General features: G+C 66.4%; 45 protein-coding genes and 4 pseudogenes. 24 read left to right on the plus strand and 25 right to left on the minus strand.

The genetic code is table 11. The features are described from left to right. Positions 1 to 143: 143 nt before the first annotated feature. From OP498_RS16285 to OP498_RS16300, 4 genes and pseudogenes are all read left to right on the plus strand, one after another. The gene (locus tag OP498_RS16285; RefSeq protein ID WP_280547423.1) at positions 144 to 830 is read left to right on the plus strand and encodes an SDR family oxidoreductase; all 687 of its coding nucleotides are present in this window, start codon (positions 144 to 146) and stop codon (positions 828 to 830) included. A 51-nt stretch (positions 831 to 881) separates the two neighbouring features. Continuing rightward, positions 882 to 1,031: pseudogene (locus OP498_RS16290) on the plus strand (redoxin family protein); the annotation flags it as partial. A 409-nt stretch (positions 1,032 to 1,440) separates the two neighbouring features. Then, complete coding sequence (locus OP498_RS16295) at positions 1,441 to 2,856, plus strand: sigma-54 dependent transcriptional regulator (protein WP_280547424.1); 1,416 nt, start codon at positions 1,441 to 1,443, stop codon at positions 2,854 to 2,856. A 129-nt stretch (positions 2,857 to 2,985) separates the two neighbouring features. Then, entirely contained in the window at positions 2,986 to 4,077 is a 1,092-nt protein-coding gene (locus OP498_RS16300; RefSeq protein ID WP_280554427.1) for a transporter, read from the plus strand. A gap of 138 nt (positions 4,078 to 4,215) precedes the next feature. Here the strand turns inward: OP498_RS16300 and OP498_RS16305 are convergent, their stop codons facing one another. The 6 genes from OP498_RS16305 to OP498_RS16330 all read right to left on the minus strand — a co-directional run bounded on the left by OP498_RS16305 (position 4,216) and on the right by OP498_RS16330 (position 11,479). Further along, positions 4,216 to 4,917, minus strand: coding sequence for a hypothetical protein (locus OP498_RS16305; protein ID WP_280554428.1), 702 nt, complete (start codon positions 4,915 to 4,917; stop codon positions 4,216 to 4,218). 15 nt (positions 4,918 to 4,932) lie between these two features. Beyond that, positions 4,933 to 5,577, minus strand: coding sequence for a C39 family peptidase (locus OP498_RS16310; RefSeq protein WP_280547429.1), 645 nt, complete (start codon positions 5,575 to 5,577; stop codon positions 4,933 to 4,935). Positions 5,578 to 5,686: 109 nt separating this feature from the next. Next, positions 5,687 to 6,115 (minus strand): hypothetical protein, encoded by a 429-nt coding sequence (locus OP498_RS16315; protein ID WP_280554430.1) that lies wholly within the window; start codon positions 6,113 to 6,115, stop codon positions 5,687 to 5,689. 108 nt (positions 6,116 to 6,223) lie between these two features. Further along, entirely contained in the window at positions 6,224 to 7,390 is a 1,167-nt protein-coding gene (locus OP498_RS16320; protein WP_280554432.1) for a hypothetical protein, read from the minus strand. Between the two features lie 452 nt (positions 7,391 to 7,842). After that, positions 7,843 to 8,769, minus strand: a complete 927-nt coding sequence (gene cobA / locus OP498_RS16325; protein ID WP_280554434.1) for a uroporphyrinogen-III C-methyltransferase — start codon at positions 8,767 to 8,769, stop codon at positions 7,843 to 7,845. Next, positions 8,726 to 11,479 carry a nitrate reductase gene (locus OP498_RS16330; RefSeq protein ID WP_280554435.1) on the minus strand — a complete coding sequence of 918 codons (2,754 nt, stop codon included), beginning with the start codon at positions 11,477 to 11,479 and terminating at the stop codon, positions 8,726 to 8,728. Before OP498_RS16330 ends, cobA begins: the two co-directional genes overlap by 44 nt. 376 nt (positions 11,480 to 11,855) lie before the next feature. Here OP498_RS16330 and OP498_RS16335 point away from each other — a divergent pair, with 376 nt between their 5' ends. The 7 genes from OP498_RS16335 (at position 11,856) to OP498_RS16365 (ending at position 20,194) form a co-directional block, all read left to right on the plus strand. After that, entirely contained in the window at positions 11,856 to 12,455 is a 600-nt protein-coding gene (locus tag OP498_RS16335) for an ANTAR domain-containing protein (protein WP_280547434.1), read from the plus strand. Further along, positions 12,452 to 12,601 (plus strand): hypothetical protein, encoded by a 150-nt coding sequence (locus OP498_RS16340; RefSeq protein ID WP_280547436.1) that lies wholly within the window; start codon positions 12,452 to 12,454, stop codon positions 12,599 to 12,601. Before OP498_RS16335 ends, OP498_RS16340 begins: the two co-directional genes overlap by 4 nt. Before the next feature lie 478 nt (positions 12,602 to 13,079). Next, positions 13,080 to 14,366, plus strand: a complete 1,287-nt coding sequence (locus OP498_RS16345) for an FAD-dependent oxidoreductase (RefSeq protein ID WP_280547437.1) — start codon at positions 13,080 to 13,082, stop codon at positions 14,364 to 14,366. Continuing rightward, positions 14,363 to 16,939: a nitrite reductase large subunit NirB gene (gene nirB, locus OP498_RS16350; RefSeq protein ID WP_280547438.1), complete on the plus strand. Its 2,577-nt coding sequence runs from the start codon at positions 14,363 to 14,365 to the stop codon at positions 16,937 to 16,939. The genes OP498_RS16345 and nirB overlap by 4 nt, the downstream gene beginning before the upstream one ends. A 45-nt stretch (positions 16,940 to 16,984) precedes the next feature. Further along, positions 16,985 to 17,437 carry a nitrite reductase (NAD(P)H) small subunit family protein gene (locus tag OP498_RS16355; RefSeq protein ID WP_280547439.1) on the plus strand — a complete coding sequence of 151 codons (453 nt, stop codon included), beginning with the start codon at positions 16,985 to 16,987 and terminating at the stop codon, positions 17,435 to 17,437. 82 nt (positions 17,438 to 17,519) lie between these two features. Then, on the plus strand, positions 17,520 to 18,554 hold the full coding sequence (locus OP498_RS16360; RefSeq protein ID WP_280547440.1) for a patatin-like phospholipase family protein: 1,035 nt from the start codon (positions 17,520 to 17,522) through the stop codon (positions 18,552 to 18,554). Positions 18,555 to 18,781: 227 nt separating this feature from the next. Next, the gene (locus tag OP498_RS16365; protein WP_280554436.1) at positions 18,782 to 20,194 is read left to right on the plus strand and encodes a PhoH family protein; all 1,413 of its coding nucleotides are present in this window, start codon (positions 18,782 to 18,784) and stop codon (positions 20,192 to 20,194) included. Positions 20,195 to 20,264: 70 nt separating this feature from the next. Here the strand turns inward: OP498_RS16365 and OP498_RS16370 are convergent, their stop codons facing one another. From OP498_RS16370 to OP498_RS16410, 9 genes and pseudogenes are all read right to left on the minus strand, one after another. Then, positions 20,265 to 20,483 (minus strand): hypothetical protein, encoded by a 219-nt coding sequence (locus tag OP498_RS16370; protein ID WP_133635369.1) that lies wholly within the window; start codon positions 20,481 to 20,483, stop codon positions 20,265 to 20,267. Between the two features lie 88 nt (positions 20,484 to 20,571). Further along, the gene (locus OP498_RS16375) at positions 20,572 to 21,912 is read right to left on the minus strand and encodes a diguanylate cyclase (protein ID WP_280554438.1); all 1,341 of its coding nucleotides are present in this window, start codon (positions 21,910 to 21,912) and stop codon (positions 20,572 to 20,574) included. A gap of 118 nt (positions 21,913 to 22,030) precedes the next feature. After that, positions 22,031 to 22,186, minus strand: a pseudogene (locus tag OP498_RS16380) (tryptophan synthase subunit beta); the annotation flags it as partial. A 93-nt stretch (positions 22,187 to 22,279) separates the two neighbouring features. After that, entirely contained in the window at positions 22,280 to 23,212 is a 933-nt protein-coding gene (locus tag OP498_RS16385) for a prenyltransferase (RefSeq protein ID WP_280554440.1), read from the minus strand. A 34-nt stretch (positions 23,213 to 23,246) separates the two neighbouring features. Then, positions 23,247 to 23,915 carry an alpha/beta fold hydrolase gene (locus tag OP498_RS16390; RefSeq protein WP_280547446.1) on the minus strand — a complete coding sequence of 223 codons (669 nt, stop codon included), beginning with the start codon at positions 23,913 to 23,915 and terminating at the stop codon, positions 23,247 to 23,249. 80 nt (positions 23,916 to 23,995) lie between these two features. Next, positions 23,996 to 25,765, minus strand: a complete 1,770-nt coding sequence (locus tag OP498_RS16395) for an SLC13 family permease (protein ID WP_280547448.1) — start codon at positions 25,763 to 25,765, stop codon at positions 23,996 to 23,998. A gap of 187 nt (positions 25,766 to 25,952) precedes the next feature. Then, positions 25,953 to 26,159, minus strand: a complete 207-nt coding sequence (locus OP498_RS16400; protein ID WP_040185674.1) for a cold-shock protein — start codon at positions 26,157 to 26,159, stop codon at positions 25,953 to 25,955. 200 nt (positions 26,160 to 26,359) lie between these two features. After that, a complete protein-coding gene (locus tag OP498_RS16405; protein WP_280554442.1) occupies positions 26,360 to 28,021 on the minus strand; it encodes a GMC family oxidoreductase N-terminal domain-containing protein in 1,662 nt (553 codons plus the stop codon). Between the two features lie 104 nt (positions 28,022 to 28,125). Next, positions 28,126 to 29,637, minus strand: a complete 1,512-nt coding sequence (locus tag OP498_RS16410) for a CoA-acylating methylmalonate-semialdehyde dehydrogenase (RefSeq protein WP_280547450.1) — start codon at positions 29,635 to 29,637, stop codon at positions 28,126 to 28,128. Positions 29,638 to 29,805: 168 nt separating this feature from the next. Between OP498_RS16410 and OP498_RS16415 the strand changes: the two are divergent. From OP498_RS16415 to OP498_RS16425, 3 genes and pseudogenes are all read left to right on the plus strand, one after another. Beyond that, positions 29,806 to 30,165 (plus strand): annotated as a pseudogene (locus OP498_RS16415) (LysR substrate-binding domain-containing protein); the annotation flags it as partial. A 48-nt stretch (positions 30,166 to 30,213) separates the two neighbouring features. After that, positions 30,214 to 30,996, plus strand: coding sequence for a sulfite exporter TauE/SafE family protein (locus OP498_RS16420; RefSeq protein WP_280554445.1), 783 nt, complete (start codon positions 30,214 to 30,216; stop codon positions 30,994 to 30,996). 128 nt (positions 30,997 to 31,124) lie between these two features. After that, positions 31,125 to 31,646, plus strand: a complete 522-nt coding sequence (locus tag OP498_RS16425; RefSeq protein ID WP_280554446.1) for a cytochrome b — start codon at positions 31,125 to 31,127, stop codon at positions 31,644 to 31,646. Between the two features lie 63 nt (positions 31,647 to 31,709). On the opposite strand, the gene OP498_RS16430 is transcribed toward OP498_RS16425, so the two are convergent. Further along, complete coding sequence (locus OP498_RS16430) at positions 31,710 to 32,180, minus strand: PepSY domain-containing protein (RefSeq protein ID WP_280554447.1); 471 nt, start codon at positions 32,178 to 32,180, stop codon at positions 31,710 to 31,712. Positions 32,181 to 32,291: 111 nt separating this feature from the next. On the opposite strand from OP498_RS16430, the gene OP498_RS16435 reads away from it, so the two are divergent. From OP498_RS16435 to OP498_RS16450, 4 genes are all read left to right on the plus strand, one after another. Then, complete coding sequence (locus tag OP498_RS16435; RefSeq protein ID WP_280547456.1) at positions 32,292 to 32,648, plus strand: PepSY domain-containing protein; 357 nt, start codon at positions 32,292 to 32,294, stop codon at positions 32,646 to 32,648. Then, positions 32,645 to 33,316 carry a response regulator transcription factor gene (locus OP498_RS16440; protein WP_280547458.1) on the plus strand — a complete coding sequence of 224 codons (672 nt, stop codon included), beginning with the start codon at positions 32,645 to 32,647 and terminating at the stop codon, positions 33,314 to 33,316. Before OP498_RS16435 ends, OP498_RS16440 begins: the two co-directional genes overlap by 4 nt. After that, positions 33,313 to 34,665 carry an ATP-binding protein gene (locus tag OP498_RS16445; RefSeq protein ID WP_280554449.1) on the plus strand — a complete coding sequence of 451 codons (1,353 nt, stop codon included), beginning with the start codon at positions 33,313 to 33,315 and terminating at the stop codon, positions 34,663 to 34,665. Before OP498_RS16440 ends, OP498_RS16445 begins: the two co-directional genes overlap by 4 nt. Positions 34,666 to 34,759: 94 nt before the next feature. Further along, a complete protein-coding gene (locus tag OP498_RS16450) occupies positions 34,760 to 36,394 on the plus strand; it encodes an FMN-binding glutamate synthase family protein (protein WP_280547462.1) in 1,635 nt (544 codons plus the stop codon). Between the two features lie 2 nt (positions 36,395 to 36,396). Here the strand turns inward: OP498_RS16450 and OP498_RS16455 are convergent, their stop codons facing one another. From OP498_RS16455 to OP498_RS16480, 6 genes are all read right to left on the minus strand, one after another. After that, positions 36,397 to 37,341, minus strand: a complete 945-nt coding sequence (locus OP498_RS16455; protein WP_280547463.1) for a cation diffusion facilitator family transporter — start codon at positions 37,339 to 37,341, stop codon at positions 36,397 to 36,399. Between the two features lie 158 nt (positions 37,342 to 37,499). Continuing rightward, on the minus strand, positions 37,500 to 38,303 hold the full coding sequence (locus OP498_RS16460; protein ID WP_280547464.1) for an ABC transporter permease: 804 nt from the start codon (positions 38,301 to 38,303) through the stop codon (positions 37,500 to 37,502). A 30-nt stretch (positions 38,304 to 38,333) separates the two neighbouring features. Further along, complete coding sequence (locus tag OP498_RS16465; protein WP_280547465.1) at positions 38,334 to 39,221, minus strand: ABC transporter permease; 888 nt, start codon at positions 39,219 to 39,221, stop codon at positions 38,334 to 38,336. Then, positions 39,214 to 40,386 carry an ABC transporter ATP-binding protein gene (locus OP498_RS16470; RefSeq protein ID WP_280554450.1) on the minus strand — a complete coding sequence of 391 codons (1,173 nt, stop codon included), beginning with the start codon at positions 40,384 to 40,386 and terminating at the stop codon, positions 39,214 to 39,216. The genes OP498_RS16465 and OP498_RS16470 overlap by 8 nt, the downstream gene beginning before the upstream one ends. A 5-nt stretch (positions 40,387 to 40,391) precedes the next feature. Next, a complete protein-coding gene (locus OP498_RS16475) occupies positions 40,392 to 41,507 on the minus strand; it encodes an extracellular solute-binding protein (RefSeq protein ID WP_280547468.1) in 1,116 nt (371 codons plus the stop codon). A gap of 173 nt (positions 41,508 to 41,680) precedes the next feature. After that, a complete protein-coding gene (locus tag OP498_RS16480) occupies positions 41,681 to 42,247 on the minus strand; it encodes an NnrU family protein (protein WP_280547470.1) in 567 nt (188 codons plus the stop codon). A gap of 120 nt (positions 42,248 to 42,367) precedes the next feature. Here OP498_RS16480 and OP498_RS16485 point away from each other — a divergent pair, with 120 nt between their 5' ends. From OP498_RS16485 to OP498_RS16510, 6 genes are all read left to right on the plus strand, one after another. Beyond that, positions 42,368 to 44,299 (plus strand): alkaline phosphatase D family protein, encoded by a 1,932-nt coding sequence (locus tag OP498_RS16485; RefSeq protein WP_280547471.1) that lies wholly within the window; start codon positions 42,368 to 42,370, stop codon positions 44,297 to 44,299. 98 nt (positions 44,300 to 44,397) lie between these two features. Beyond that, entirely contained in the window at positions 44,398 to 45,330 is a 933-nt protein-coding gene (locus OP498_RS16490; protein WP_280547473.1) for a CysB family HTH-type transcriptional regulator, read from the plus strand. A 99-nt stretch (positions 45,331 to 45,429) separates the two neighbouring features. Further along, on the plus strand, positions 45,430 to 46,482 hold the full coding sequence (locus tag OP498_RS16495) for a sulfate ABC transporter substrate-binding protein (RefSeq protein ID WP_280547474.1): 1,053 nt from the start codon (positions 45,430 to 45,432) through the stop codon (positions 46,480 to 46,482). A 97-nt stretch (positions 46,483 to 46,579) separates the two neighbouring features. Next, positions 46,580 to 47,407 (plus strand): sulfate ABC transporter permease subunit CysT, encoded by an 828-nt coding sequence (cysT, locus tag OP498_RS16500; RefSeq protein ID WP_280547476.1) that lies wholly within the window; start codon positions 46,580 to 46,582, stop codon positions 47,405 to 47,407. A gap of 12 nt (positions 47,408 to 47,419) precedes the next feature. Further along, on the plus strand, positions 47,420 to 48,310 hold the full coding sequence (gene cysW / locus OP498_RS16505; RefSeq protein WP_280547478.1) for a sulfate ABC transporter permease subunit CysW: 891 nt from the start codon (positions 47,420 to 47,422) through the stop codon (positions 48,308 to 48,310). Positions 48,311 to 48,339: 29 nt separating this feature from the next. Further along, the gene (locus OP498_RS16510) at positions 48,340 to 49,419 is read left to right on the plus strand and encodes a sulfate ABC transporter ATP-binding protein (RefSeq protein ID WP_280547480.1); all 1,080 of its coding nucleotides are present in this window, start codon (positions 48,340 to 48,342) and stop codon (positions 49,417 to 49,419) included. A gap of 221 nt (positions 49,420 to 49,640) precedes the next feature. Here OP498_RS16510 and OP498_RS16515 read toward each other — a convergent pair whose 3' ends face one another. From OP498_RS16515 to OP498_RS16525, 3 genes and pseudogenes are all read right to left on the minus strand, one after another. Further along, on the minus strand, positions 49,641 to 50,471 hold the full coding sequence (locus OP498_RS16515) for a hypothetical protein (protein ID WP_280547481.1): 831 nt from the start codon (positions 50,469 to 50,471) through the stop codon (positions 49,641 to 49,643). A gap of 76 nt (positions 50,472 to 50,547) precedes the next feature. Further along, on the minus strand, positions 50,548 to 51,303 hold the full coding sequence (locus tag OP498_RS16520; RefSeq protein ID WP_280554452.1) for an ABC transporter permease subunit: 756 nt from the start codon (positions 51,301 to 51,303) through the stop codon (positions 50,548 to 50,550). 65 nt (positions 51,304 to 51,368) lie between these two features. Then, positions 51,369 to 51,572: pseudogene (locus tag OP498_RS16525) on the minus strand (transposase domain-containing protein); the annotation flags it as partial. Positions 51,573 to 51,742: the final 170 nt, after the last annotated feature.

A 51,742-nucleotide genomic window follows, 5' to 3' on the forward strand; every position in this document is an offset into this window, starting at 1 on the left:
TTCATTCGATCTGATTCGTTAAATAGCGGGCTATTCGCCTCATCAGATCGATAAACTTGTCTCGAAATCCGTCTCTCTCGCTACGATCGGTCAAACCCGACAGGCTCCTAGAAACCGACGGGTCACTGGCAGAGGAGAGGACGATGCAGCATCGTGTATTATTGATCACCGGGGCATCGAGCGGGATCGGCGCCGCCACGGCCCGGGCCGCCTCGCGGGAAAGCTACAAGCTGGTGCTGGCCGCCCGCTCCCGGGAGAAGCTGACGGCCCTGGCCGAGGAACTGGGCCCGGAGAACGTACTCGCCATCGGCTGTAACGTCACCGCCATGGAGGAGCAGCAGGCCATGGTCGAGCAGGCCATGGAACGCTTCGGTCGCATCGATGCCGTGTTCGCCAACGCGGGGCGCGGCGGCCCGCCGGGAGGCTTCAGTGGCGCCGACCACGAGGCCTGGCGCGAGATGATCCTGACCAACATCTACGGGGTCGGGCTGACCCTGCAGGCCACCCTGCCGGCACTGCGTCGCAGCCGTGGCCATGTGCTGCTGACCGGGTCGGCCGCCGGCCGCACCACCATTCCCGGCTCCATGTACGGCGCTACCAAGTGGGCGGTGAGCGGGATCGGCTACAACCTGCGCGAGGAGTTACGTGGCAGCGGCATCCGGGTGACCCTGATCGAGCCCGGCATGGTCAATACCCCCTTCTTCGACGACCCCCCGGAGAACGCCCTGGAAGACCGTGACATCGCCAACGCGGTGACCTATGCCCTGGGGCAGCCGGAACACGTGGATGTCAACGAGATCCTGATTCGCCCCACGCCTCCGCTGGGATGATCTACGCCTCTGCACACGCAACAGCATGACACCCAACCAAAGACCTTTCCCCTGACACTCTCGATCGGCGACAGGATTCCGGATATCACCCTCAAGACCCCTGGCCCCGATGGGCCACAGGACCTCTCCACCGGCGAATTCTTCGCCGACCGGCGCGTGGTGCTGTTCGCCGTGCCCGGCGCCTTCACGCCCGGCGGTTCCTGCCCGCTATAGCAGCCAGGCCCTGTGGCTCGAGTACCATTTTCTTGATGCGCCTGTTGGCCACATTTCCCCCTGACCCACCACAACATAGATACAACCGATTGTTATCCTTGTATTTTCTCGGGAAAGCTGAGAAGACTCATACTCTGCATGGGTCACCCACAGAGCCTGTAACATGACTTTACAATCATCCGGGATCGACCAACACTTACCGCGTCGACTCCACAACCACGATCATCCAGTGGTCGTGGGACAGGGCTCAGTTCATCTTCCGGCCAGGAACATGACTGCTGCCTGTGAATGACACCACAGAATCATGACCCCCGGGCCAAGACCCGTGGGCAGGACTCGCCTTTCGCAGGGCCTGATCACCATCAGCAATGGTTGCCAGCAACCATGAGGGAACGTGATGATGGAACCATCCAGGCAATTCATGACAGTAGGGAATACAACCTCTCTTCAGGATACGCTACAGCAGCTTTCAAGTTATGGCTGGTCGATCCACCATGCCGATAATGCACAGGAAGCGATGGAGTTATTGAACAGGGAAGTCTGCAGGGTCGGATTGACCGCCATCGACCCGTCGGCATCCTCGCTTCCCCTGGAAGTCAACACCAGGCCCGGCTTGTCGCAGATCCAGTGGGTGGCGATCCTCGAACATGATGTATTGCCGCACGACAAAGCTCGCGACCTGATCTATAACGCCTGCTATGCCTATCAAGCCCATCCCATCGATGCGAGACGACTCGATATCCTGCTGGACAGCGCACTGGGCATGGCGAGCCTTCATGAAGCTCCCCCTATCCCGACGCTTTCCTGTCCGGATGACGACTATCACATGGTCGGTGAGAGCCCGGTCATGCAGCAACTCTACCGAACCATCCACAAGGTGGCCGCCGCCGAGGCTCCCGTACTGATTACCGGGGAGTCCGGTACGGGGAAGGAACTCACGGCCCATGCCATCCATGCCCATTCATCCCGACGCCATGGCCCCTTCAATGTCGTCAATTGCGGGGCTCTACCTTCCGGCCTCATCCAATCCGAGCTCTTCGGCCATGAGAAGGGAGCCTTCACCGGTGCGAACCAACGCAAGATCGGCATCATAGAGAGCTCACAGGGAGGAACGCTTTTTCTCGACGAGATCGGAGACCTGCCCCTGGACATGCAGGTCAACCTGCTTCGCTTCCTGGAAAACCTCAAGGTCTTCCGGGTCGGTGGACTCCAGGAGATTCCCGTCGATGTCAGAGTCCTGGCCGCCACCCACGTCAACCTCGAGAAGGCGGTAGACAAGGGAGAGTTCCGCGAGGACCTCTATCACCGGCTCAATGTGCTTCAAGTCAGGACGCCGGCGCTAAGAGAGCACCCGGAGGACATCGAGCCCCTCGCCCGCTTCTTCTTCCAGAAGTTCTCTGCGGAAAAGCCATCTCGGGTACGTGGGTTCAGCCGCGACTGCACGGTGGTCATTCGGCAGCACCCCTGGCCGGGGAACATACGCGAACTGGTCAACCGGGTCAGGCGTTCCATGGTCATGTGCGAACACCGGCTCATCACGCCCTCCGACATGGGGCTGGAAAGGCGCCATCGCCTTTCCCGGGATACCGATACCCTTCAGCAGGTACGCGACATGGCAGAGTCCGACGCCATCAGGGCCGCCCTCGCACGCAACAAGCACAAGGTGCTGCATGCGGCGCGAGAGCTGGGCATCTCAAGGGTCACCCTGTATCGGCTTCTCGAGAAGCACTGTATCGACAAGAACGGTGGCTCGGATGATGGAGAAACGCACGATCCATCGACATCCAGATTCGTTCAACTAACCTCAACATGATGGAGGAAGGTCACAGGCGCCCGCTGACCAGACCTATTCATGTTAGCCAGGGGCGTTGTGATCGAAATCGGACCATGTCTCTCCCGGGGGACGAGGCACTACTCAAGCAAGAAGAAAAGGAAGGGAACCATGAGTTCACGAGCCACGAGCATCCTCTACACGGCCGGCATGCTATCGGTGATCGGCTGCACGCCCGTTCTGGCCCAGCAGACGGCACAGGACACGCAGATCCAGCCGGTTGGCCAAGAGCCCGAGGAGCGGGAGGTCCAGCCAGATGTCCAGGCCATGGCGGAATACGGCGGCGTGCTGACGCCCAAGGGCAGGCTGGTACTGGAGCCGGAATTCCAGTACTCCCACGAGAGCATCAACCGCATGACCTTCGAGGGGGTGGAAGTATTGAGTACCTTGCTGATCGGGGTGTTCACGGCACAGGATGTCGACCGGGACAACTACACGGCCTCGCTGACCGGCCGGCTGGGCTTTACCGATCGCCTGGAGCTCGAGATGAAGATCCCCTACGTCTATCGGGATGAATCGAACCGGGTAACGGTCTCCGAAGTCGACCCCGACTTCACCCTGGATCGCGAGTTATCCAACGATGCGCTGGGTGATATAGAGGTGGCTGCGCACTACCAGTTCAACCGTGGCCTCGATGGCATGCCCTACTTCATCGGCAATCTGCGCTACAAGAGCACCACCGGGGAAGGGCCCTTCGATATCCGTCGCAACAGCGCCGGTATCCCATTGGAACTGTCCACCGGCACAGGCTTCCACTCCATCGAACCCAGCATCACCATGCTGCTGCCTTCGGCGCCGGCGGTCTACTTTGCCAACCTGGGCTATGTCTTCCACCTGGAGGATAATGTCAACCAGCAAGTTACCCAGGATGATGAAGATCTTTTCATCCGAGATGTGGATCCCGGGGATGCCGTGAGACTGAGTTTTGGCATGGCCTACTCCATCAACCCGAGGACCTCCTTCACGCTGGGCTACAAGAATGACTTCATCGGCAAGACAGAGACGGAATATGTCGACAACAGCGACGGTACTACCACTCGGGTCAGTTCCAGCACCCTGAACGTCGGCGCCCTGCTGCTCGGCTGGTCCTACCAGTTGAATCCGGATGTCTCCGTCAACCTGGGCCTGGAACTCGGCATCACCGAGGATGCCCCGGACACGACCCTGACCCTTCGCATGCCCATCGGCATGAATGTGTTCTAACCAAGCCCATAAACCAAGGCGGCTGCCAAATCGGCAGCCGTCGCGTCATATTCCTAATATCATCTTCCACCATGCCCTCTTCCAGTCCAAAAGCGCCTCTCGTGCGATAATACGAGCTTGGCAGATGACTCATACCTATCAGCGCAGGATTCCCGAGAAGGAGTCAACAATGGAGGCCCGTTGCTTGGCCGCCCTCAGTGCCCCGATATTGCTGAGTCGAACGTCGATATTGATCCGCTGCTGTATATCCCGCCCGGAGGCATTACTCACCACACCACTGACGATGGCGTTGCGCGTGATATTGTGCAGGGCCGCCGTGAAACCCTTGTGATCGTTCAGGGTAATGCCGGAAAAGTCCGCCAGGCCCGAGAGGTCGACACCACCGGGGGTCACATCGGTTACTGAGAGTCCTGTACCGCCCCCCACCTGCCTGGCTGACCTGGAGGGATCACGGAATGTCTGGGACACGAGATCCATTCCCGCCTTCGTGAAGTTCACGACCGACACCAGCTCGATGCTATTATCGATCATCGTCTGCAACCTGGCCCCGAAATCCACATCGAGCCCACTGATATTGAACCCCGCCCGCATCTGATCGAGTTCAGCATCGGCGATGACCGTCCCTCGATGGAAGTCATCCTGCGTCGCGGACGACAGCGAAACCTCCGTATAGAGTCTCGCGGCTGCCTGATCACTCAGGTAATGTGACCGTTGTTCATTCAACCAGGCGTCACTTGCCGCCGGTGAGGCCGCCGGGGTTTCGGCGGCAACCAACACCAGCAGGGCGCCCACCCAACACACCCGGCTTGCCCCATGAATACTCCTCGCGCGAGACAGCATCTTCGCATCTCCTCATCACCGGCCCATCTCATTTCTGGCAGGCAGGGTCAGCAGGCTGGCACCGATGCTGGAGCGGCTCACGCCTCTTGCCAGCGGTGAGTCGGGGCGCACGGCCCAATCCTGCTCATGGTTGAAGTTGTTCCTGGCGATCTCGATCTCCCCGCGCGCGCCCAGCACCGTGCCGTTCCACAGGGACTCGAAGTGCTCCCTCGGCACCACCTGGGTACCCGCCGCGGGATCGCCCACCAGGATATTGTCGTCATCGATGCCCTTGACGACGACGAAATGCTTGTAGCCTCCAGTGTCCACCATCGTAATGGCCGGCACCCCGATGCGAATGAAGTCATCCAGGCTGATCCTGAATCCATCGGCATTGAGCCCCTGGGCATCCAGGTAACGCTTCATGTCCAGCATGGAAAAGCCATGGCGCTGGATCTGTTCGGCATCCCCGGCACGGATCATGCTCTCGAAGACCGCTGCCTCGGTGGTCTCACGCTGATAGTGGAAGGTCAGCAGGGTCGCGACGGACGCGGACCCACAGCTGAAGTCATACTGCTGCCGTATCACCCTGTCCCAGCCCTTCTCCTGCAGGCTCTTGGCCTCGACCTGAAAGCTGCCGAAACGATTGGCAATAGCCACCTGTCCGGCAAGGGCCGCCATAGAACTCCCCATGAGAACGAGTGATGCCATGCTGCAGCAGAGTTGCCTCGTGAGTTTCATGGCACGTCTTCCCCTGGTTGGAAATCGGGTATCCGAACCCGATAGGGGCTCAGTTGGCGATAAAGACACTGATGCCCACCGCATTGTTGATGGAATTCCCGTTGCCGGTCACGGCGCTGAAGATTCCCGTACCGCTATAGCTCCCCAACGCATCGGAGGCGAAACTGATGTTGCCCGAGACCATATCGCCACCGATATCGAAGGAGGTATCCGTTACCGAGGCCTTCAGGTTCTGGACGCTTTTTACCGTAGTGAGGTTGACGATCGCACCTCCCTCCCTGGCCCTGGCCTTACCCATTTCCTCCAGGTTCATCCGCTCCATCGCGGCGAAGCCATCTTCCTGAAGCGCAGAGCCATCATCTGCCTGGCTCTGTGCCGCCCCGAAGGTGATCAGCACCATGGCGAACGTAATAGCCATCAACTGCAGTTGTCGGCGGGGTAAAGTTGAGAGAGTTGAACTGACTGATGACACCTTCATGGCCTTGACTCCCGATATCCGGTCCATAGGGACAGTTCATCAAGGGAGCCGGTGGGGTTGCCCCCACCAGCTCCCGCTTCTTGCGAGCGCGTCATGCGCCCCGGATCATCAGTTGCCGATGCCCACATTACTGTGAGCCGCGACGTTGGTGCCGGACACCTGGGAGTTGTAGAGGCCGGTGGACACGTTCATGTTGTTGATGCCACCGAACACCCCGGCCGCGACGGACACGTTGGCCGCACCGGTAGCCAGGCTGGCACCGCCGCCATTGCCGCCGTTGCCACCTGCACCGCCGTTGCCGGCATAGGCATAGGCATCACCGGTGGTGGCACTGCCACCCCCACCGCCGCCACCATTACCGTTGCCGCCGTTCCCGGCTACAGCACCAGCATCCCCACCGGAACCACCGGCGCCGGCTGTGGCCGTGCCACTTCCAGAGCCACTACCAGTACCGGTGCCGGTGCCTGCTCCACCAGTACCATTACCGGAACTGGCGGTGGCGCCGGAGCCTGAATCGGAACCAGCATTCTGCGAGCCGCCTGTTCCCAAGCCCCCATCACCGGTATCGTCATTTTCTGCATTGGCACCCGAAGCGGAGCCAGCTGATGTTCCTCCTACGCCTCCGCCTTGGCCGCTACCACCACCTAAGCCAGCACCGAGCCCGATACCGCCGGCATCGCCACCCGAGGCATCGGTTCCGCTAAAGGCACCAGCACCGCCGCCAGAGCCACCGTTTCCATTGCCGCCATTACCGCCGACACCGATGCCCACATTGGCGGAAAGCGCACCGCCACCAGCACCACCGGTCGCGCCGGTAGCACCCCGGGCGCCGTTGATGTTGATACCGGAACCAACCACGGTGGAGTTGAGCTCCTGCATGGAGATAACGCTGGTAGAGGTGTTGTAGGACTCGCTCATGGCCCAGGCGTCACCGCCGCGGCCGGTCGAGCCACCCGCTCCACCCATACCAGATCCGGCAGAATAGCCACCAGTACCTGCACCACCGGTACCGCCATTGGCATTCCTCGCATCGTCATCGTTATCAGCGATGCTTCCACCATTGGCGCTGCCACCAGTACCACCACCGGCAAGACCCAGACCGAATCCGGCCCCACCATTGGCATTGCCACTGTCGCCGCCGGTAGCGGTGGCCGTTGAGGTCACATCCTGATCTACATCATCGGCAGCACCAACGCTCGGGTTGGCGTGCGCCGTGGAGATGGCCATTACCATGGCCAGCAGAGGGGTACCCGCTACTACAAGATACTTTTTCATGATCATGTCTCCATTTGTTGTGTCTGCTGCAGCCTGCGAACTCGCGCCATCGTCCCTACCAATGAATTCTGGACCCTTGAATGACGCTTCCTGCTCGCAGTCACCAACCCATCAGCATGATCCGTGCCAGCTGAGAATCCCCTGGATGTAATTGACTGTAAAAAAGGAAAATTTATAAATGCCAGCCACTTCCCCATCAGTGGAGGCATTGCAGCGGCCTTTTGTAACTGAATGGTTAGTGCCTCATCGGTGAAACACTAGATCGGCAAGAAAACCTGGAATGCCGTGCATTCTCTTCAGAAACAAGCCACTACCAACATCACATGAAGTGACTCGGTAGCGTTACAGTCCGGTATCGAAAAAAGACCGAGCCGACAATCGGTCGACTGGCTAAAGGCTGGCGACACAAGAGGCCAGTGCAACTGGCTTCTGGCTGCGAAGCCTGAAGAAGATCAGTAGAGGTGCTGCTCGAGAGCTGAATGACACGGCAGCGGATGAGTTGCCGCCATCCGCACCACGCTGCCCACCACGATAAGGCAGGGCGAGGGCAAGGGTTCGGCGGCGAGCCGTGCCGGCATGTCCGCGAGGTTCCCGACCAGCGAGCGCTGTTCGGGCAGGCTGGCATTGGCCACCAGCATCACCGGCCAGTCGTCGGGGAGCCCAGCCCCGCGTAACCCGTCGCAGATCGCCGATACCTTGCTGAGCCCCATATAGAACACCAGGGTCTCGTCCCGGCGGGCCAGCGAGGCCCAGTCGGGCTCAGCGTCTTCCCGGCAGCGCTGGGCCGTGACGAAACGCAACTGCTGGGCATGGGCGCGGTCGGTGAGGGGGATGCCCATGGCGGCACAGGCCGCCGAGGCGGCGGTAATGCCGGGCACGATCTCGACCGGGACACCGGCCTTGCCCAGGGCGGCGAGCTCCTCCCCCATGCGCCCGAACACGCCCGGGTCCCCGCCCTTGAGGCGCACCACTGACTTGCCCTGACGCGCCAGCCTGACCATCAGCTCGCCGATCTCGGCCTGGGGTACGCTATGGTGACCGCGGGCCTTGCCCACGTCGTAGCGCTCCCGTCCGACGGGAATCAGCGCCAGCACCTCATCACCGGCCAGGCGGTCGTAGACCACGGCATCGGCCTGCGTCAGCAACCGCGCGGCCTTGAGGGTCAACAGGTCGGCAGCACCGCTGCCGGCCCCCACCAGATAGACGCTGCCGTTACGGCAATCGCCATCCCGCGGCCCATCCGCGGGACGCGCTGCACTGCCGAAACGCTCGGCGAGCCAGCGGCCTGCCCCTTGGGCGAGGCGTGCCAGCAGCGTGCCCGCCATGCCCGGTGCTTCAAGCGACATCGATGGTGTTGGGTTGCGTCTTGGCGAACGCATGGGCCCCCTCCTCTTCGGCACGTGGTTCGGCACTTTCTTCGATCAGGGATTTGAGTTCGGGAATGCAGCTGCCGCATTGAGTGCCGCAGGCCAGTCGGGCGCCCAGCGCCTCGACGCTGGCATCCCCCTCTCGGATGGCAGCGACGATGGCCCTCTGCCCCACCTGGTGACAACTGCAGACCAGCGGACCGCTATCGCCGGCCCCATCGTCGCAACCGGCGAGCAACCGGCGCCGGCGTCCGGCGTCCAGCCCCTCGCCCCCGGCCGCTTCGGCGAAGCGCTCGGTGAGCCAGGCCAGGCCGGGCAGCTCGGCGGGGGGGCCCACCATCAGCCACCAGCGCAGGCGTCCTTCCGCGATGCCGGCGGCGCGCCACCGTCCGCCATCCGGATCCTCGCTCCACAGCGTCGGCGCGGTCGGCAGATACGCCGCCAGCCAGGTCCGCCAGTCCGGTGCGTCCCCCGGGTGACCGGCCAGTTGCCAGCGCTCGGCATGGCTCAGGGGAATACGCGCCCAGTAGGCGACATCGCCACGGATCTCGCCACCGAGTGTCAGGTCGTCCGCTACCAGCAGGGTCGCTTCCCAGCCGGCCGCCAGCAGTGCGAGGGCGACCGCGCCTTGCTTGAGTTCCGGCTGGCCGGAGACGGGATCGAGATGGGCCTCGAGCAGCGCTCCCGTCCGGGCCGTGCCGCTGAACTGGTCGGTCCAGTGGATGGGCACGAAGAGCTCGCCGCGACGCTGGGCCCGGGAGAGGCGCACCCGGCCGACGTAGTCGCCGCCGGCGCCGGAGAGCCGCGCCAGCTGCTGGTCCTCGATGCCCTGGGCAGCGGCATCTTCCGGTGCAACCTCGATGAAGGGTTCGGCACGGTGGTTCATCAGCCGCGGAGCCCGGCCGGTACGCGTCATGGTGTGCCACTGGTCGCGCACTCGGCCCGTATTGAGCCGCAGCGGTCGAGCCGGGCTGAGCGACTGCTCGGGGCCACGTGGCCGCACCGGGACCAAGTGGGCTCGCCCATCCGGGGTGGCGAAACGGCCATCCTCGAACAGCCGGGCGGTGCCGTGAGGGGCGTCGGCCGTCACCGGCCACTGGATGGGGGCCAGGGCGTCGTAGGCCGCACGATCGAGGCCGGCCAGCGCCGAGATATCGAAGAGCCGTGCACTCTCGGCGGCGTTCTCGAAGGCCGACAGGCGGGCATGCTCGTCGAAGATCTCGCCGGGGTGCCGGTAGGCGAAGGCCTCGCCGACGCCCAGGCGCCTGGCCACCTCGACCATGATCCACCAGTCGTGGCGAGCCTCTCCCGGCGGCGGCAGCAGGCCTCGCTGGCGCGAGATGCACCGCTCGGAATTGGTCACGGTACCGTCCTTCTCGGACCAGCCCGTGGCCGGCAACACGATGTCGGCATAGGCCAGCAGGTCGGTGTCGGCCACGCACTCGGAGACGATCACCAGCGGGCAACGTGCCAGGGCGCGACGCACGCGGTTGGCATCGGGCAGGCTCACTGCCGGGTTGGTGGCCATGATCCATACGGCCCGGAGCTCGCCGCGCTCGATTGCCGCGAACAGCTCGACGGCCTTGTGGCCCGGTCCCTCGGGCAGGGTCGGCACCAGGCCGTCGGTGGTCCAGAAGCGCGTCACCCGGTCGAGGGCGCCCGGCGTGTGGTAGTCCATGTGGGCGGCGAGCTGGTTGGCCAGGCCGCCCACCTCGCGGCCGCCCATGGCATTGGGCTGGCCGGTGATCGAGAAGGGGCCGGCGCCGGGCAGGCCGAGCTTGCCGCCGGCCAGGTGGCAATTGATGATGGCGTTGGCCTTGTCGGTGCCGCTGGAGGACTGGTTGATGCCCTGGGAGAAGAGCGTCACCACGTGCAGCTGGCTGGCGAACCAGTAGAAGAAGGTCTCCAGGCGTTCCGCATCGACATCGCAGTCGGCGGCGATGGCCTCCAGCGTGGTATCGTCCCCCCGCGCCGCGGCCAGGGTCTCGTCCAGCCCCTGGGTGTGCTTCTCCAGGTAGACCCGGTCGAGCTTGCCCTGGTCGGCCATCCAGGCCAGCAGGCCGTTGAACAACCGCGCATCGCTGCCCGGTGCCACACCCAGGTAGAGGTCGGCGATCTCGCAGCTGTCGGTGACCCGCGGGTCGATCACCACCACCCGCATCAGGGGATTGCGGCTCTTGGCGGTACGCAGCCGCTGGTAGAGGACCGGGTGGTTCCAGGCCAGATTGGCGCCCACCAGCACCACAAGTTCCGCCTCCTCGAGATCCTCGTAGCTGCAGGGTACGGCATCGGCACCGAAGGCACGCTTGTGGGCCGCCACCGCCGAGGCCATGCACAGCCGCGAGTTGGTATCCAGGTGCGGCGTGCCGAGGAAGCCCTTGAAGAGCTTGTTGGCGACGTAATAGTCCTCGGTGAGTAGCTGCCCGGACAGATAGGCCGCCACGGCCTGGTCGCCATGGGCGGTGCGGGTTGCCTGGAGCCGCTCGGCCACGGTGTCGAGGGCGGTATCCCAGTCGACCTCCACGCCATCGACCCGGGGCCGTAGCAGCCGCCCGTGATCGCCCAGGGTCTCGTGCAGTGCCGAGCCCTTGACGCACAGCCGACCGAAGTTGGCCGGGTGGTCGCTGTCGCCGTCCACCCCGGTGAGACGGTCGCCCTCGAGCCGCGCCAGCACGCCGCAGCCGACGCCGCAGTAGGGACAGGTGGTTCGGGCCTGATGCATCTCGACCTCCTTTCAGGACTGCAGACGACGACGCCCACCGCGATTCCCGAGGGAATCCAGCGGTGGGCGTCGTTGCCGTGATGGGGAGGCGACACAGTGCCTCCCCGCTGATAAGGGGGAATCAAGCAATCCCCGTGCCAGCAAGCCCCTACTCCTTGGCACCTGGCGGCTTGGGTACGGAATCAGGCCCCGCGCCCTCGCCTCCTGCACCATGCCAGGGGCGCCATCGGCTTCACCTGCACCATTTTGGACCATATCGGCCGCCTAGCGGACACGACCCAGGGCCGCCGGGCCCCGTGCGACGGGTAACGCCGAGTCTGGAATGCATCTTGCAGCACTGCTGCCATCAGAAGCCGAGCCACGAGCGACACACCCTATGCCACCACCCCTGAAGATCCTGCTGGTCGACGACGAGGTCGTCCGCGCCGCCATGATCGAGGAAGCCCTGACCCGCCAGGGCCACCGGGTCATCTGCCGGTTGACCAGCCCGGCGAGCCTCAACGAGAGGGTCGCCTGCCACCAGCCCGATGTGGTGATCATCGACATGGAATCCCCCGACCGCGACACCCTGGACAGCATGGCGCTGCTAAATCGCGAGAACCCGCGCCCAGTGGTGTTCTTCGCCGACCAGCACGACCCCGAGACCATGCAGGCGGCCCTCAAGTCCGGCGTCAGTGCCTATGTGGTCGACGGCCTGCTCCCCGGCCGGGTCAAGGCGATCATCGAGGTCGCCATCACCCGCTTCGATGCCTTCCAGTCGATGCGCCAGGAGCTCGATCGCGCGCGCAACCAGCTGGTCGAACGCAAACGCATCGAGCGGGCCAAGGGGCTGCTGATGAAGCACCAGGACTGCGACGAGGATCAGGCCTATCGCATGCTGCGCAAGCTGGCCATGGACCGTGGCCAGCGGATCGCCGAGGTGGCCGACAGCGTCATCGATATTCTCGAACGCCTGCAGAAGGGGCCGCTCTCATGACCGCCACACCCTCACCGGAACTCACCCGCCTGACGCTGGGTTTCATCCCTCTGCTCGATGGCGCCCATATGCTTGCGCCCCTGCCGCTGGCCATGAGCCTGGGCTGGGGCGAGCGCCCTGCGAGATCCTGGCGCCCATCACCCTGAGCCGCAGCGGCAATACCCTCACCTTGTCGCCTGACCTGGCAGGCGCCAGCGGCGCCCGCCTCACAGAGGACCCCGCCGACAGCGGCTTGCCCCTGCCGCGGTGCTGCGCCCCGAGGCCGCCGGCCGTTTCGCCGAGCCCATCGCCCGGTACATGCAGGCTAACGGTCGGCACCTGGATCGCCGCACCCAGGAGGAGTGCTACAGCCCCGTGCATTTCGACGCCACCACGCACCACTGATGTGCAACCCCGCCAGAACAAGGCGAACTGGAAGCCGGAAAGACGTGACTCTATTGCACTGGAAATAAAGGAGAAATATAGATTTCATGGTCAGCTGGCCAGATTCTTGATGGTAACGGGAAAGCCGCGATCAATGGCGATCGCGCCATTCAATGACGAAGACGTCTCCGCGCTTCCCGATGTCGGGCAGCGTCGAGGCGTCTTTTTTTGTTCGCGCCTGTTCGCGAGAGAGGTGAAGCGATGAGTCACCGACATTCCCCGGCACCGATCGAGCACCTGGTGATCGTCGGCAATGGCATGGCCGGCCATCGGCTGGTCGAGGCCCTGGCCGGACACCCCGGACGACCGGCCCGCATCACCGTAGTCGGCGCGGAGCCCACCCCGGCCTACAACCGCATCCTGCTCTCGCCCTGGCTGGCCGGCGAGATGGATCGCGCGGCCCTGACCCTGCGCGAGGCCGACTGGTACGCCGAGCAGGGCGTGACATTGGTACTCGGCGAGCGGGTCAAGGGCCTCGATCGCCGGGCCCGCCGCCTCACCCTGACGAGTGGTCACGTCATCGACTACGACCGCCTGGTGCTGGCCACCGGCTCGCGACCGACCCTGCCGGCGGTCCCTGGCATCGGCCTCGACGGCGTGCACGGTTTCCGCGACCTGGACGATGCCCAGGCGCTGGCGGCGGCGGCCGGGACTGGCGGACGGGCGGTGGTCGTCGGCGGCGGCCTGCTCGGTCTCGAGGCTGCCGAGGGGCTACGCAAGCAGGGCATGGCCACCAGCGTGCTGCAGCGCTCATCGCGGCTGATGAACCGTCAGCTCGACGCCACCGCCGCCCAGCTGCTGGAGGCCGAGCTCGCCGGTCGCGGCCTGGCGGTTCACACCGACGCGCGGCTGGCCGCCCTGGAGGACGGCGGCGGCGGCCGGGTCGCCGCGGTGCATCTCGAGGATGGCCGCCGGCTGCCGGCCGACTGCGTGGTCGTCGCCGCCGGCATCACCCCCAACGTCGAGCCGGGACGCGGCGCCGGCCTCGTGGCCGACCGCGCCCTGGTCGTCGACGGGTTCCTCACCACCTCGGACCCGGCCATCCATGCCCTAGGCGAGTGCTGCCAGTTCCAGGGCACCACCTATGGCCTCGTGGAGCCGATCTGGCACCAGGTCGAAGTGCTGGCCGCTTACCTGTGCGGCGAGGCCGTGGCGGGCTACGAGGACGCCCCCAGCGCCACCAAGCTCAAGGTCAGCGGCGTGTCGCTCTATGCCTTCGGCCCCACCGCGCCGGACGACCACCACGAGGTCCTCAGCTACCACGACCCCGAGCAGGGCGACTATCGCCGCCTGCTGCTGCGCAACGGCCGCATCGACGGGGCCGTGCTCTATGGCGACACCGCCATGGGCGCCTGGTACTTCGCCCAGGCCCAGGCCGGGCGCGACCTCGGCCCCTGTCGGCAGGCCCTGCTGCTCGGCGCGGCCGATGCCGAGGCCCTGCTCGACGCCCACGCATCAAGGACCCACCCCCAGAAGGAGGCCGCATGAACAAGCCACGTCTCATCATCATCGGCAACGGCATGGTCGGCCACCACCTGGTCGAGCAGCTGGTCCAACAGGGCGCCACCGAGCGCTACGCCATTACCGTGTTCGGCGAGGAGCGCCACCTGGCCTATGACCGGGTGCATCTCTCCGAGTACTTCAGCGGCCGCAACGCCGAGTCCCTGGCGCTCTCCACCGGCGACTTCTACGCCGAGCACGGCATCGAACTGCGTCTCGCCGAGGCGGTCACCGCCATCGACCGCGACGCCGGCAAGGTGGTCACCACCGAGGGCCGCATCCCCTACGAGCGCCTGGTGCTGGCCACCGGTTCCTTCCCCTTCGTGCCGCCGATTCCCGGCAACGACCGCGACGGCTGCCTGGTCTACCGCACCCTGGATGATCTGGACGCCATCCGCAGCGCCGCCGAAAACGCCGCCACCGGCGTGGTGGTGGGCGGCGGGCTGCTGGGTCTGGAGGCGGCCAATGCCCTGCGCGGCCTGAGCCTGGACACCGCCGTAGTGGAATTCGCCCCACGCTTGATGCCCATGCAGGTCGACGCCGAGGGCGGCGAACTGCTGCGCGAGAAGATCGAGGCACTGGGCGTGCAGGTGCACACCGACCGCGCCACCCAGCGCATCGAAGACGGTGTGGACGCCGCGCACCGCATGGTCTTCCAGGACGACAAGGTGCTGGAGACCGACCTGATCGTGTTCTCCGCCGGCATCCGTCCCCGCGACGAGCTGGCTCGCGACTGCGCCCTGGAGGTCGGCGAACGGGGCGGCGTGGTGATCGACGACCGCTGCCTGACCAGCGACCCGGCGATACTGGCCGTGGGCGAGGTGGCGCTGTGGAACCAGAGCATCTTCGGCCTGGTGGCCCCCGGTTACCAGATGGCCAAGGTGGCGGCCGACACCCTGCTCGGCGGCGAGGGCGAGAGCTTCCGCGGCGCCGACATGTCGACCAAGCTCAAGCTGCTCGGCGTCGACGTGGGCGCCATCGGCGATGCCCATGGCAACCAGACCCCGGGGGCGCGGATGTTCCGCTATCTGGACCCGCTCAAGCAGGAGTACCGCAAGCTAGTGGTCTCCAGCGACGGCAAGCGCCTGGTCGGCGCCATGCTGGTGGGCGACAACGGCGTCTACGACACCCTGCTGCAGTACTACGCCAACCGCATGGAGCTGCCCGAGGAACCCGCCTCGCTGATCCTGCCCTCGAACGAAGGCGCGCCGACCCTGGGGCCCGATGCCCTGCCCGAGACCGCGACGATCTGCTCGTGTCACAACGTCACCAAGGGCGACATCTGCGCGACCCTGGATGCCGGCGCCAGCGACCTCGCCACGGTCAAGGGCGAGACGCGCGCCAGCACCGGCTGCGGCGGCTGTGCGGCGCTGCTCAAGAGCGTGGTCGACCACGAACTCGAGGCCCGCGGCGTGGAGGTCGACCCGTCGATCTGCGAGCACTTCGCCCACACCCGCCAGGGGCTCTATGACATCGTCCGCGTGGAGGGCATCAAGACCTTCGGCGAGCTGATCGACAAGCACGGCAATCCCGACACCCACCGGCCAGGCTCTTCATCAGCCCCGAAGCCAGGCTCTTCATCAGCCCCGAAGCCAGGCTCTTCATCAGCCCCGAAGCTAGGCTGTGACATCTGCAAGCCGGCGGTGGCCTCGATACTCGCCTCCTGCTTCAACGAGCCCATCACCGACGCCGCCCATGTCCCGCTGCAGGACACCAACGACACCTTCATGGCCAACATGCAGAAGAATGGCACTTACTCGGTGGTGCCGCGCATCGCCGGCGGGGAGATCACCCCCGACAAACTGGTGGTGCTGGGCCAGGTGGCGCAGAAATACGGCCTCTACACCAAGATCACCGGCGGACAGCGCATCGACCTGTTCGGCGCCCGCCTGGAGGACCTGCCGGACATATGGGGCGAGCTGATCGAGACGGGCTTCGAGACCGGCCACGCCTATGGCAAGTCGCTGCGTACCGTGAAGTCCTGCGTCGGCAACACCTGGTGCCGCTACGGCGTGGCCGACAGCGTGGGCATGGCGATCAAGCTCGAGCACCGCTACAAGGGGCTGCGCTCGCCCCACAAGCTCAAGTTCGGTGTCTCGGGCTGCACCCGCGAGTGCGCCGAGGCCCAGAGCAAGGACATCGGCGTGATCGCCACTGAGAACGGCTGGAACCTGTATGTGTGCGGCAATGGCGGCATGCGCCCGCGCCATGCCGAGCTATTCGCCACCGACCTCGACGACGAGGCGCTGATCCGCACCATCGACCGCTTGCTGATGTTCTACGTGCGCACCGCCGACCGATTGCAGCGCACCTCGGTATGGCGCGAGAACCTCGAGGGTGGCCTGGACTACCTCAAGGCGGTGGTGCTCGAAGACAGCCTGGGCATCAATGAGGAGCTGGAAAGCCAGATGCAGGCCGTCGTCGACACTTACCAGTGCGAGTGGGCCAATGCCATCGGCGACCCCGAGAAGCTCAAGCGCTTCAGAAGCTTCGTCAATGACAGCCGCCCCGACCCGGACATCATCATGACCAGCGAGCGCGGCCAGCTCCGTCCAGCTTGATCCTCATGTGACCCCACCGAGCACCCATCAAAAGGATACCTATCCATGACGACCGCTACCGCGACCAATCCCATGACCCAGACCTGGCAACGCCTCTGCCACCGCGCCGACCTGGTGCCCTTCTCCGGCGTCGCCGCCTGGGTGGAAACCGCCGAGGGCCCCGCTCAGGTGGCCATTTTCTATATTCCATGCGGCCCGAACACGCCGCAGCCAGCCGGCCCGAACACGCCGGAAGGCACTTTACCCGGCCCGAACACGCCGGGAGAGGCCGGCCACGAGAGCGAGCTCTATGCCATCGACCACCACGATCCCATCGCCGGCGCCAACGTCAACGCCCGGGGCATCGTCGGCGACCTGAAGGGCCAACCGGTGGTGGCCTCGCCGCTCTACAAGCACCACTACCGGCTGACAGACGGCCAGTGTCTGGAAAACCCCGGCCTGCGCCTGCGCACCTGGGCGGTGAGCTTCCACGAGGACAGGGTGATGATCCGGGCCTGAGGTTGGCTGGCCGCTCCCCGCCTCGGCCGATATGCTGATAGTGTGATGCGACGCAGCATCATGAAGCACCGGGAGAGCGGAGATGAGCGAGAAAAGACAGATTGACCTGGCCCTGCAGGGTGGCGGCGCCCATGGCGCCTTCACCTGGGGCGTGATGGACCGTCTGCTCGAGGACGAGCGCATCGAGATCGAGGGCATCAGCGGCACCAGTGCCGGCGCCATGAACGGCGTGGTGATGGCCGATGCCCTGACCCGCGGCGACGAATCCACCGCCCGCGTGGCCCTGCGCGACTTCTGGCGGGCCGTCAGCCGAGCCGGCATGGCGAGCCCCGTGCGCCGTGCGCCGCTGGACGTGCTGACCGGCAACTGGAGCCTCGATCATTCCCCCGGCTATATCGCCCTGGACCTGATGAGCCGGCTGGTCTCGCCCTACCACTTCAATCCCTTCAACTTCAATCCGCTGCGAGACATCGTCGCCGAACGGGTCGACTTCGCGCGGGTCCGGGCCTGCGAGAACCTCAAGCTCTTCGTCACCGCGACCAACGTGCGCAGCGGCAAGCAACGGATCTTCTCCCGCGAGGAGATGAGCCTCGATGCGGTGATGGCCTCGGCCTGCCTGCCCACAGTCTTCCAGGCGGTGGAGATCGACGGCGAGGCCTACTGGGACGGCGGCTACATGGGCAATCCCTCGCTCTCGCCGTTGCTGCACGACTGCAGCGCAGGAGACATCCTGGTGGTGCAGATCACTCCCATGTATCGCCAGGAGGTGCCGACCAACGCCGCGGACATCCTCAATCGCCTCAACGAGATCACCTTCAATTCCGCCCTGATCAAGGAGGTGCGCACGATCGTGATGCTGCAGAAGCTGCTCGGCGAGCATGACATCGACATCGGCTGCTACGGGGAGGCCCGGCTCCACCACCTCAGTGGCGACGAGCCGCTGGCTCACCTCTCCGTCTCCAGCAAGCTCAATGCCGAGTGGGCCTTCCTCTGCCACCTGCATGAGCTGGGGCGCGCGACCACCGAGGCCTGGCTCGCCGAGCACTTCGACGACCTGGGCCAGCGCTCCACCCTGGACGTGGAACGCATCTACCAGGAGATCGAGGCCACTCGCTGAGCTAACGTTGACGGCCCATCGCGATATTGCTTTGCAGCATGGACGAACACCGTCCATGCTCGAGACAGGATGGCACCTTGCCGTTCGAGAGGCATCCAACCGGAGAGGATCACAGCAAAGGAGGTGACGCGTCGTATCCAGCGGGACGACACCGCGGCGCCCCTGTCACGTCGCTGACATCATGCGCCGGCAGTGTCGACACTATGACGACAAGGAGAACTGCGCCGATGGTACGCATCGACAAGAAGGCCACCCGGCTCTACGTGCTGGACACCAATGTCCTGATCCACGACCCCGCCGCCCTCTACCAGTTCGACGAGCACGAGGTGGTCATCCCCATGACCGTGCTCGAGGAGCTCGACAAGCACAAGAACGGCATCCGCGAGATCGCCCGCACCGCTCGCCAGGTCAGCCGCACCCTGTCCGACCTCACCGCCAGCGTCGAAATCGACCAGATCCGCGACGGCATTCCCATCCCTCGACTCATCGGCCCCGAAGGCCGCCTGCGCCTGCTCTGCTACACCGACCTGAAGCCCCTGGATCCGCTGGAGGAGAGCCCCGACAACCGCATCCTGGCCGAGGCCTGCCGGCTGCGTGACGAACGACCGGACGCCTCGGTGATACTGGTCACCAAGGACATCAACCTGCGGGTCAAGGCGGCCGCGCTGGGGGTGCCGGTGGAGGACTACCTCACCGATCGCGCCTTTGACGACAGCGACGCCATGATCGACGGCGCCCGGATCTATCCCGATGCCGGCCACGACGGCAGCGGGCTCTGGGACAACCTGTCAGTCGACGTCAAGGTCGAGCGCCACGACCACAGAGTCGTCTATCGCCTGGCCGGCGACATCCCCCGCGAATGGCACCTCGGCATGCTGGTCTCGGACAGCGACAACGGCGCCAGCTTCGAGGCCATCGTGCGCGAGGCGGGGCCGAAGCACGCCCACCTCGAGCTGCTCACCAACTACCGTCATGGCACCAGCGTCTGGGGGGTTCACGCCCATGACAGCCGCCAGAACTTCACCCTCAACCTGCTGATGGACGATGATATCGACCTGGTGACCATCGCCGGCAGCGCGGGCACTGGCAAGACCTACATGACCCTGGCCGCGGCCTTCCAGCAGACCCTGGACGTCAAGCGCTTCGAGCGCATTGTCTTCACCCGGGCACCGATCTCGATGAGCGAGGACATCGGCTTCCTGCCGGGCACCGAGGAGGAGAAGATGTCGCCCTGGATGGGGGCCTTCCACGACAACATGGACAACCTGCTGCGCGACGAACACGACGGCAGCAGCACCTGGAACCAGGACGCCACTCGCCAGCTACTCGGCTCGCGGGTGCAGATCCGCGCCCCCGGCTTCATGCGCGGGCGCACCTTGAACGACACCTTCCTGATCATCGACGAGGCGCAGAACTTCACCCCCAAGCAGCTCAAATCCTTGATCACCCGGGCCGGGCGCAACACCAAGATCGTCTGTCTGGGCAACGTCGGCCAGATCGATACGCCGTATCTGACTGCCAACACCTGCGGCATGGCGGCGGTGGTCCAGCACTTCTGCGACTGGCCCCATGCCGGCCACGTGACCCTCAAGAGCGTCGAGCGCTCACGCCTGGCCCTTGCCGGCGAGGAACTGCTCTAGCAGACGCACAAGGGCCGGTGCCTGACGGGCCCGGCCCTTCGTTCGACGCTTCCCGGCTCGTCCCGTGCCGTCAGGAACCGCGGTTGACCGCCTTCTCGATCAGCGCCTCGCTCTCGCTGCCGGGGCCCTTCTTCAGCACCGTCTGGGCCTCATGCCAGAGGCAGATGAAGCGGTGGCAGGAGGCGCAGTGCACCTGGTCATCGGGGTTCTTGACCTGTGAGACGCGCATCAGATGGCTGCCGCAGCTGGGGCAGGCGACCGGCAGGCGAAAGTCTTCCGACAGGGACATGGCAATGCTCCTCGTGTTGCGTGGTGGATTGTGGATGGTACCCATCCTGCCGATATCGCCCGCGATTCTCCAGCCACCCGCCCCGTCATCAACGGGTATCCTTGCGGATCCAGGGATAGTTCGGCGATCCGGCCAGTCGATTTCGCCCCTCATGCTTGGCCCGGTAGAGCGCCTGGTCGGCCTGGGACAGCGCCAGGTCCAGGCTGCCCTCGGGCGGCAGCACCGCCAGCCCCAGGCTTACCGTGATCCGCAGCGTGGTGTCCGCCACCTCGAGCTCGATCGCCTCCACGGCGGAGCGCAGTCGGTCGAGCACCCCCCAGGCCTCGTCGGGCGTGGTGTCCACCAGCATCACGACAAACTCCTCGCCGCCGATGCGGGCGAAGAGGTCATAAGGACGCAGGCAGTCACGACAGGTCGTGGCGAAGGTCTGCAGGGCCAGGTCGCCGACAGCATGGCCATGGGTGTCATTGAGGCGCTTGAAGTGGTCGATATCGAGCATCGCCAGGGGCACCGAGCGGCCCTGGCGGGCGGCATGCGCGCGCACCGCCTCGCCGAAGTCGAAGAAGGCCCGCCGATTGAGCGCCCCGGTGAGCATGTCGGTGCTGACCAGCTTCTGGGTGCGCTGCTCTTTCTGCTTGCGCGGGGTGATGTCGATCAGCAGGCCGTCCCACAGGGTGATGCCGTCACGGCGGCGCGAAGCGCTTGCCCGGCCCTCTAGCCAGCGAACGCCGTCGGCCGTCTCGAGGCGGAACTCCAGCCCCCAGGGTTCCAGGCTCACCGCCGACTGGGCCAGGGAGGTGGTCAGGGCGCCCCGATCCTCGGCATGGATCCGCTCCAGCAGCGTATCGGCGCGGTCCATCACCGAGTGCGGCGACAGGCCCGCCAGCGCCCGCAGCCCATCGCTGAGATAGAGGAAACCGAGCCCACCCCGGGTGTCCTGGCGAAGCTGGAAGACGACTCCCGGGAGCCGCGAGAGGGTCCCCTGGAAACGCTCCAGCAGGGCGTGGTCGTGCAGCGCCTTCTGGCGCAGTGCCGTGATGTCGTGGAGGGTGACCAGCAGTTGCAGCGGCTCGTCCCGGCACGCGCCGAGGGGCTGGAAGACGCCATCCTGGTGGATCAGCCGGCCGTCGGCGCGGCGACACAGTAGCACACCCCGCCAGGGCCGGCGGCGCGCGACGCAGTGGGCCAGGGCATGGCTCATGGCGCCGTGCAGCGGGGTCACGTCCAGGCAGGTGATGCGGCGACCGAGCAGGGCCTCAGCCGGATGGCCGCTGTGCTGCTCGAAGCCCGGATTGACGCGCAGGATGACCCCGTGCGCATCGATGAGCATGACGACGCCCGGGAAGCAGTCCAGCAGCGCCTCGGCCAGCGGCTCCTGCTTCCCCCTGTGCGATCTCCATGTTCGCCACTTGTCCCTGATTCGCGCCATGCCCCACACCTTGGGGATCCCCGCATCGGTTTCGGAAGGGGGTATCCCGCCCCCATTCCCTTACCCTACTCCAGGATGGCAGGCGACACAGCGAAAACTGCCTACGTCCGACTAGAGACTAGAGTTTCAGCCGATCTGCCACGTAATCGGCGTCCTTGTCGCCACGGCCGGAGAGGTTGACCAGGATATGCTGGTCGGCCGGCAGGGTCGGTGCCACGCGCATGGCCCAGGCCACGGCGTGGGCACTCTCCAGGGCCGGGATGATGCCCGGAAGGGCTCATGGTCTTGGTCCTGACGGCATGCGGAATAACGGCCTGCCATCTTGCCCCGCCCTCTCGACGCTGTGGAGGCGACCTTCGCTGAAGCCTCAGGCCGCCAGCCAGAGCCCGAGGTTGAGCAGCGCCAGGCTGCCCAGCAGCAGGGCGACATTGAGCCCCAGCCACGGCAGCAGCGGCGAGGGATCGCCAGCGGCCAGCTTGCCGGGCAGGCGCCAGAGCCCCACCGCCAGCCGCAGGGCCACGGGGGCGGCCAGCCACATCAGCAAGGCCCAGGCAGGCAACCAGCCGCCCAGCCAGGCCAGCGGGATCACCGCGAAGGCAGCGAGCACCAGGACCGCCACCAGGCGCGCCGCGCGCCCCACCCCCAGCACGATGGCCAGGTGGTGCCGCCCGGCCCGGCGGTCAGGCTCGATGTCCGGCAGCTGGTTGGCCAGCAGCAGCGCGCTGACCATCAGGGTCGGTACCAGCGAGGCGGCCAGGGCCGTAGCGGAGAAAGCCCCGGTGAGTGCCTGGTTCGCGCCCACCACCATCAGGGTGCCGAAACCGATCCCCGGCGCCACCAGGCAGAGCCAGGGACGACGAGTCAGCCAGCCGGTGTAAGCCACCACCAGCGCCATGCCGAGCAGCCCGTAGAGCAGCATGAGCGGGCCTGAGCGCCACAGGAACCAGGTCCCGATGGCCACCACCCCGGCCAGGCAAGCGAAGGCGGCGCGCCGCACCGCCCCCGCTGCCCCGGGGTGCTGGGGCAGCGAGCCGCTGCCCCCCGAGAAGGGCGTGCGGATGGTGGTGGCATCCAGGCCGCTGACGAAGTCGTGATGTTCGTTGAACAGGTTCACCGCGGCGTGGGCCAGCAGCGTGGCGAGCAGCACCAGCAGGATCGCGTGTCCCTCGGGGGCGTGGCCATCCTGCCAGGCGGTGGTCACCGCCAGGCCCGCGCAGAGGGGAGAAAGCACCAGAAAGCCAGGGCGCACACTGCGCCAGCAGGCGTGCAGCCCGGTGGCCGGGGACGTGGTCGCCGTCATGGGGCACCCGCAGTCATGGGGCGGACGACACCGCTCAGTGGGCGAGTCGCTCGGCAAGCCAGCGGCCGATGTCACCGATCTGCTGCGGGCAGAGCGCATGGGCCATGGGATAGCGACGATAGTGCGCTGGATAGCCCAGCGAGCGCACCTGCTCATAACCGGCCTTGCCCAGTGACTCGGAGACCACCGGGTCGAAGCTGCCATGGTGCACCTCGATGGGCAGGCCCCGATTGGCGTCGGAGAGCTCGATGCTATCGGGCGTGGCGAAGTAGGTGGAGAGTGCCAGCAGGCCGCCCAGCGGCTCCTCGAAGGAGAGGGCCGCCTGGTAGGCCACCGCACCGCCCTGGGAGAAGCCCGCCAGGATGATGCGACGACTGTCGATACCGTGCTCGATCTGTTGCCGCATCAGGGCCTGGATGCGCTCGGCAGAGGCCATCAGCTGGGGCTCGTCGATCTGACGGTCGAGGCTCATCTCCTTGATGTCGTACCAGGCCGGCATGACCATGCCGCCGTTGACGGTCACCGGCAGGCGGGGCGCATGGGGCAGGATGAAGCGCACGGCATCGTCGGTGGGCAACGGAAGTGCCGGCACCAGAGGCTCGAAGTCGCTACCGTCGGCCCCGAGGCCGTGCAGGATGATGACGCAGGCATCGGCGGGTCTGCCGCTACGCGGCTCGATGATCAGTTCATCGGGGTTGCTCATGGCATCGATTCCAGGGCCAGTAAATGGAGGCGGTCAAAAGCCGACACCCTACCGCAAACGCCGCTCGGCGGCGAGCGCGCTCAGAAGGGCCAGATCAGCGGGATCAGCGCCAAGGCCACCGCAGCGGTCAGCAGGTTCAGTAGCCCGCCGAGGCGCAGGAAGTCACTGAAGCGATAGCCACCGGGGCCGAAGACCATCAGGTTGGTCTGGTAACCGATGGGCGTCAGGAAGCTGGCTGAGGCGGCGAACATCACCACGACCACATAAGGCATCGGGCTCACACCGAGATTCTCGGCGCTGGCCATCACCACCGGAAAGGTGATCACCGCGGCGGCATTGTTGGTGACCAGGGACGTCAGCAGGGTCACCAGCACATAGACCGTACCCAGCAGCAGCCAGGGGTTGCCGTCGGCCAGCCCCAGGGCAACGTCGGCAAGGGCGGCCGCGGCGCCCGAACTCTCCAGGGCGGCCCCGAGCCCGAAGGAGGCGGCGATGGTCAGCAGCACCTGGGTGTCCAGCCCCCGCTTGGCCGCCTCCACCGTGCAGCAGCCGGTGGCCAGCGCCAGGGCCGCACCCAGCATGGCGGCGTTCATCATGCTCATCACCCCCAGGGTGGCCAGCGCCACCACGCCGGCCAGGATGGCCCAGGCCAGCCAGGCCTTCTCATGAACCGGTCGGGCCGAGCCGTTGACCTTGCTGATCAGCAGGAAGTCGCGAGACTGGCGATGCCGCTCGATGAAGGGCGGGCGCGCCTCCAGCAGCAGCACGTCGGCGGGCTGCAGGCGGATCTGGCCGAGGTTGCCGGCGACCCGCTCGCCACCGCGGCACACCGCCAGCACGGCGGCACCATAGAGGGTCCGGAAGTGCCCGTCGCGAATGCGCCGGCCGATGAACTGGCACTGGTCGGAAACCACCGCCTCCACCAGGCGGCGCTCCTTGAAGTCCTTCTCGAGGCTCGATTCGCCCTGCCGCGTCGGCACCAGGCCACGGATCTGCTGCAGCTCGACGGCCCCCTCGCTGGTGCCGGCGAACACCAGCCGGTCGCCGCCCTTGAGTCGCTCGCCCGGCCCCACCACGCTGACGATGTTGCCCTCGCGCTCGATCTCCACCAGGAACAGCTCCTGCAGATGGCGCAGCCCGGCCTCCTCCACCGTACGATCGACCAGCGGACCGCCGGCGTCCACCTCCATCTCGATGGTGAACTCGCGGGGATTCTCGAAGACCGCCTCCACCCCTCGCCGCGCCGGCAGCAGCCGCGGCCCCAGCAGGATCAGATAGGCCAGGCCCACCACCGCCACCGGCACGCCCACCCAGGCGATATCGAACAGCCCCATGGCCAGAGACGGGTCACGATCGATCAGCAGACCATGCACGACCAGGTTGGTACTGGTGCCGAACAGGGTGATGGTGCCGCCGAGAATCGAGGCGAAACTGAGTGGCATCAGCAGGCGATGTGCCGGTACGGACACGCGCCGGCTCCAGCTGAGCACGGCCGGGATGAAGGTCGCCACCACGGGGGTATTGTTGAGAACGCCGCTCAGCGAGGCCACCGGCAGCAGCAGGCGCACTAGCGCCTGCCGCTCGCTGCGGGGACGCCCCAGCACATGGCGGATGATCAGGTCGATGCCGCCGGTCTCGCGGATGCTGGTGACCAGCACATACATGAAGGCCACGGTGAACAGGCCCGTGCTGGAGAAGCCCGCCAGGGCCTGGCCGGGGTCGATCACCCCCAGGGTCAGCAGCAGGATCACCGCACCGAGCAGCACGATGTCGGGGCCCACGCGCGAGAAGGCCATCAGCGGGAAGACGGCGATGACGACGGTGAGAGAGAGCCAGGCATCCAGCGGCATGGGCAGATCCGGTGACGAAAGGGAAAGGCCCATTGTGACCGCCACCGAATATTCTAAAAAGTTATTTTTAGAAATCTATCTATTCATTATTTGAATATAAGAACCAAAGGCAACACAACGAAAAAGGCCCGCTTTCGCGGGCCTTTTTCACCTGCCGTGAGGCAGTCACATCAGGGTCGGTCGACGTTCAGCCGATGACCTGGATGTTGGAAGCCTGGAGGCCTTTCTTGCCCTGGGTGACGTCGAAGGAGACCTTCTGACCGTCTTGCAGGGACTTGAAGCCTTCAGCCTTGATCTCGGAGAAGTGAGCGAACAGGTCGTCACCGTTGTCGTCCGGAGAAATGAAGCCGAAGCCTTTAGTGTCGTTGAACCACTTGACAGTACCGGTAGCCATTATCGAATTCCTCGAATAGCGTTAGATTGTGCCGGGAAATACCCGAGTTGCAGTGGGTAAAACAAGAAACTTTCACCGGGAAATCGACGCTATGAGCTTTCGATGACCACTTGCGATGTTCCACTTGCTAACCAACTGCAGGCATATTGCGCCGTTGCCGGGCGCAGGTCAAACACTATTTACACTGGATGACAGCGCGGTTACCGGGCATGGAGGATCCAGCCGGCGGCCTTCTCGGCGATCATCAGCGTCGGCGAGTTGGTGTTGCCGCTGGTGATGGTCGGCATGACGCCCGCATCCACCACGCGCAGCCCCGCGACCCCGCGTACCCGCAGGCGAGAATCCACCACCGCCATGGGGTCGTCGTCGCGCCCCATCCTGGTGGTGCCCACCGGGTGGAAGATGGTGGTGCCGATATCCCCCGCCAGGCGGGCCAGGTCCTCGTCGCTCTGGTACTCAAGGCCCGGCTTGACCTCCTCGGGCGAATACCTCGCGAAGGCCGGCTGCTCGGCGATGCGCCGCGTGACCCGCAGCGAGTCCGCCGCCACCTTGCGATCCTCCGGGGTGCTCAGGTAGTGGGGGGCGATGGCCGGGGCCTGGCGCGGGTCGGCGCTCTTGATGCGCACCGTGCCGCGGCTGGTCGGGTTGAGGTTGCACACGCTCGCGGTGATCGCCGGGAAGTCGTGCAGCGGCTGGCCGAAGGCCTCCAGGCTCAGCGGCTGGACGTGGTACTCGAGGTTGGGATGCGCGTACTCGTCGGCACTGCGCGTGAAGGCACACAGCTGCGAGGGCGCCATGCTCATGGGGCCGGAGCGCTTGAGCAGGTACTCGAGCCCGATGCCCGCCTTGCCGACCAGCGAGTTGGCCATGGTATTGAGGGTCTTGGCGCCCGTCACCCGATACACCGAGCGGATCTGCAGGTGATCCTGCAGGTTCTCGCCGACCCCCGGCAGGTCATGGATCACCGGGATGTCGTGCTCGCGCAACAGCTCGGCCGGGCCGATGCCGGAGAGCTGCAGCAGCTGGGGCGAGCCGATGGCGCCGGCGGAGAGGATCACCTCGCGGCCGGCCTGCACCGTGATCGCTTTCCCGCCGCGCTCGACGCTCACGCCGGTGCAGCGTGGCGTGTCGCCCCGGCCGGTCTCGCCTCCTCGTTCCAGTTCGAGCCCCAGCACCTGGGTGGAGTGCCACAGGGTGAGGTTGTCGCGCTTCTCGGCCCCGCGGAGGAAGGCCTTGGAGGTGTTCCAGCGCCAGCCCGCGCGCTGGTTGACCTCGAAGTAGTCGACCCCCTCGTTGTCGCCGCGGTTGAAGTCGCGGGTCCGCGGGATGCCGGCCTCCACGGCGGCGGTGGCGAAGTCGTCGAGCACCTGCCACTTGAGGCGCTGCTTCTCCACCCGCCACTCGCCCCCGTGGCCATGGTAGTCGTGGTGGGCCGCGTCGGCATCGCCGCCGGCATCCAGGCGGTGGTGGTCCTCGTGCTTCATGAAGTCGGGCAGGCAGTTCTCCCAGCGCCAGGCGTCGTCACCGGTTGCCTCGGCCCAGCCGTCATAGTCGCGCGACTGGCCGCGGATATAGAGCATGCCGTTGATGCTGGAGCAGCCGCCCAGGGTCTTGCCCCGGGGATAGATCAGCGAGCGGCCGTTGAGCCCGGGGTCCGGCTCGGTGCGGAAGCACCAGTCGGTGCGCGGGTTGTCGATGCAGTAGAGGTAGCCCACCGGGATGTGGATCCAGTGGTAGTTGTCGCGCCCGCCCGCCTCGATCAGCAGCACCCGGTTGGCCGGGTCGGCACTCAGGCGGTTGGCCAGCAGGCAGCCGGCGGTGCCGGCACCCACCACGATATAGTCGAATTCCTGGTCAACCATGGCACGCTCTCGGTGATGACGTCACTCGAGGCTGTTCCGGTGACGACATTACTTCCTCTTCACGTCGTCCCCGGCGCCTCTCGCTCATTCAGTGATCGGCGGCATTACTTGTGGGTCGGCATGGCGAACTCGGAGCCGCCATGTATGGAGTCGGACCAGCGCTGCATGATCGACTTCTGCTTGGTGTAGAAGCGCACGCCCTCCTCGCCGTAGGCGTGGGTGTCGCCGAACAGCGAGCGCTTCCAGCCACCGAAGCCGTGCCAGGCCATGGGCACCGGGATCGGCACGTTGATGCCCACCATGCCGACCTGGATGCGACGCCCGAACTCGCGGGCCACGCTGCCGCTCTCGGTGAAGCAGCTCACGCCGTTGCCGAACTCGTGGTCGTTGATCAGCTGGATGGCGGTGGCGATGTCGGGCACCCGCACGCAGGCCAGCACCGGGCCGAAGATCTCCTCCTTGTAGATGGTCATCTCCGGGGTGACGTGGTCGAACAGCGAGCCGCCCATCCAGAAGCCCTCGGCGCAGTCGTCGCCGGTCCCGGCGGCATCGAAGTCACGGCCATCGACGATGAGTTCGGCGCCCTCGCTCACGCCCTTCTCGATATAGCCGGTGATGCGCTGGTGTGCCTGGGCGGTGACGATGGGCCCCATCTCGGCATCCAGCTCCAGGCCATTCTTGACCTTGAGCGCGCGGGCACGCTCGGCCAGGCGCGGCACCAGCTCGTCGGCCACGTCACCCACCAGCACCGCCACGCTGATCGCCATGCAGCGCTCGCCGGCGGAGCCGTATGCCGCGCCGGTCAGCGCATCCACGGCCTTGTCGAGGTCGGCATCGGGCATCACCACCATGTGGTTCTTGGCCCCGCCCAGGGCCTGGACGCGCTTGCCATGGCGGGCACCCCGCTCGTAGATCAGGTTGGCGATCGGCGTGGAGCCGACGAACGACAGCGCCCTGACGTCGGAATGGTCGAGCAGCGCCTCCACCGAGTCCTTGTCACCCTGCACCACGTTGAAGACGCCATCCGGCAGCCCCGCCTGCTTGAGCAGGTCGGCCATCAGCAGCGAGGCGCTGGGATCCAGGGGACTTGGCTTGAGGATGAAGGTGTTGCCGGCGGCGATGGCGAGGGGGAACATCCACATCGGCACCATGACCGGGAAGTTGAACGGGGTGATACCAGCGACCACGCCCAGCGGCTGACGCATCGTCCAGTTGTCGATACCGGTGCCGACCTGCTCGGTATAGTCGCCCTTGAGCAGCTGCGGGATGCCGCAGGCGAACTCGACGATGTCGATGCCGCGCGCTACCTCGCCCTGGGCATCGGTGAACACCTTGCCATGCTCCAGGGTGATGGCCCGCGCCAGCTCATCCTTGTGCTCATTAAGCAGCTGCAGGAACTTGAACATCACCCGGGCACGCCGAATCGGCGGGGTATCGGCCCAGGCCGGGAAGGCGGCCTGGGCGGCGGCCACCGCCGTGGCCACATCGGCCTGGGAGGCCAGGGCCACCTGGCCGGTCACCCGGCCAGTGGCCGGGTTGGTCACGGCCTGGTGCTGGCCGGACTCACCGGCTGACATTTGCCCGTTGATATAATGCTGGATGCTGGCTGTGCTCATGGCGGCCTCGTCGCGTCGTTGTCGGCATCGGGGATGGACGACCCTAGACTAGCCCGATCGTCACCAGGATCAACTGAGTAATGCAAAACCAGCGTATAAGTTTCGCTGATATCACTCCACGCCGAGGAGGCGACACCGTGCTGAAGTGGGTGCGTCGCGGCGAGCTGGATGTCGGCTTCTTCCTGGCGCCGGCTCGCCACCCTGCCGTGGATCACCACGCCCGAAGACTCCGCCCATCACCGCCTCTTGCACGGCGTGCTCGACCCACTGGGCATCGTGCCCAACGGCGTGGCCCAGGTGGACCAGGAGGCCTGCATGCTCGACCTGGTGCGGGCCGGTGTGGGCCTCAGCCTGGCCCGCGACGCCCTGGCCATGGCCAAGCGCCAGGAGCGCGGCCTGGTGGTCGCCGAAGGCGTGCGCCTGCCCTGCGCGCTGAGTTTCGTCTGGCGCCTCGATCGCGGCGAGGAGGTGGTGATCGTCGAAGCGCTGGAGGTGCTGGCCGGCGTCTGGGGCGCGTTGGCGCCATGACACGTCCACATCAATCATGACACTTCCATACGGGAAAGGAGCGCCCTGATGGCCGATCTCGAGACCTCTCAACTCGTGCTGATCGGGCTGATCTTCGTCTGGAGCGGCTTCGTGCGCACCAGCCTGGGCTTCGGCGGTGCCGTGCTGTCGCTGCCCTTCCTGCTGCTGGTGCGCGACGAGCCGCTGGTCTTCCTGCCGATCATCGCCATCCATCTGCTGATCTTCTCCAGCTGGATCGCCTGGCGCGGCCACCGACAGCTGGTGGCCGACAACGCCGGCCAGGCGCCGAGCGAGGGCAACATCGACTGGGGCTACCTGCTCAGGGCGATGAAGGTGATGATCATCCCCAAGCTGATCGGGGTGGTCGGCCTGCTGACCCTGCCAGGCAACGTGCTGACCAGCATCATCTTCGTCATCGTGATGGTCTATGCGGTCGGCTACGTGCTCGACAAGCCCTTTCGCAGCCATAACCGCTGGATGGACGCGGTATTGCTGGCGCTGGGCGGCTACGTCAGCGGCACCTCGCTGATCGGCGCTCCGCTGATCGTCGCGGTGTTCGCCACCCACGTCGCCGCCCACCAGCTGCGCGATACCCTCTTCGTGCTGTGGTTCATCCTGGTACTGATCAAGATGGTCTCCTTCGTGATCGCCGGCATCGACCTGCAGCTCATCCACCAGCTGTGGCTGCTGCCCTGCGCCCTGGTCGGCCACCTGCTGGGCGAACGCGCCCACCGGCACCTGCTCGCCAGCCGCACCAACCTCTACTTCCGGGTGCTCGGTGGGGTGCTCATCCTGGTCAGCGTGGTGGGGCTCGTCGGCTCGGCAGGGTGAGTCCCAAGGCGCAAGCCTCACGGAGGGCGGCTGCGCCAGATGAATGCCGGATGAACGGGGCGTTAAGGCTGCTGCAAGGCGAGGGGGTGTAAGACGGATCAGGTACCCACCAATGAGGAGTGATCCTGATGAACTGGCTCGATACCGAACACCGCTATGGCGCTGTCTCCCGCGTCCTCCACTGGTCCATGGCTCTGCTGGTGCTGCTGATGCTGGGCAGCGACTGGTGGATGGAGGGTTTCGCGGGCCTCGGCGAGTCCGCCGCGATGGGCTTGCACCAGAGCATCGGGATGGCGCTGCTGGCCCTGCTCGTCTTCCGCCTGGCCTGGCGCGCCGTCAACCGCGGCCGCCCGGCCCCGCCCGCCCACTGGCGCCTGGCCGCGCGGCTCGGCCATCTGGTCCTCTATGCCCTGCTGCTGGTGATCCCGCTCAGCGGCCTGCTCGCGGCCTGGGGCAGCGGCGAAGGCGTTACCGTCTTCGGTGCGCCACTGATCGCGGCGGGTGCCGAGATCGAGTGGCTCGAGGAGGCCTTCGAGGAGACCCACGAGCTGCTCGCCAACCTGCTGTGGTTCGTCATCGCCGGCCATGTGCTCGCCGTGCTGGCCCACCAGTGGTGGCTCGGGGAACGCAGCCTGCAGCGCATGACCTGAACCGCCCGGCACGGAAGGGCCCGGCGCGAAACTATCGCGCCGGGGCGAGGCCCCGGCACCGGCTCAGTCGTCGTGTTCCACCTCGAGCAGCTCGCCGCCGCGGCTCTTGACCTCGAACGCGCGACCATCGGCGTCGCGGCCCTCGATCTCGATGCGGCCATCGCGGTCGACCTGGATCTCCTCGAACTCGGCCAGCCCCTCGGCCACAGCCAAGGCCATCGCCTCGCGAACCTCGGCCTCGCTCATGCCCCAGGCGCCACCCTCGCGGCGCTGGCGCTCCTCCTTGAGGCTCTCGCCGCTTTCCAGCGAGAACCGCACCTCGGCGCGCCACTCGTCGTCGAGCCAGCCCTCCACCGCGAAACGGTCATCGCGCTTGGCCTCGATCTCCCCGAAATGGGTGAAACCGAAGGCGCTGGCCTGGGCCAGGATGTCGTCGAGGCGCTCCGCCGCCAGGCGGCTGTCTTCGGCCTGGGCCAGGGTGGCAACGCTCATCAGGGCGGCCAGGGAACCGGCCAGGATCATCTTGCGTTTCATGGGTCACTCCTTCTTTTACGGGTTGCCCGTCCGTTGTACCGCCACCGACCTTGCCACAGGGTGACACGGCCATTCATGCTGCATTCATGTTCGGCCTGGCACGCTGTGACCATGATGACGAGACGCCTGCCCTCCCCCGCTTCCCGCCTGCGCCTGCCGGTGCTGGCCGCCCTCCTCGTCCTGCTGGCCGCTTCCCCCGCGCCGGCAGACGACTACTGGCGCGACCTCCCCGAAAGGGTGCGCGACGGAAAGCTCGTGCCACTGCCCGAGATCCTCGACTGGCTGGAGGCGCGCTATATCGGTCAGGTATTGGAGGTAGAACTCGAGCGAGATGACGGCCAGTCCGTCTACGAGATCGAGATGCTCGGCCCCCAGGGCCAGGTGGTGGACTTCGCGTTCGATGCCGCCAGTGGCGAGCTGATCGGCATGGAGGGCGTGAACATCAACGGCATGAGGCGCGGGAAATGAAGGTGCTACTGGTGGAGGATGACCGGCCGCTGGCCGAGGCGCTGAGCGAAGCCCTGGGCGACGCCGGCGTGCTGCTGGAGACCGCCGACACCGGCGGCGAAGCGGACTTCCTGGTGCGCACCGAGGCTTACGACGCGGTGATCCTCGACCTGGGCCTGCCCGACGGCGATGGCAGCCGCTGGCTCGCCGAGTGGCGCGAGGACGCCATCGACACGCCGGTGCTGGTGCTCACCGCCCGCACCCGCTGGGCCGACAAGGCCGCCGGCTTCTCGGCCGGGGCCGACGACTATGTCACCAAGCCCTTCGAGACCGCCGAGGTACTGTTCCGGCTGCGCGCCCTGGTGCGGCGCAGCCACGGCCATGCCCATCCGGTGCTCAGGATCGGCGAGCTCGCCTTCGACACCCACGCCGGCAGCGTCACCCTGGCCGGTCGCCCGGTGAGCCTGACCGCCCAGGAGTCGCGCCTGCTGGCCTACCTGGCCCACGCCGCGCCCCGCGTGGTGAGCCGCAGCGAGCTCGCCGAGCACGTCTATGACCGCGACCACGAGCCGGACTCGAACGTCATCGACGTCCAGATCAGCCGGCTGCGCCGCAAGCTGGGCGCGGCCCGCATCCAGACCCACCGTGGCCAGGGCTATCGCCTGGCCGGAGGCGACGAGACGCCATGAGTCGAGTGCGGCGGCTGTCGCTGGCCAGTCGCCTGCTGCTGGCCTCCCTGCTGACCCTCGCGATCGCGCTGCCGCTGGCCGGCGTGGGCCTGACCCAGCACTTCCGCACCACCACCACGGCCGCCTTCGACGAGCGCCTGGCGGCCCTGCTCAACGTGGTCATCGCCGGCCTCGACTGGGACCCGACGCAGCAGCGGCTGGTCCATGAGCGCTCGCTGGGCGACCCGCGCTTCGAGCAGGTCTTCTCCGGCTGGTACTGGCAGATCAGCGACGGCGCCGAGCAGCTGCTGACCTCCCGCTCGCTGTGGGACCAGCGACTGCCCACGCGCCAGCACCGCGAGGTGGTGCTGCGCGACCTGACGGGGCCCCGCGGGACGCCGCTGCGCGTCATCGAGCGCGATATCCGCCTGGCGGCCGTCGACGACCCCCTGCACGTCAGCGTGGCCGTCTCTCGGGAGACGCTGGACGCGGAGCTCGCCCGCTTTGGCGGGCGGGTCACCCTCTTCCTGGTCGGCCTGGGGCTGCTGCTGCTGGCCACCCTGGCCCTTCAGGTGCGCTGGGGCCTGGCCCCGCTGCGCCGAATACAGGCCGACCTGCAGCGCGTGGAGAACGGCGACGCCGAGCGCCTCGATACCCGCCTGTCACCGGAGCTCGCGCGCCTGGCCCGGGCCATGAACGGGGTACTGGACCGCGACCGGCGACTGATGGCCCATGCGCGCCATGCCGCCGGCAACCTGGCACATGCGCTGAAGACCCCGGTGAGCGTGCTGACCACCCTGGCCGACGGCGTCGAGGAGCCGCGACGCAGCCGCCTGCGCGACGAGCTGATGCGCATCGATGCGGCGGTGCGCCACCACCTGGCCCGCGCCTCGGCGGCCGGAGACGCCGGCCTGGCGCCGCGCGTCGACGCCGGCGAGGTGCTCATGCCCATCCTCGCGGGGCTCGGCCGCCTGGCCGAGCGGCGCGGCATCGCCCTCCACCACGACCTGCCATCCGGGATGCGCGTGCGCATGGAGGCCCAGGACCTGCAGGAGCTGGTCGGCAACCTGCTCGACAACGCCCTGCGCTGGGCCGAGAGCCGGGTCGAGATGGACGGCGGCAGCGATGACGGGGGAAGCTGGATGGCGGTCGAGGACGACGGGCCGGGCATGGACGAGGCCCAGCGCCAGGCCGCCCTGGGCCGCGGCGCCCGGCTCGACGAGCAGCACCCGGGCAACGGCCTGGGCCTGGCCATCGTGGCCGACCTGGTGAAGCTCAACGGCGGCCGCCTGGCGCTCGACCGCTCGCGCCTCGGCGGGATGGCGGTACGGGTCTGGCTGCCCGACCGCCCCTTCCAGCCCGCCGGCTGAGGCGACGCGCGCGGCCCGGACCCGCCGGGCGCATTGACAGCCACCCCGCGCGACCGTGCAATGGCAGGGCCGTCCCTTCCATCAGGAGTGCCTCATGCCCCCGCTTCCGCTGCGCTACGGCGCCTACGTGATCAGTCTGCTGGGCCTCGCCGTCAGCCTCATCGGCGTCCTGGAGGCCCCCGGCTGGTGGTGGGGCGTGCTCGGCTTCGGCCTGCTCGTCGCCCTGGGCACCCATGACATCCTCCAGCGCAATCGCACGGTGAGCCGCAACTACCCGATCCTCGCCCACCTGCGCTACAACCTGGAGTCGTTCGGCCCGGAGCTGCGCCAGTACATCATCCAGTCCGACAACGAGGCGATCCCCTTCTCGCGGGAGCAGCGCCGGCTGGTCTACCAGCGCGCCAAGGACATCAGCGACAAGCGCCCCTTCGGCTCGCTCCACGACATGCGCGCCCCCGGCTACGAGTGGATGAGCCCCTCGATGTCGCCGGCCCGCATCGACGACCCGGACTTCCGCACCACCATCGGGGCCGGACGTGGCCGGCCCTACCGGGCCAGCGTGTTCAACATCTCGGCGATGAGCTTCGGGGCGCTCTCCGCCCATGCCATCAGCGCCCTGAACCAGGGGGCGAGGCTCGGCGGCTTCTACCACGACACCGGCGAGGGCGCGATCTCCCCCTACCACCACCATGGCGGCGACCTGGTCTGGGAGATCGGCTCCGGCTACTTCGGCTGTCGTGACGCCCAGGGCCGGTTCGACCCCGAGCGCTTCCGCGAGCAGGCCACCCAGGACGCGGTGAAGATGATCGAGATCAAGATCAGCCAGGGCGCCAAGCCGGGCCACGGCGGCATCCTGCCCGCGGCCAAGGTCACGGCCGAGATCGCCTCGACCCGCGGCGTGCCCATGGGCCAGGACGTGGTCTCCCCCTCCGCCCACTCGGCCTTCTCCACGCCCCGCGAACTGATCCACTTCATCCGCCGGCTGCGCGAGCTCGCCGACGACAAGCCGGTGGGCATCAAGCTGGCCATCGGGCATCCCTGGGAGTGGTTCGCCCTGGTCAAGGCGATGCTGGAGGAGGACGAGCATCCGGACTTCGTGGTGGTCGACGGCGGCGAGGGGGGCACCGGTGCCGCCCCGCTGGAGCTCATCAATCGCCTGGGCATGCCCCTCACCGAGGCCCTGCTGCTGGTGCACAACACCCTGGTAGGCGCCGGGCTGCGTGAGCGGGTCTCCGTCGGGGCCGCCGGCAAGGTGATCAGCGCCTTCGATCTCGCCCGAGCCCTAGCCCTGGGCGCCGACTGGTGCAATGCCGCCCGGGGCTACATGTTCGCCCTGGGCTGCATCCAGGCCCAGACCTGCCACACCGACCGCTGCCCGAGTGGCGTGGCGACCCAGAACCCGTTGCGCGGCAGCCGCCTGGATGTCGACCACAAGTCACGCCGGGTGGAGCGCTTCCACGCCAACACCCTCGCGGCGCTGGCCGAGATGCTGGCCGCCGCGGGCCTCTCCCACCCGCGGGAGCTCGGTCCCGAGCACGTGAGTCACCGGCTCTCCGCCCACGAGGTGAAGAGCTTCGACGAACTCTACGACATCCTCTCCCCGGACGAGCTGCTGCAGGGCGGCGCCTCCCGACATGCCGTGTTCCGCGATTACTGGGACCTCGCCGACCCCGACCATTTCGATCCTCCCGAGGTGGTGGCCAGGCGGCGTCACAGCAAGCTGGTCTAGCGTCAGGACCGGTCCGGCGCCTCGTCGTGCGTCTCGTCGCTGACGGGCGCGTCGGCGCATTCGTGACGGCTCTCCAGCTGGATGGTGGCGTGGTGCAGGCCGTAGCGTTCCATCAGCAGCGAGCGGATCGCCACCAGGGTGGCCTGGCGATCCTCGCCCTCGTCGATGGCCGCATGCAGCGAGACCAGGTGGCGTCCCGGCGTCAGCGACCAGACGTGCACATGATGCACGTTGCAGACCGCCTCGAGCCGCTCGGGAATCTCGCGGCGCAGCCTCGCCGTGTCCAGGCCATCCGGGGCGCCTTCCAGCAGGATATGGCCGGATTCCCGGGTCAGCTTCCAGGCGCTGCGCAGGATCAGCAGCGCCACCAGCACCGAGAGCAGCGGGTCGATGGGCATCCAGCCGGTGGCGAGTATCACCAGGGCCGCGACAATGGCCGCCACCGAGCCCAAGAGATCGCCCAGCACATGCAGCGCGGCCCCGCGGATGTTGAGGTTGTCACGGTCGCCGAAGTGCAGGATGGCGAACACCACCACGTTGACCAGCAGCCCCAGGGCGGCGATCACCAGCATGGTGGTGCCCATCACCGCCATCGGCGAGAGCAGGCGGCGGATCGCCTCGATGAGGATCCACACCACGATGGCGATCAGCGTCAGGCCGTTGACGAAGGCGGCCAGGATCTGCACCCGGTGGTAGCCGAAGCTGCGCTTGTCGTCGGCCGGGCGGCGGCTGATGCGGGCGGCGAACCAGGCCAGCGCCAGGGCCGCGGTGTCGGTGAGCATGTGGCCGGCATCGGCCAGCAGCGCCAGCGAGCCGGAGAGGATGCCGCCCGCCACCTCGGCGACCATGAAGCCGCCGGTGAGCAGGATCGCCCAGAAGAGCCGGCGCTGGCTGTCCTGCCCGGCGTGATGAGTGTGGTGATGCGAATGGTCGTGATCGTGAGCCATGAGCCCTCCCTTGCGGTGGGCACCAGCATAGCATTGGACTTGGCCCGGGGCTGATCCGGCGGCAGACCTGCGGGGAGGCGCTGTAAACCCCTCCATGGGCGCTACCGACGCCATCCCTGGCGTAGGACCTCCCCTTCGGTCTGCCCCCGGCGCCCCTATTATCCGCTCACCACCCGCACGGCCTCGCGGCGCCGCTTGACCTCGTAGGCCACGGCCAGCAGCACGGTGACGAGTATCAGGATCAGCCCCAGGGCATTGACCGCTGGCGTGAGGCCGGTGCGCACCTTGGAGGCGATGTAGACCGTCAGGGTGGTGTCGTAGCCCACCACGAACAGCGAGGTATTGTAGTTCTCGAAGGACTGCAGGAAGGCGATCACCGCCGCCGAGAGGATCGCCGGCTTGAGGTAGGGCAGCAGGATGCGCCGGAACATCTGCCACTGGCTGGCGCCCAGATCCAGGGCGGCGCGCTCCATGGTGCGGTCGAAGCGCTGCAGCCGCGCGGTGACCATCAGCATCACGTAGGCGGCGATGAAGGTGGCCTGGCCGAGCACGGTGAGGAAGATGCCCCCGCCGACCCCGAGCTGGCGCCAGAAGATCAGCGTCGAAATGCCGATGATCACCCCGGGCGTCAGCAGCGGCGAGAGGATCAGCGCATAGAGGAAGGGCTTGGCGCGGCTCTGCACCGTGTTGAGGAACAGCGCGGTGGCGATGCCGATGGGCACCGCCAGGCAGAGCACCCCGACGGCAACGATGGCGCTGTTGCCCAGCGCCTGCCACATGCCGCCGTCGGCGGCGAGCTCGCCGAACCACTTCAGGGTAGTACCGTCCCAGGGGGTCACGGTAGGGAAGCGGCTGTCGTTGAAGGTGGCCGCCGCCATCACCAGCAGCGGCAGGAAGAGGTAGGCGAAGAACACCACCACGTAGACGCGCAGGCCCAGGGCCATCAGTCGCTGTGAGCTCACGCCCGGCCCCCCGTCATTTCGCCTGGTGCCTCATTGCGCGATGTCTCCCAGACCCACCTTGAACACCTTCATGACCAGCGACATGAAGCCGATGCACAGCACCAGCAGCAGGAAGGCGTAGGCCGCCCCCTGGTTCCAGTTGCCGCCCTCGAAGAACCAGTTGTAGATGATCTGGGTGAACCAGCGGCTGCCCGGCGAGCCGAGCAGCGCCGGCACTGCATAGCTGCCCGCCGCCAGCATGAAGGTCATGATGCAGCCGGTGGCGATCCCCGGCTTGGCATGGGGGATGACGATGCGCCGATGGGTGCGCACCGTCCCCGCCCCCAGGTCCCGGGCGGCCCGCACCTGGTTGTCGTCGAGGCTCTCGATGGCGTTGTAGACCGGGAACACCATGAACAGGATATAGGCGTAGACCATGCCCACCATCACCCCGGCGTCGCCGTTGAGGAAGCGGATCGGCCGGTCGATCAGCCCCAGCATCATCAGCACCTCGTTGAGCGGCCCGCGGAAGGCGAGAATGATGAACCACGAGTAGGTACGCAGGATCTCGTTGATCCAGAAGGGAATAATCAGCAGCAGGAGGCACAGCGCCGCCTGCCGCGGGGTGGCCACCTTGGCCAGGTACCAGGCCAGCGGATAGCTCACGCCAAGCGTCAGCAGGGTCACCAGCACGCTGGACCACAGCGTCTTGAAGAAGATCGACCGGTGGATGTCGTTAGCGAACAGGGTGGCGTAGTTGGTCAGCGTCCAGCCGTCCTGTGGCCCGCCGCGCTGGGCCGGCAGCAGGTTGGGACGCAGCGAGTAGTCGATCATCTGCAGCTGCGGCAGGGTGACCATCACGATCAGCCAGATACCCAGCAGCCCGAGGATCGCCATGGCCAGGGGGCCGCCGAAACGCGCGGCGAGCTGCCTAAACATGGCCGGCCTCCACCACCTCGCCGGTCGCCTCGTCGACCCGGGGGCTGCCATCCTCGGGCAGCACCACCGCATCGTCGGGATCATAGCCGAACCTCATGCGACGCCCGGCGACCAGGGCATCCGTGTACTGCCGGGAGATCTCGTGGCCCAGCTGCACCCTGAGCAGGTCGCCGGAGGCGTCCAGGCGCGCCTCCAGCACCACCCAGGCGCCCTCGAAGTGCACCGCCTCCAGGGTGGCTGCGAGGGTCGGACCGGCGCTCCCTTCCTCGACCGGGCGCAGGTGCTCGGGGCGGATGTAGAGCGCCGCATTATCGCCGCGCTCCAGTCGGGACAAGGCCGCGACGCGGCCGGCCAGCTCGCCCAGCGCTCCGCCATCCAGGCGCACCCGCTCGCCCTGGCGCTCGATCAGCGTCGTCTCCAGCCGGTTGTTCTCGCCGACGAAGGCCGCCACGAAGCCGGTGGCTGGTGAACGGTAGAGGGTCACCGGGTCGGCCACCTGCTGGATACGCCCCGCCGACATCACCGCCACCCGGTCGGACATGGTCAGCGCCTCGCCCTGGTCGTGGGTGATGTAGATGAAGGTGATGCCGGTCTTGCGCTGGATCGCCTTGAGCTCGGCGCGCATGTGCTGGCGCAGCTTGAGGTCCAGCGCCGAGAGCGGCTCGTCGAGCAGCAACACCCGCGGCTCCACGGCCAGCGCCCGGGCGATGGCCACCCGCTGCTTCTGGCCACCGGAGAGCTCGCTGATCTGCTTGGGCCCGCTGCCCTCCAGGGCCACCAGCGCCAGCAGGCGTTCGGAGGCCTCGCGGCGCGCCTTGCGGTCGACCCCACGCACCTCCAGGCCGAACTCGATGTTCTCGAACACCGTCATCAGCGGGAAGAGCGCCAGGTTCTGGAAGATCATCGCCGTGGGGCGGCGGTTCACCGGCACCCCGCCCATGGGTTCGCCGCCGATCAGCACCTGGCCCTCACTGGGGGTCAGGAAACCGCTGATCATGTTGAGCAGGGTGGTCTTGCCGCAGCCCGAGGGGCCGAGGAAGCTGAAGAACTCCCCCGAGCCGATCTCGAGCGTCGTCGTGTCGATGGCGGTGAAGTCGCCGAAGCGCATCACCACCTCCTCCAGGCGGACGCTGCCGTCCTCCATGGTCACCTCGCGGTCGGGCATCTCCGTCAGGCGGAGAGGTAGCGGTCCTGGTATTCGTTGCGCAGCGCCACGTACCAGGGTTCCTGGATCGGCCACCACCAGAGGTTGGCCAGATCCTGCTCGGTGTAGGATTCGGTGAAGAAGTTACGTGTCGCCTCGGGCAGCAGCTCCGTGGCGCCCTTGGCGGTAGAGTTGTAGCCGGTGGCCTCGACGAACATCGCGCCGGCCTCGGGGGTGTAGTACCAGTTGATCAGCTCGTAGACGGCGTCGGGATTCCGGGCGTTCTTGGGAATCACGAAGCCCTCCATCCAGGCCAGGGCGCCTTCCTTCGGCGCGCCGTAGGCGATGTCCTCGCCCTCCTGCTGCAGGCGGAAGGCGGTGGAATCCCAGGTTTGGCCGATGATCGCGCCGTTGGTGCGGAAGGCGGCCTGGGCCTCGTTCTCGGTGTTCCAGAACTGCACCAGCATCGACTTGTGCTTGACCGCCTCCTCGAGGATGACCTCGAAATTGGCGCGCATCGCCTCCTCGCTCCTGTAGGAGTCGAGCAGCGGGTGCGGCAGCCGCCCTTCGCGCTCCAGCCACAGGCCGATGCCGACCAGCGCCGAGTGGCCGCGCACCGTGACGCCCTGGCCATGCTCGGGATTCCACAGGTCGGCATAGCTCAGGTTGGCGCGGTCGACGTCGGCGAAGCGGCGGTGCCAGGTGATCGCCTCGGTGCCCCAGTCGCTGGGCGCGAAGTAGCGCTTGCCGTCCACCACCCCACCGGTCTCGGAACCCTCGATGGCGCTGTCCAGGGCACCGCTCCAGTTGATGCGCGACACGTCCAGCGGCTGCACCAGGTTGTAGTCGAGATAGCCCGGCACCCGGTCCACGGTGGGCATGATCACGTCGAAGCCGCTGCCGTCGCTGGCCCGCAGCGAGTTCATCAGCTCGTCGTTGGTGCCGTAGGGCGTGAAGGTGGCCTTGATGCCGGTCTTCTCGGTGAAGTCCGCCAGCATCCGGTCATTGAAGTAGCCTGCCCAGGCATAGATGCGCAGGGTCTGCTCCTGGGCCAGCACCGTGTTGACGTAGAAGGACGGCACGCTGGCAGCGGCCCCGGCGGCCAGGCTGCCTTTGAGGAAACGGCGACGTGTGATCGACATGACGAGCTCTCCATGGTGGGTAGGGCGCACCCCATTATCGCGCGGCGAAGTGACGACGCCATGACCCTCCGATGACGGTTCAGCGTCGACTCAATCAGCGTAGCACCCTATGTAGCACCCTATAGAGAAAGGCCCAGCCGCCGCGTCAGGGAGCCCGGCTCGCCGGGTCGGGGTCACATCACCGGCACGCCGATGAGCACGGGATGCAGGTAGAAGGCGAAGAGGACGTAGGCCACCAGGCCGATCACCACGGTCGCGACGGTGCCGGCCATGCCCGGGGCGGCGATCTCCGGCCGCGGGCGACGACGGGCGGCGCGGAAGTCGAACACGGCCCACAGCAGGAAGGCCCCGAAAAAGACGATGTCGCCCAGCCGGCCGTTGGCCAGCAGGTGGGCGAAGGCCCAGAGCTTCACCGCCAGGATCATCGGATGGCCCAGCTTGGCCTTGAGGTGGTTGCCAGGCACATAGGCCGCCACCAGCAGGATGAAGGCGGGAATCATCAGCAGCGCGACGAGATGGCGCAGGCCACTCAGGGGCTGCCAGACCGATACCGGGTCGAGGCGCATCTGGCCATAACCCCAGATCGCCAGGGCCAGGCCGAGGATCGAGACCACCGAATAGGCCGCCTTCCAGGGCATCTCGCCGATTCGCTGGATCTGGGCGGTTCGCCAGTCGTCGGCCAGGATGCGCACCGAGTGCACGCCGAGAAAGATCAACAGGCCGAGCAGCATCAAAATCATGGTGGAAGTCTCCATCAGGGAAAGGGCAAAGTGGAACGAAACCGCCGCCAGCCTAGTCTGTTGACCTGTTCACGACCAGTGCCGTCGACCGCCACGGCACCCGCGACGCAAAGGATTGCCATGTCCCGAGACACCGCCCCCCTGCCCGAGGTCATCGCCGGACCCATCCTGCGACGCCTGAGCGCGGAGCGCCTGGTGATCTGGCTGGTGGGTTCGCGGCCCCTCGAGCTCGGCCTGATGCTGCACCCCGCCGGACACCCACCGCGCCGCCTGACGCTCAACGCGCGGCGCCTGCAGCGGCTGCCGCTGGGCCGGCATGCCTGGCTGCACCTGATCGACGTGCCCCTCGACACGCCCCTGCCCCGCGGCGTTCGCATCGACTACGACCTGACGATCGCCTCGAACGAGAGCGACGGCGGGGGCGAGCGCGGCATCGCCGACTGGGCGCCACACCTGCTGCACGAGGGCGCCACGCATCCTGGCTTCGTGCTGGCCGACAGCCACCGCCGCCTGCTGCATGGCTCCTGCCGCCGGCCCCACTATGACGGCCCCGACGGTCTGGTGCGTGCCGATGCCTGGCTGGCCGAGCGTCGCGAGGCCCCCGCGGACTGGCCCGCCTGGCTGCTGATGACCGGCGACCAGATCTATGCCGACGACGTCGCCGGTCCACTGCTGGTCGCCATCCACGCGCTGATCCGCCGGCTGGGCCTGTTCGACGAGACCCTGGAAGGCGCCACCGTGGCCGACAGCCAGGCCCTCTACGCCGACCGTGCCACCTACTACCGGCGCGAAGCGCTGCTGCCGGATGCCAAGAGCAGCGAGGACCTGCGCGAGGGCTTTTTCGGCGGGGTGCGCAAGCCGGTCTTCACCTCGGCCAACGCCCACAACCACCTGATGAGCTTCGCCGAGCTCATCGCCATGTACCTGCTGGCCTGGTCGCCGGCGCCCTGGCGGCTGGTCGAGATGAGTGAGCCAACGCTGGACGAGAAGGACGCGGCTCGCTTCGGCGAGGAGCGAGCGGTCATCGCGCGCTTCGCCGAGGGGCTGCCCGCCGCCGCCCGGGTGATGGCCCACCTGCCCTCACTGATGATCTTCGACGACCACGACATCACCGACGACTGGAATCTCACCGCGGACTGGGAGCGCACCGCCTACGGACATCCCTTCTCACGACGCATCATCGGCAATGCCCTGCTCGCCTACCTGCTCTGCCAAGGCTGGGGCAACGACCCGGACCGCCTGGCCGAGCCGCTGGGCAAGGCGGCCGACCTGCTGGCCTCGGCGGCCAGCCGGGAGGGCTGGCTGGCTGCCGGAGAGCAGGACGCCGTCATCGAGCGCCTGCTGCGCTTCCAGGGCTGGGAGGTGGAAGTCGAGGGCGAGCCCAAGCTGGTGGTGCTGGACACCCGCACCCGACGCTGGCGCAGCGAGCGCCACCCGGCTCGCCCCTCGGGCCTGATGGACTGGGAGGCGCTCTCGGAACTGCAGCAGCAGCTCCTCGGGGCCACGTCGGTGGTGATCGTCTCGCCGGCCCCGATGTTCGGCGTCAAGCTGATCGAGGCCATCCAGCGGCTCTTCACCCTGGCCGGCAAGCCGCTGCTGGTCGATGCCGAGAACTGGATGGCCCATCGCGGCACGGCGAGCGTGATGCTCAATATCTTCCGCCACTCCCGCACCCCGGGGCACTACGTGATCCTCTCCGGCGACGTGCACTACTCCTTCGCCTACGACATCCGCATCCGCCAGCGCCGCGAGGGGCCGAGGATCTGGCAGATCACGTCCAGCGGCATCAAGAACGCCTTCCCCGACACCCTGCTCAACTGGTTCGACCGCCTGAACCGCTGGCTCTACGCCCCGCGCTCGCCGCTCAACTGGTTCACCAAGCGCCGGCGCATGCAGATCACCCCGCGCGACCCGGACTGCGCCAAGGCCGGCGAGCGGCTCTGGAACGGCAGCGGCATCGGCCTGGTGGAGCTCGACGAGCTGGGCCGCCCGAGCGACATCCGCCAACTCGATGCCCGCGGCTTCGACGTCACCTTCCCGCCCCCAGAATAAGCCGCCAGCGCTGATATCCATATCACAACAAATGCTTTTAAAGAATAAAAAACGTATTTTATATTCCCATAAGCATTTTCTGTGCAGGGATATTCCGCATGAACCTTCAACAGCTGCGCATCGTGCGAGAAACCGTACGCCAGCACTTCAACCTCACGGAGGCCTCCAACGCGCTCTTCACCTCTCAATCGGGGGCCAGCAAGCACATTCGTGACCTGGAAGAGGAGCTGGGTGTCGAGCTCTTCGAGCGCCGAGGGAAGCGCATCCTGGGACTGACGCAAGCCGGCAGCACCCTGCTTGAGATCATCGAGCGCATCCTGCTGGATGCGGAGAACCTCAAGCGCTCGGCCCAGCAGCTGACCCACGAGGACCAGGGTAACCTGGCCATCGCCACCACCCATACCCAGGCCCGCTATGCGCTGCCGCCGATCATCGCCCGCTTCAAACAGGCCTTTCCCAAGGTTCACCTCGAGCTTCACCAATGCGGGCCCGACGAGATCGTCTCGATGCTCAAGGCGGGCAAGGTGGACATCGGGGTGGCCACCGAGGCCCTGCACGAGCACGGGCAGCTGTTCGCCTGCTTCTCCTTTTACCACTGGTACCACGGGGTAATCGTCCCGGAAGGACACTCGTTGGACGATGGACAGCCGCTGACCCTGCCGCGAATCGCCGCGCATCCCATCGTCACCTATCACGAGGGCTTCACCGGTCGTGGCCGCATCAACCAGGCCTTCGCCGCGGCCGATGTGGTACCCGATATCGTGCTCACGGCGCTGGATGCCGATGTCATCAAGACCTATGTCGAACTGGGGCTTGGCGTGGGGCTGATCGCTTCGATGGCCTATCACGAAGATCGCGACCGGGGGCTGAGGCTGCTCGACGCCAGCGAGCTGCTCCCGCGCAACACCACCTACCTGGCCCTGCGCCGGGGACATTTCCTGCGCAGCTTCGCCTACCACTTCCTGCAGTTCTGCCGAGACGACCTGGATGAGGCCACCGTCCAGCAGGTGCTGGCCGGCACCCCTGGCTAATTCATAAAAAGAATAAACAATCCGTTTTTAATTCGTTCTAGTGGCGTGAGAGGCGGCAGTAGGGTGGACCACACCATCAACGCATACGGAGTTCATCTCATGCCGCTGACGCTTTCCTCACCGTACCGTCTCAGCCTGGCGCTGATAGCCACCGCCTCGGCGCTGGCCGTCCTTGCCCCCGGCGGGCAAGCCCATGCCAAGGACGTCGAGATTCTCAACGTCTCCTACGACCCGACCCGAGAACTCTATCGAGAGTACAACGACTGGTTCAGCGACTACTGGAAGGAGCAGACCGGCGACGATGTCACCGTCCGCCAGTCTCATGGGGGGGCCGGCTCCCAGGCGAGGGCCGTGCTGGATGGCCTCGAGGCGGATGTCGTGACTCTGGCGCTGGCCTACGACATCGATCAGTTCCACGAGCGTGCCGACTTGATCCCGGCCGACTGGCAGTCGCGCCTGCCCAATAACAGCGCCCCCTACACCTCGACCATCGTGCTGCTGGTCCGCGATGGTAACCCGAAGAATATCCAGGACTGGGACGACCTGACCCGCGATGACGTCGAGGTCATCACGCCCAACCCCAAGACCTCCGGCGGCGCACGCTGGAACTACCTGGCGGCCTGGGGCTATGCGCTGGACAAGTTCGACGGCGATGAGCAAAAGACCTTCGAGTTCGTGCGTGACATCTACAAGAACGTGCCGGTGCTCGACTCAGGGGCTCGCGGCTCCACCAACACCTTCGTCCAGCGCGGCATCGGCGACGTGCTGCTGGCCTGGGAGAACGAGGCCTTTCTGGCGACAGAACAGCTCGGCAAAGGAGAGTTCGAGATCGTGGTGCCGTCGGTGAGCATCCTCGCCGAACCGCCCGTAACGGTGATCGACAAGAACGTCGAGGCGCATGGCACCCGCGAGGTGGCAACGGCGTACCTCGAGCAGCTCTATACCGATGACGCACAGCGCCTGGCTGGCAAGCACTTCTATCGGCCCGCCGACCCCGAGATCGCCAAGGAATTCGAGGACCAGTTCCCCGATGTCGAGCGCTTCACCGTCGATGAGATATTCGGCGGCTGGACCAACGCCCAGGAGACCCACTTCAACGATGGTGGCCGCTTCGACGATATCCTGCAGCAGGTCGGTAACCCAACCGACTGAGCATGTTGGGTGATGTCTCCCCCGGGCCTCGCGCCCGGGGTTTTTTGGGTAACCGACTCTTGGATAAACGACTCATGGATAAACGACGAGCCTGACTATGCCGATCCTCAACCAACCTCGCAGCGTGATCCCGGGCTTCGGCCTGACCATGGGGTTCTCGCTGTTCTATCTCGGCCTGATCTTCCTGATCCCTGTGGCCGGTCTGCTGGTCTTTACCGCCACCATGAGCTGGGCGGACTTCTGGTCGGCGATCAGCCATCCCCAGGTGGTGGCCTCCTATAAGCTCTCCTTCGGTGCCTCATTGGCAGGCGCTGCCATCAACCTGGTCTTCGGGATGCTGGTGGCCTGGGTGCTGGTGCGCTACACCTTCCCCGGCAAGCGGATCATCGATGCCCTGGTCGATCTCCCCTTCGCCCTGCCGACGGCAGTGGCGGGGATTTCCCTGGTGACCCTCTACGCCACTACTGGCTGGGTGGGGCAGTACCTGAACGTCTTCGGCATCAAGGTCGCCTATACCCAGCTCGGTGTGGTCATCGCCCTGACCTATATCGGTCTGCCCTTCGTGGTGCGCACCGTGCAGCCGGTGCTGGAGGATCTCGAGGCGGAACTCGAGGAAGCCTCGGCCAGCCTGGGAGCGAGCCGTTTCACCACCATTCGCCGGGTAATTCTCCCTGCCCTGCTGCCGGCGGCCTTGACCGGCTTCGCCCTGGCCTTCGCCCGCGCCCTGGGCGAGTACGGCTCGGTGGTGTTCATCTCCGGCAACCTGCCCTATCGCACCGAGATTACACCGCTGCTGATCGTCGCCAAGATCGAGCAGTTCGACTATCACGGCGCCGCCGCCATCGGCAGCGTGATGCTGCTCGCCGCCTTCCTGCTCTTGCTGCTGATCAATGGCCTGCAGTGGTGGGCCTCGCGGCGCCGTTAAGGAATTCGTTTCATGACCTCATCAAGTCTCTCATCATCGGTATCCCACACCACTCTGGTCGCGCACTGGCGTCGTGCCACCGAGGAGCCGGTCTGGCTGCAACGCTGCCTGATCGCCGTGGCCCTGACCTTTCTCGGCCTGTTTCTGGTATTGCCACTGATCGTGGTGCTCTACAGCGCCTTCAGCCAGGGCATCGATGCCTGGCAAGCGGCGATCACCGAACCCGACGCCCTGGCGGCCATCCGCCTGACGCTCCTGGTGGTCGTCATCGCGGTACCCGCCAACCTGGTATTCGGCGTGGCCACTGCCTGGGCGGTGGCCAAGTTCGAGTTCCGCGGCAAGTCGGTGCTGATTTCGCTGATCGATATGCCGTTCGCCATCTCCCCCGTGGTCGTCGGCCTGATCTTCGTGGTGATGTTCGGCTCCCAGGGCTGGCTCGGCCCCTGGCTATCGGAACACGACCTGAAGATTCTCTATGCGGTGCCGGGCATCGTCATCGTCATCGTCTTCGGTACGCTGCCCTTCGTGGCTCGCGAGCTGATTCCGCTGATGCAGCAGCAGGGCAAGGAAGAAGAAGAGGCGTCGCTGACCCTGGGGGCCAGCGGCTGGAAGACCTTCTGGCACGTCACCCTGCCTAACATCAAATGGGGGCTGATCTACGGCGTGATCCTCTGTAACGCTCGCGCCATGGGCGAGTTTGGTGCCGTCGCGGTGGTATCGGGCCGCATTCGCGGCGAGACCAACACCCTGCCGCTGCATATCGAGGTGCTCTACAACGAGTACCAGTTCACCGCCGCCTTCGCCGTGTCCTCACTGCTGACCGGCCTGGCGCTGGTCACCATCGCCATCAAGAGCTTTGTCGAATGGCACGACGAGCGCCGACAGCGCCTCGCCGCCGAATGAGCCCGACTCCCTGAATCAACGAGAACGCCATGAGCATCGAGATCGATCACGTCAACAAGCACTTCGGTGACTTCATCGCCGTCGACAACGTCAGCCTGACCTTCCGCGATGGTGAGCTCACCGCCCTGCTCGGGCCATCGGGGTCGGGCAAGACCACCCTGCTGCGCGTCATCGCCGGTCTGGAACAACCCGATACCGGGCGGATCCGCTTCCACGGCGAAGATACGACCGACCTGCATGTCAGCAAGCGCAGCGTCGGCTTCGTCTTCCAGCACTATGCGTTGTTCAAGCACATGACGGTGTTCCAGAACGTCGCCTACGGGCTCACCGTCAAGCCGCGACGCCAACGTCCCAGCAAGGCCGAGATCAAGCGCAAGGTGATGGAGCTGCTGGAGCTCGTTCAGCTCGACTGGACCGCCCACCGCTACCCCCATCAGCTCTCCGGCGGCCAACGCCAGCGCATCGCCCTGGCCCGCGCGCTGGCGGTGGAGCCCAAGGTGTTGCTGCTCGACGAGCCCTTCGGTGCCCTGGATGCCAAGGTGCGTGCCGAGTTGCGCCGCTGGCTGCGCCGTCTGCATGACGAGATCCACGTCACCAGCGTCTTCGTCACCCATGACCAGGAGGAGGCCCTGGAGGTCTCGGACCGGGTGGTGGTAATGAACCAGGGCCGCGTGGAGCAGGATGGCTCGCCGGAAGAGGTCTACGACCATCCGGCCAACCCGTTCGTCTATCAGTTCCTCGGCAACGTCAACCTCTTCCATGCTCGCGTCCACGACGGCGTGGCGCGTATCGGTGACGTTCACCTGCCCGCACCGGAGTACGAGGGCTACCGCGATGAGCCGGGGCAAGCCTATGTGCGCCCCCACGAGATCGAGGTCTTCTCCGATCGCAATCACGACGGCGCCCTTCACGCCAAGGTCGAGTTGGTCTCGGTGGTCGGACCCACGGTGCGCCTCGAGCTGCGCACCGACAACAGCGAGGACCTGGTTCACGCCGAACTGCCCAAGCACCGCTTCCGGGAACTGGGCCTGGCCCAGGGCGGCGATGCCTGGATTCGGCCCATTCATAGCCGGGTCTTCCTGCCCGACTCGCGGGTGGCCAATGGCTGACCGCATTTCGAAGTTCGAGAGCTACTACTGGCTCCAGGCGTGCCACCAGCTTTGCCACCGCCTGAGGCAGCGAGGTGGTCGACGATGCCGGGCACCTCAACCCGGCGTCCGGTCATCGGGAGTGGGAAGAGGGTTTCTTGCTGCTCCCACTTGTTGCTCCCATGGCTTGCCCAGATTGTGGTGGTACCAGGTGCTTCGGCCCATAGCGTATGCAGCATCTTCTATGCGCGATGATCCTCCAGCACGTCTACTAGCAGGCGGCCGCTGACCAGCGTCGGCTCGATCTGCGACACGCGGCCCAGATCACCGGGTGTGTCGAGGCCCGGCCACCAGACGGTCATACCGGCGGCATGCGCCTCGCGGTTCCACTGAGTGAGCCGAGGCCAGTGCTCACGCCCCTGGCGTGCCAGGCGCAGAGCGTGGGGTTCCGGCGTCACCCACCCCACGCCGCTGTCGCTCAGCAGGCGCCAGGCGGTCGGTGGTGCATCCACCGGGACACCCTGAGCCAGCAGCGGATAGCCGTGACGCTGGAAACTCTCGGCGGCCTCCCGGGCATGAGCGTCGCTGAGCAGGCGCAGGGCACTCAGGCGCAGCACCGCCTGCCGGGGGTGCAAGCCAAGACGCGCCAGCAGCGCCTCGAAGACCGCTCCGTGGGAGGCTTCCACGGCCTGGAGATGGCGCCAGTGAACGTCGACCACCAACGGCGCGGCATCGACGCCATGGCGTGAGAGATGGTGCAGCGCATGCAGCACGCGCAGGAAGCGGTCGAGGAAAATCACGTCCTCGCGATCCCAGGAGAAGAAATAGAGCGGATCCGTCGTCTCCTGAGCGCTGTGCGGTTCCACAAGTTGAATGCGGCTCTCATGGGCCACTGACCTGAGCCCGGCGAGCTCCAGAATAGGCTGCTGGCGGGGCCGCACGTGTTTGCCCGCCACGTCGGCCGACACCTGGTTGTTCTCATAGCGGAATCGGGCATGCCGGCGCAGGCTAGCTTGTGGGTTGAAAGCGTCGAGATGGGCATTGAAGTAGTCGATCACTCGAGTCAGGGGCATGCTGGCACTCCTCAGCAGTAAACGGGTCCGGCGCCCCTCGGCTGACCGAGGGGCGCCACACTAGGCGGCTGGATGCTCAGTGCACCAGGCCCCAGCGCTTGACGGTGATGCGTTCCAGGGTATTGAAGATCAGGTTCTCCACCAGCAGGCCGATCAGGATTACCACCACCAGCCCGGCGAAGACATTGTCGGTATAGAGTTCGTTGCGGTTCTGGAAGATATACCAGCCGAGCCCGCCCTCCCCGGATGAGGCGCCGAACACCAGCTCGGCGGCGATCAGGGTGCGCCAGGCGAAGGCCCAACCGATGCGCAATCCAGCCAACAGGGCCGGCAGCGCGGCGGGGATCAGGATATGGGCCACATAGCGCAGGCCGCGCAGGCCGTAGTTGCGACCCGCCATCCGCAGCGTTTCGGAAACGCCCTGGAAGCCCTGGTGGATGTTCACCGCCATGGCCCACAGCACCGAGTGCACCAGCACGAATACCAGGCTGGCCTCGCCAAGGCCGAACCACAGCAGTGCCAGGGGCAACAGGGCGATGGCCGGCAGCGGGCTGAACATGGACGTCAGGCTGCTTAGCAGGTCGCGCCCCAGGCGGGTAGATACCGCCAGGGTCGTGAGGGCCAATGCCAGCACCGTACCCAGAGCGTAGCCCTTGAGCAGCACCGACAGCGACACCGCGCTGCGTTGGATCAAGGTGCCGGAGGCCAGGCCTTGCCACAGGGCAGCGGCGGTATCGCGGGCACCGGGCAGCAGCAGCGGATTAGCCTGATAGCGGGCGGCCAGCTCCCACAACCCGACCAGGGCCAGCAGGATCGCCAGCTTCCTCACCACGCTCAGATCCCAAGCTCGCTGCCAGAGCGTAAGCGCTCCACGAAACCCACCTGTTGCGGCCTGAGTTAGACCGGTAGAGTCTCTTTCCAGCGCCAGGGGAGCAGCGTGCCGAGGTCGTCATCCTCGCCGAGTGTCGGCAGGATCTCGAACACGAACTGCAGGTACTCGTAGGGCGAGAGGCCGTTGGCCTTGGCCGTCTCGATCAGGCTGTAGATCGTCGCGCTGGCCTGGGCACCGCTCGGTGTGTGGCTGAACAGCCAGTTCTTGCGATTATGCGCAGCTGCGCATAATAAGAATTATGCCCAGTTCCCGATTATGCACAATTACCGTAAGCGCTCCACCAACCCCACCTGTTGCGGCCTGAGTTAGACCGGTAGGGTGTCTTTCCAGCGCCAGGGCAGCAGCGTGTCGAGATCGTCATCCTCGCCAAGCGTCGGCA

The sequence above is a fragment of the Halomonas sp. 25-S5 genome (genome assembly GCF_029889845.1).
Classification (GTDB): Bacteria; Pseudomonadota; Gammaproteobacteria; order Pseudomonadales; family Halomonadaceae; genus Halomonas.

Coding starts and splice junctions, on each gene's coding strand:
- cobA (WP_280554434.1), bottom strand. CDS start 8,769: ATGCGTTCGCCAAGACGCAACCCAACACCATCGATGTCGCTTGAAGCA.
- cysT (WP_280547476.1), top strand. CDS start 46,580: ATGCCGATCCTCAACCAACCTCGCAGCGTGATCCCGGGCTTCGGCCTG.
- OP498_RS16370 (WP_133635369.1), bottom strand. CDS start 20,483: ATGTCCCTGTCGGAAGACTTTCGCCTGCCGGTCGCCTGCCCCAGCTGC.
- OP498_RS16285 (WP_280547423.1), top strand. CDS start 144: ATGCAGCATCGTGTATTATTGATCACCGGGGCATCGAGCGGGATCGGC.
- OP498_RS16345 (WP_280547437.1), top strand. CDS start 13,080: ATGAGTCACCGACATTCCCCGGCACCGATCGAGCACCTGGTGATCGTC.
- OP498_RS16360 (WP_280547440.1), top strand. CDS start 17,520: ATGAGCGAGAAAAGACAGATTGACCTGGCCCTGCAGGGTGGCGGCGCC.
- OP498_RS16420 (WP_280554445.1), top strand. CDS start 30,214: ATGGCCGATCTCGAGACCTCTCAACTCGTGCTGATCGGGCTGATCTTC.
- OP498_RS16335 (WP_280547434.1), top strand. CDS start 11,856: ATGCCACCACCCCTGAAGATCCTGCTGGTCGACGACGAGGTCGTCCGC.
- OP498_RS16510 (WP_280547480.1), top strand. CDS start 48,340: ATGAGCATCGAGATCGATCACGTCAACAAGCACTTCGGTGACTTCATC.
- OP498_RS16390 (WP_280547446.1), bottom strand. CDS start 23,915: ATGAGCAACCCCGATGAACTGATCATCGAGCCGCGTAGCGGCAGACCC.
- OP498_RS16440 (WP_280547458.1), top strand. CDS start 32,645: ATGAAGGTGCTACTGGTGGAGGATGACCGGCCGCTGGCCGAGGCGCTG.
- OP498_RS16495 (WP_280547474.1), top strand. CDS start 45,430: ATGCCGCTGACGCTTTCCTCACCGTACCGTCTCAGCCTGGCGCTGATA.
- OP498_RS16410 (WP_280547450.1), bottom strand. CDS start 29,637: ATGAGCACAGCCAGCATCCAGCATTATATCAACGGGCAAATGTCAGCC.
- OP498_RS16395 (WP_280547448.1), bottom strand. CDS start 25,765: ATGCCGCTGGATGCCTGGCTCTCTCTCACCGTCGTCATCGCCGTCTTC.
- OP498_RS16465 (WP_280547465.1), bottom strand. CDS start 39,221: ATGTTTAGGCAGCTCGCCGCGCGTTTCGGCGGCCCCCTGGCCATGGCG.
- OP498_RS16305 (WP_280554428.1), bottom strand. CDS start 4,917: ATGCTGTCTCGCGCGAGGAGTATTCATGGGGCAAGCCGGGTGTGTTGG.
- OP498_RS16320 (WP_280554432.1), bottom strand. CDS start 7,390: ATGAAAAAGTATCTTGTAGTAGCGGGTACCCCTCTGCTGGCCATGGTA.
- cysW (WP_280547478.1), top strand. CDS start 47,420: ATGACCTCATCAAGTCTCTCATCATCGGTATCCCACACCACTCTGGTC.
- OP498_RS16375 (WP_280554438.1), bottom strand. CDS start 21,912: ATGGCGCGAATCAGGGACAAGTGGCGAACATGGAGATCGCACAGGGGG.
- OP498_RS16490 (WP_280547473.1), top strand. CDS start 44,398: ATGAACCTTCAACAGCTGCGCATCGTGCGAGAAACCGTACGCCAGCAC.
- OP498_RS16435 (WP_280547456.1), top strand. CDS start 32,292: ATGATGACGAGACGCCTGCCCTCCCCCGCTTCCCGCCTGCGCCTGCCG.
- OP498_RS16485 (WP_280547471.1), top strand. CDS start 42,368: ATGTCCCGAGACACCGCCCCCCTGCCCGAGGTCATCGCCGGACCCATC.
- OP498_RS16385 (WP_280554440.1), bottom strand. CDS start 23,212: ATGACGGCGACCACGTCCCCGGCCACCGGGCTGCACGCCTGCTGGCGC.
- OP498_RS16295 (WP_280547424.1), top strand. CDS start 1,441: ATGATGGAACCATCCAGGCAATTCATGACAGTAGGGAATACAACCTCT.
- OP498_RS16475 (WP_280547468.1), bottom strand. CDS start 41,507: ATGTCGATCACACGTCGCCGTTTCCTCAAAGGCAGCCTGGCCGCCGGG.
- OP498_RS16455 (WP_280547463.1), bottom strand. CDS start 37,341: ATGGCTCACGATCACGACCATTCGCATCACCACACTCATCACGCCGGG.
- OP498_RS16470 (WP_280554450.1), bottom strand. CDS start 40,386: ATGCCCGACCGCGAGGTGACCATGGAGGACGGCAGCGTCCGCCTGGAG.
- OP498_RS16405 (WP_280554442.1), bottom strand. CDS start 28,021: ATGGTTGACCAGGAATTCGACTATATCGTGGTGGGTGCCGGCACCGCC.
- OP498_RS16445 (WP_280554449.1), top strand. CDS start 33,313: ATGAGTCGAGTGCGGCGGCTGTCGCTGGCCAGTCGCCTGCTGCTGGCC.
- OP498_RS16430 (WP_280554447.1), bottom strand. CDS start 32,180: ATGAAACGCAAGATGATCCTGGCCGGTTCCCTGGCCGCCCTGATGAGC.
- OP498_RS16300 (WP_280554427.1), top strand. CDS start 2,986: ATGAGTTCACGAGCCACGAGCATCCTCTACACGGCCGGCATGCTATCG.
- OP498_RS16315 (WP_280554430.1), bottom strand. CDS start 6,115: ATGAAGGTGTCATCAGTCAGTTCAACTCTCTCAACTTTACCCCGCCGA.
- OP498_RS16480 (WP_280547470.1), bottom strand. CDS start 42,247: ATGATTTTGATGCTGCTCGGCCTGTTGATCTTTCTCGGCGTGCACTCG.
- OP498_RS16365 (WP_280554436.1), top strand. CDS start 18,782: ATGGTACGCATCGACAAGAAGGCCACCCGGCTCTACGTGCTGGACACC.
- OP498_RS16400 (WP_040185674.1), bottom strand. CDS start 26,159: ATGGCTACCGGTACTGTCAAGTGGTTCAACGACACTAAAGGCTTCGGC.
- OP498_RS16310 (WP_280547429.1), bottom strand. CDS start 5,577: ATGGCGGCCCTTGCCGGACAGGTGGCTATTGCCAATCGTTTCGGCAGC.
- OP498_RS16330 (WP_280554435.1), bottom strand. CDS start 11,479: ATGCATCAGGCCCGAACCACCTGTCCCTACTGCGGCGTCGGCTGCGGC.
- OP498_RS16340 (WP_280547436.1), top strand. CDS start 12,452: ATGACCGCCACACCCTCACCGGAACTCACCCGCCTGACGCTGGGTTTC.
- OP498_RS16425 (WP_280554446.1), top strand. CDS start 31,125: ATGAACTGGCTCGATACCGAACACCGCTATGGCGCTGTCTCCCGCGTC.
- OP498_RS16355 (WP_280547439.1), top strand. CDS start 16,985: ATGACGACCGCTACCGCGACCAATCCCATGACCCAGACCTGGCAACGC.
- OP498_RS16515 (WP_280547481.1), bottom strand. CDS start 50,471: ATGCCCCTGACTCGAGTGATCGACTACTTCAATGCCCATCTCGACGCT.
- OP498_RS16450 (WP_280547462.1), top strand. CDS start 34,760: ATGCCCCCGCTTCCGCTGCGCTACGGCGCCTACGTGATCAGTCTGCTG.
- nirB (WP_280547438.1), top strand. CDS start 14,363: ATGAACAAGCCACGTCTCATCATCATCGGCAACGGCATGGTCGGCCAC.